This is a genomic window from Bacillus sp. FJAT-44742, assembly GCF_002797315.1.
Lineage (GTDB): Bacteria > Bacillota > Bacilli > Bacillales > Marinococcaceae > Thalassorhabdus > Thalassorhabdus alkalitolerans.
In genome coordinates, this window is sequence record NZ_KZ454937.1 from 142,782 (window position 1) to 200,452 (window position 57,671).

General features: G+C 38.3%; 60 protein-coding genes and 2 pseudogenes (2 of these 62 cut by a window edge). 21 read left to right on the forward strand and 41 right to left on the reverse strand.

Annotation, left to right across the window (positions count from 1 at the left end; translation table 11 throughout):
* The 3 genes from CEF17_RS18910 to CEF17_RS18920 all read left to right on the forward strand — a co-directional run.
* Positions 1 to 1,901: the 3' portion of a catalase gene (locus CEF17_RS18910; RefSeq protein WP_100401074.1), read on the forward strand. 235 nt of this gene lie to the left of the window's left edge; the window shows 1,901 of its 2,136 coding nt (coding positions 236-2,136); its start codon lies beyond the left edge, outside the window; its stop codon occupies positions 1,899 to 1,901.
* A 193-nt stretch (positions 1,902 to 2,094) separates the two neighbouring features.
* Complete coding sequence (locus CEF17_RS18915; protein ID WP_054637533.1) at positions 2,095 to 2,499, forward strand: ectoine synthase; 405 nt, start codon at positions 2,095 to 2,097, stop codon at positions 2,497 to 2,499.
* A 511-nt stretch (positions 2,500 to 3,010) separates the two neighbouring features.
* On the forward strand, positions 3,011 to 3,217 hold the full coding sequence (locus tag CEF17_RS18920) for a hypothetical protein (protein ID WP_054637532.1): 207 nt from the start codon (positions 3,011 to 3,013) through the stop codon (positions 3,215 to 3,217).
* Between the two features lie 630 nt (positions 3,218 to 3,847).
* Here the strand turns inward: CEF17_RS18920 and CEF17_RS18925 are convergent.
* The 15 genes from CEF17_RS18925 to CEF17_RS18995 form a co-directional block, all read right to left on the reverse strand.
* On the reverse strand, positions 3,848 to 5,173 hold the full coding sequence (locus CEF17_RS18925) for a YheC/YheD family endospore coat-associated protein (protein WP_100401075.1): 1,326 nt from the start codon (positions 5,171 to 5,173) through the stop codon (positions 3,848 to 3,850).
* Positions 5,174 to 5,658: 485 nt separating this feature from the next.
* On the reverse strand, positions 5,659 to 6,984 hold the full coding sequence (locus CEF17_RS18930) for a S8 family peptidase (protein ID WP_100401076.1): 1,326 nt from the start codon (positions 6,982 to 6,984) through the stop codon (positions 5,659 to 5,661).
* A gap of 216 nt (positions 6,985 to 7,200) precedes the next feature.
* Positions 7,201 to 8,313 carry a YheC/YheD family protein gene (locus CEF17_RS18935; protein WP_100401077.1) on the reverse strand — a complete coding sequence of 371 codons (1,113 nt, stop codon included), beginning with the start codon at positions 8,311 to 8,313 and terminating at the stop codon, positions 7,201 to 7,203.
* Positions 8,314 to 8,500: 187 nt separating this feature from the next.
* On the reverse strand, positions 8,501 to 9,127 hold the full coding sequence (locus tag CEF17_RS18940) for an acetyltransferase (RefSeq protein WP_100401078.1): 627 nt from the start codon (positions 9,125 to 9,127) through the stop codon (positions 8,501 to 8,503).
* A gap of 32 nt (positions 9,128 to 9,159) precedes the next feature.
* Positions 9,160 to 9,843 (reverse strand): acylneuraminate cytidylyltransferase family protein, encoded by a 684-nt coding sequence (locus tag CEF17_RS18945; protein ID WP_100401079.1) that lies wholly within the window; start codon positions 9,841 to 9,843, stop codon positions 9,160 to 9,162.
* A gap of 5 nt (positions 9,844 to 9,848) precedes the next feature.
* Positions 9,849 to 11,327 carry a glycosyltransferase family protein gene (locus CEF17_RS18950; RefSeq protein WP_100401080.1) on the reverse strand — a complete coding sequence of 493 codons (1,479 nt, stop codon included), beginning with the start codon at positions 11,325 to 11,327 and terminating at the stop codon, positions 9,849 to 9,851.
* A 15-nt stretch (positions 11,328 to 11,342) separates the two neighbouring features.
* A complete protein-coding gene (locus CEF17_RS18955; protein ID WP_100401081.1) occupies positions 11,343 to 12,815 on the reverse strand; it encodes a UDP-N-acetylglucosamine 2-epimerase in 1,473 nt (490 codons plus the stop codon).
* Complete coding sequence (locus CEF17_RS18960) at positions 12,815 to 13,786, reverse strand: Gfo/Idh/MocA family oxidoreductase (RefSeq protein WP_100401082.1); 972 nt, start codon at positions 13,784 to 13,786, stop codon at positions 12,815 to 12,817. Before CEF17_RS18960 ends, CEF17_RS18955 begins: the two co-directional genes overlap by 1 nt.
* Positions 13,771 to 14,763, reverse strand: a complete 993-nt coding sequence (locus CEF17_RS18965; RefSeq protein ID WP_100401083.1) for a Gfo/Idh/MocA family oxidoreductase — start codon at positions 14,761 to 14,763, stop codon at positions 13,771 to 13,773. The genes CEF17_RS18960 and CEF17_RS18965 overlap by 16 nt, the downstream gene beginning before the upstream one ends.
* Before the next feature lie 37 nt (positions 14,764 to 14,800).
* Positions 14,801 to 15,625 (reverse strand): SDR family oxidoreductase, encoded by an 825-nt coding sequence (locus CEF17_RS18970; RefSeq protein WP_054637518.1) that lies wholly within the window; start codon positions 15,623 to 15,625, stop codon positions 14,801 to 14,803.
* Entirely contained in the window at positions 15,609 to 16,550 is a 942-nt protein-coding gene (locus CEF17_RS18975) for a Gfo/Idh/MocA family oxidoreductase (RefSeq protein ID WP_100401084.1), read from the reverse strand. Before CEF17_RS18975 ends, CEF17_RS18970 begins: the two co-directional genes overlap by 17 nt.
* Complete coding sequence (locus tag CEF17_RS18980) at positions 16,544 to 17,341, reverse strand: SDR family oxidoreductase (RefSeq protein ID WP_100401085.1); 798 nt, start codon at positions 17,339 to 17,341, stop codon at positions 16,544 to 16,546. The genes CEF17_RS18975 and CEF17_RS18980 overlap by 7 nt, the downstream gene beginning before the upstream one ends.
* The gene (locus CEF17_RS18985) at positions 17,325 to 18,047 is read right to left on the reverse strand and encodes an acylneuraminate cytidylyltransferase family protein (protein WP_100401086.1); all 723 of its coding nucleotides are present in this window, start codon (positions 18,045 to 18,047) and stop codon (positions 17,325 to 17,327) included. Before CEF17_RS18985 ends, CEF17_RS18980 begins: the two co-directional genes overlap by 17 nt.
* A 33-nt stretch (positions 18,048 to 18,080) precedes the next feature.
* Positions 18,081 to 19,430: a CDP-glycerol glycerophosphotransferase family protein gene (locus tag CEF17_RS18990; RefSeq protein WP_100401087.1), complete on the reverse strand. Its 1,350-nt coding sequence runs from the start codon at positions 19,428 to 19,430 to the stop codon at positions 18,081 to 18,083.
* 9 nt (positions 19,431 to 19,439) lie between these two features.
* Positions 19,440 to 20,453, reverse strand: coding sequence for a polysaccharide biosynthesis protein (locus CEF17_RS18995; RefSeq protein ID WP_100401088.1), 1,014 nt, complete (start codon positions 20,451 to 20,453; stop codon positions 19,440 to 19,442).
* A gap of 209 nt (positions 20,454 to 20,662) precedes the next feature.
* Between CEF17_RS18995 and CEF17_RS19000 the strand changes: the two genes are divergently transcribed.
* The 4 genes from CEF17_RS19000 (at position 20,663) to CEF17_RS19015 (ending at position 25,879) form a co-directional block, all read left to right on the forward strand.
* Positions 20,663 to 21,766 (forward strand): DegT/DnrJ/EryC1/StrS family aminotransferase, encoded by a 1,104-nt coding sequence (locus CEF17_RS19000; protein ID WP_100401089.1) that lies wholly within the window; start codon positions 20,663 to 20,665, stop codon positions 21,764 to 21,766.
* Between the two features lie 47 nt (positions 21,767 to 21,813).
* Positions 21,814 to 22,857, forward strand: coding sequence for an N-acetylneuraminate synthase (gene neuB / locus CEF17_RS19005; RefSeq protein WP_100401090.1), 1,044 nt, complete (start codon positions 21,814 to 21,816; stop codon positions 22,855 to 22,857).
* A gap of 13 nt (positions 22,858 to 22,870) precedes the next feature.
* On the forward strand, positions 22,871 to 24,001 hold the full coding sequence (neuC, locus tag CEF17_RS19010) for a UDP-N-acetylglucosamine 2-epimerase (RefSeq protein WP_100401091.1): 1,131 nt from the start codon (positions 22,871 to 22,873) through the stop codon (positions 23,999 to 24,001).
* Between the two features lie 537 nt (positions 24,002 to 24,538).
* Positions 24,539 to 25,879, forward strand: a complete 1,341-nt coding sequence (locus CEF17_RS19015; RefSeq protein WP_100401092.1) for an N-acetylmuramoyl-L-alanine amidase — start codon at positions 24,539 to 24,541, stop codon at positions 25,877 to 25,879.
* A 353-nt stretch (positions 25,880 to 26,232) separates the two neighbouring features.
* On the opposite strand, the gene CEF17_RS20920 is transcribed toward CEF17_RS19015, so the two are convergent.
* Both CEF17_RS20920 and CEF17_RS19020 read right to left on the reverse strand, forming a co-directional pair.
* Positions 26,233 to 26,367, reverse strand: coding sequence for a hypothetical protein (locus CEF17_RS20920; protein WP_269799485.1), 135 nt, complete (start codon positions 26,365 to 26,367; stop codon positions 26,233 to 26,235).
* A 309-nt stretch (positions 26,368 to 26,676) separates the two neighbouring features.
* On the reverse strand, positions 26,677 to 27,210 hold the full coding sequence (locus tag CEF17_RS19020) for a DUF2269 domain-containing protein (RefSeq protein WP_232725662.1): 534 nt from the start codon (positions 27,208 to 27,210) through the stop codon (positions 26,677 to 26,679).
* A 168-nt stretch (positions 27,211 to 27,378) separates the two neighbouring features.
* On the opposite strand from CEF17_RS19020, the gene CEF17_RS19025 reads away from it, so the two are divergent.
* From CEF17_RS19025 to CEF17_RS19045, 5 genes are all read left to right on the forward strand, one after another.
* Positions 27,379 to 27,669 carry a hypothetical protein gene (locus CEF17_RS19025; protein ID WP_100401094.1) on the forward strand — a complete coding sequence of 97 codons (291 nt, stop codon included), beginning with the start codon at positions 27,379 to 27,381 and terminating at the stop codon, positions 27,667 to 27,669.
* 542 nt (positions 27,670 to 28,211) lie between these two features.
* Positions 28,212 to 28,955 carry a Fic family protein gene (locus tag CEF17_RS19030; RefSeq protein WP_100401095.1) on the forward strand — a complete coding sequence of 248 codons (744 nt, stop codon included), beginning with the start codon at positions 28,212 to 28,214 and terminating at the stop codon, positions 28,953 to 28,955.
* 389 nt (positions 28,956 to 29,344) lie between these two features.
* Positions 29,345 to 30,409, forward strand: coding sequence for a tyrosine recombinase XerS (xerS, locus tag CEF17_RS19035; protein ID WP_157843102.1), 1,065 nt, complete (start codon positions 29,345 to 29,347; stop codon positions 30,407 to 30,409).
* A gap of 977 nt (positions 30,410 to 31,386) precedes the next feature.
* Positions 31,387 to 31,632, forward strand: a complete 246-nt coding sequence (locus tag CEF17_RS19040; protein ID WP_100401097.1) for a hypothetical protein — start codon at positions 31,387 to 31,389, stop codon at positions 31,630 to 31,632.
* A gap of 161 nt (positions 31,633 to 31,793) precedes the next feature.
* Positions 31,794 to 33,326, forward strand: a complete 1,533-nt coding sequence (locus CEF17_RS19045) for a YheC/YheD family protein (RefSeq protein ID WP_100401098.1) — start codon at positions 31,794 to 31,796, stop codon at positions 33,324 to 33,326.
* A 172-nt stretch (positions 33,327 to 33,498) separates the two neighbouring features.
* On the opposite strand, the gene CEF17_RS19050 is transcribed toward CEF17_RS19045, so the two are convergent.
* Positions 33,499 to 33,930 carry an Hsp20/alpha crystallin family protein gene (locus CEF17_RS19050; protein ID WP_100401099.1) on the reverse strand — a complete coding sequence of 144 codons (432 nt, stop codon included), beginning with the start codon at positions 33,928 to 33,930 and terminating at the stop codon, positions 33,499 to 33,501.
* A 472-nt stretch (positions 33,931 to 34,402) separates the two neighbouring features.
* On the opposite strand from CEF17_RS19050, the pseudogene CEF17_RS20745 reads away from it, so the two are divergent.
* The 6 genes and pseudogenes from CEF17_RS20745 to CEF17_RS19075 form a co-directional block, all read left to right on the forward strand.
* A pseudogene (locus CEF17_RS20745) lies at positions 34,403 to 34,567 on the forward strand (DUF3189 family protein); the annotation flags it as partial.
* 49 nt (positions 34,568 to 34,616) lie between these two features.
* On the forward strand, positions 34,617 to 34,847 hold the full coding sequence (locus tag CEF17_RS19060) for a tyrosine-type recombinase/integrase (RefSeq protein ID WP_100401100.1): 231 nt from the start codon (positions 34,617 to 34,619) through the stop codon (positions 34,845 to 34,847).
* 63 nt (positions 34,848 to 34,910) lie between these two features.
* Positions 34,911 to 35,048, forward strand: a complete 138-nt coding sequence (locus CEF17_RS20195; RefSeq protein ID WP_157843103.1) for a hypothetical protein — start codon at positions 34,911 to 34,913, stop codon at positions 35,046 to 35,048.
* A gap of 191 nt (positions 35,049 to 35,239) precedes the next feature.
* Complete coding sequence (locus CEF17_RS19065) at positions 35,240 to 35,464, forward strand: hypothetical protein (protein ID WP_198509043.1); 225 nt, start codon at positions 35,240 to 35,242, stop codon at positions 35,462 to 35,464.
* Positions 35,465 to 35,474: 10 nt separating this feature from the next.
* Entirely contained in the window at positions 35,475 to 36,191 is a 717-nt protein-coding gene (locus tag CEF17_RS19070; RefSeq protein WP_100401102.1) for a sulfite exporter TauE/SafE family protein, read from the forward strand.
* Between the two features lie 743 nt (positions 36,192 to 36,934).
* Positions 36,935 to 37,687 (forward strand): SGNH/GDSL hydrolase family protein, encoded by a 753-nt coding sequence (locus CEF17_RS19075; protein ID WP_100401103.1) that lies wholly within the window; start codon positions 36,935 to 36,937, stop codon positions 37,685 to 37,687.
* Between the two features lie 375 nt (positions 37,688 to 38,062).
* Here CEF17_RS19075 and CEF17_RS19080 read toward each other — a convergent pair whose 3' ends face one another.
* The 6 genes from CEF17_RS19080 to CEF17_RS19105 all read right to left on the reverse strand — a co-directional run bounded on the left by CEF17_RS19080 (position 38,063) and on the right by CEF17_RS19105 (position 44,682).
* Positions 38,063 to 39,124, reverse strand: a complete 1,062-nt coding sequence (locus tag CEF17_RS19080) for an Ldh family oxidoreductase (protein ID WP_100401104.1) — start codon at positions 39,122 to 39,124, stop codon at positions 38,063 to 38,065.
* Positions 39,125 to 39,150: 26 nt separating this feature from the next.
* Entirely contained in the window at positions 39,151 to 39,843 is a 693-nt protein-coding gene (locus CEF17_RS19085) for a FadR/GntR family transcriptional regulator (protein WP_198509044.1), read from the reverse strand.
* A 23-nt stretch (positions 39,844 to 39,866) separates the two neighbouring features.
* Positions 39,867 to 40,817 (reverse strand): hydroxyacid dehydrogenase, encoded by a 951-nt coding sequence (locus CEF17_RS19090; protein ID WP_100401106.1) that lies wholly within the window; start codon positions 40,815 to 40,817, stop codon positions 39,867 to 39,869.
* A gap of 85 nt (positions 40,818 to 40,902) precedes the next feature.
* A complete protein-coding gene (locus tag CEF17_RS19095) occupies positions 40,903 to 42,057 on the reverse strand; it encodes a UxaA family hydrolase (RefSeq protein WP_100401107.1) in 1,155 nt (384 codons plus the stop codon).
* A gap of 1 nt (position 42,058) precedes the next feature.
* Positions 42,059 to 42,361 (reverse strand): UxaA family hydrolase, encoded by a 303-nt coding sequence (locus tag CEF17_RS19100; protein ID WP_100401108.1) that lies wholly within the window; start codon positions 42,359 to 42,361, stop codon positions 42,059 to 42,061.
* Between the two features lie 1,208 nt (positions 42,362 to 43,569).
* Positions 43,570 to 44,682, reverse strand: a complete 1,113-nt coding sequence (locus tag CEF17_RS19105) for a YeiH family protein (protein WP_100401109.1) — start codon at positions 44,680 to 44,682, stop codon at positions 43,570 to 43,572.
* A 422-nt stretch (positions 44,683 to 45,104) separates the two neighbouring features.
* Here CEF17_RS19105 and pyc point away from each other — a divergent pair, with 422 nt between their 5' ends.
* Positions 45,105 to 48,554: a pyruvate carboxylase gene (gene pyc, locus CEF17_RS19110; RefSeq protein WP_100401110.1), complete on the forward strand. Its 3,450-nt coding sequence runs from the start codon at positions 45,105 to 45,107 to the stop codon at positions 48,552 to 48,554.
* 146 nt (positions 48,555 to 48,700) lie between these two features.
* On the opposite strand, the gene CEF17_RS19115 is transcribed toward pyc, so the two are convergent.
* Together CEF17_RS19115 and CEF17_RS20490 are read right to left on the reverse strand one after the other, a co-directional pair.
* The gene (locus tag CEF17_RS19115) at positions 48,701 to 49,261 is read right to left on the reverse strand and encodes a hypothetical protein (RefSeq protein WP_100401111.1); all 561 of its coding nucleotides are present in this window, start codon (positions 49,259 to 49,261) and stop codon (positions 48,701 to 48,703) included.
* A 16-nt stretch (positions 49,262 to 49,277) separates the two neighbouring features.
* Positions 49,278 to 49,427, reverse strand: coding sequence for a hypothetical protein (locus CEF17_RS20490; protein ID WP_198509045.1), 150 nt, complete (start codon positions 49,425 to 49,427; stop codon positions 49,278 to 49,280).
* Between the two features lie 187 nt (positions 49,428 to 49,614).
* Here CEF17_RS20490 and CEF17_RS19120 point away from each other — a divergent pair, with 187 nt between their 5' ends.
* Positions 49,615 to 49,830 carry a small, acid-soluble spore protein, alpha/beta type gene (locus CEF17_RS19120; protein ID WP_442857466.1) on the forward strand — a complete coding sequence of 72 codons (216 nt, stop codon included), beginning with the start codon at positions 49,615 to 49,617 and terminating at the stop codon, positions 49,828 to 49,830.
* Positions 49,831 to 49,871: 41 nt separating this feature from the next.
* Here CEF17_RS19120 and CEF17_RS19125 read toward each other — a convergent pair whose 3' ends face one another.
* The 7 genes from CEF17_RS19125 to CEF17_RS20760 form a co-directional block, all read right to left on the reverse strand.
* A complete protein-coding gene (locus CEF17_RS19125; protein ID WP_100401113.1) occupies positions 49,872 to 50,537 on the reverse strand; it encodes a single-stranded DNA-binding protein in 666 nt (221 codons plus the stop codon).
* A gap of 13 nt (positions 50,538 to 50,550) precedes the next feature.
* Positions 50,551 to 50,745 carry a nucleotidyltransferase substrate binding protein gene (locus tag CEF17_RS21135; protein WP_198509056.1) on the reverse strand — a complete coding sequence of 65 codons (195 nt, stop codon included), beginning with the start codon at positions 50,743 to 50,745 and terminating at the stop codon, positions 50,551 to 50,553.
* Entirely contained in the window at positions 50,724 to 50,936 is a 213-nt protein-coding gene (locus tag CEF17_RS20500; protein WP_198509046.1) for a nucleotidyltransferase substrate binding protein, read from the reverse strand. The genes CEF17_RS21135 and CEF17_RS20500 overlap by 22 nt, the downstream gene beginning before the upstream one ends.
* Positions 50,891 to 51,232 carry a type VII toxin-antitoxin system MntA family adenylyltransferase antitoxin gene (gene mntA / locus CEF17_RS19135; protein ID WP_100401114.1) on the reverse strand — a complete coding sequence of 114 codons (342 nt, stop codon included), beginning with the start codon at positions 51,230 to 51,232 and terminating at the stop codon, positions 50,891 to 50,893. Before mntA ends, CEF17_RS20500 begins: the two co-directional genes overlap by 46 nt.
* A 666-nt stretch (positions 51,233 to 51,898) precedes the next feature.
* Positions 51,899 to 52,009: an SDR family oxidoreductase gene (locus tag CEF17_RS20975; protein ID WP_332835324.1), complete on the reverse strand. Its 111-nt coding sequence runs from the start codon at positions 52,007 to 52,009 to the stop codon at positions 51,899 to 51,901.
* Positions 52,010 to 52,139: 130 nt separating this feature from the next.
* The gene (locus CEF17_RS20755; protein ID WP_332835326.1) at positions 52,140 to 52,490 is read right to left on the reverse strand and encodes a GNAT family N-acetyltransferase; all 351 of its coding nucleotides are present in this window, start codon (positions 52,488 to 52,490) and stop codon (positions 52,140 to 52,142) included.
* 20 nt (positions 52,491 to 52,510) lie between these two features.
* Complete coding sequence (locus CEF17_RS20760) at positions 52,511 to 52,663, reverse strand: hypothetical protein (RefSeq protein ID WP_232725664.1); 153 nt, start codon at positions 52,661 to 52,663, stop codon at positions 52,511 to 52,513.
* A 511-nt stretch (positions 52,664 to 53,174) separates the two neighbouring features.
* Between CEF17_RS20760 and CEF17_RS19150 the strand changes: the two genes are divergently transcribed.
* Positions 53,175 to 53,477, forward strand: a complete 303-nt coding sequence (locus CEF17_RS19150) for a hypothetical protein (protein ID WP_100401115.1) — start codon at positions 53,175 to 53,177, stop codon at positions 53,475 to 53,477.
* A gap of 255 nt (positions 53,478 to 53,732) precedes the next feature.
* Here CEF17_RS19150 and CEF17_RS21140 read toward each other — a convergent pair.
* The 8 genes and pseudogenes from CEF17_RS21140 to CEF17_RS19185 form a co-directional block, all read right to left on the reverse strand.
* Positions 53,733 to 53,990: pseudogene (locus CEF17_RS21140) on the reverse strand (GNAT family N-acetyltransferase); the annotation flags it as partial.
* Positions 53,991 to 54,129: 139 nt separating this feature from the next.
* Positions 54,130 to 54,264, reverse strand: coding sequence for a single-stranded DNA-binding protein (locus CEF17_RS21145; protein WP_100401117.1), 135 nt, complete (start codon positions 54,262 to 54,264; stop codon positions 54,130 to 54,132).
* A complete protein-coding gene (locus CEF17_RS20765) occupies positions 54,200 to 54,376 on the reverse strand; it encodes a hypothetical protein (protein ID WP_232725666.1) in 177 nt (58 codons plus the stop codon). The genes CEF17_RS21145 and CEF17_RS20765 overlap by 65 nt, the downstream gene beginning before the upstream one ends.
* Complete coding sequence (locus CEF17_RS20505; protein WP_100401118.1) at positions 54,373 to 54,696, reverse strand: hypothetical protein; 324 nt, start codon at positions 54,694 to 54,696, stop codon at positions 54,373 to 54,375. The genes CEF17_RS20765 and CEF17_RS20505 overlap by 4 nt, the downstream gene beginning before the upstream one ends.
* A gap of 19 nt (positions 54,697 to 54,715) precedes the next feature.
* Positions 54,716 to 55,465, reverse strand: coding sequence for a helix-turn-helix domain-containing protein (locus tag CEF17_RS19170; protein ID WP_100401119.1), 750 nt, complete (start codon positions 55,463 to 55,465; stop codon positions 54,716 to 54,718).
* Positions 55,466 to 55,543: 78 nt separating this feature from the next.
* Entirely contained in the window at positions 55,544 to 56,110 is a 567-nt protein-coding gene (locus CEF17_RS19175; protein ID WP_100401120.1) for a hypothetical protein, read from the reverse strand.
* 236 nt (positions 56,111 to 56,346) lie between these two features.
* Positions 56,347 to 56,655, reverse strand: coding sequence for a hypothetical protein (locus tag CEF17_RS20510; RefSeq protein WP_198509048.1), 309 nt, complete (start codon positions 56,653 to 56,655; stop codon positions 56,347 to 56,349).
* Between the two features lie 803 nt (positions 56,656 to 57,458).
* On the reverse strand, positions 57,459 to 57,671 hold the 3' end of the coding sequence (locus CEF17_RS19185; protein WP_100401122.1) for a D-cysteate sulfo-lyase. 798 nt of this gene lie beyond the right edge of the window; the window shows 213 of its 1,011 coding nt (coding positions 799-1,011); its start codon lies beyond the right edge, outside the window; it ends in the stop codon at positions 57,459 to 57,461.

Here is a 57,671-nt window from a genome sequence, read left to right on the forward strand (position 1 = left end):
ATGCGCGAGGTTTCGGGGCTCATGGATATTTTCAAGTTTATGAACCAATGGCGGAATACACGAAAGCTAGTTTTCTACAAGATCCCTCCGCAAAGACACCCGTGTTTGTTCGCTTTTCCACCGTGGTAGGGTCCCGTGGATCTGCAGACACAGTCCGGGACGTGAGGGGATTTGCGACTAAGTTTTATACGGAAGATGGAAATTACGATTTGGTTGCGAATAATATTCCTATCTTTTTCATACAAGACGCGATTAAATTTCCTGATATCGTCCATGCTTTAAAACCCGAACCTCATAATGAGATACCACAAGCCTCTGCAGCGCATGATACGTTATGGGATTTTGTGGTCAATAACACGGAGACTGCCCATATGATGATGTGGCTCCTTTCAGATCGTGCAATTCCACGAAGTTTTCGTATGATGGAAGGTTTTGGCGTTAACACGTTTCGCTTTGTAAACGAGCAAGGGAAAGCCCGATTTGTCAAATTTCATTGGAAACCTTTACTAGGGGTTCACTCACTTACCTGGGATGAAGCCCAAAAACTAGCGGGAAAAGACCCTGATTTTCACCGACGCGACCTTTGGGATGCGATTCAAATGGAGGAATATCCAGAGTTTGAACTTGGGGTGCAAATGATTGAAGAAGAACAGGAATTTGCCTTCGACTTTGATATCTTGGATCCAACAAAAATCTGGCCGGAGGAAACAATCCCTGTAAAAAGAATTGGAAAGATGACGCTAGATCGTAACCAAGATAATTTCTTTGCTGAAACCGAACAGGCGGCGTTCCATGCTGGCCATGTGGTTCCAGGTATAGACTTTAGTAACGATCCTCTTCTCCAAGGAAGGTTATTCTCTTATACTGATACGCAACTTTTGCGCTTAAGCGGTCCAAATTTTCACGAGATCCCAATTAATCGTCCTATCGCCCCTGTGAATAATAATCAACGTGACGGATTTCACCGAAGAGCTATTGATAAAGGAGCCGTGAGCTATTCACCTAATTCATTACGAGCAAATTCTCCTCATCCGGCGTCAGACCAGGAACATGGGTTTACTCATTACGCTGAAAAAGTGGAAGGACAAAAAATTCGAAAACGAAGTGAGAGCTTTCATGATCATTACCGGCAAGCAACACTGTTTTGGAACAGCATGTCGCCCGCTGAAAAGCAGCATATTATTAAGGCGTTCCATTTTGAAGTAGGCAGTGTGAAAGATAAGCAGCTTAAGCAGAGAGTCGTAGACATGTTTAACAATGTAGATGGACAGCTCGCCGTCCAAATTGCTCAAGGCATTGGTGTCAATCCTCCTTCAAATCCCGGGGGGACTGGAGTTACAGACCTTTCTCCAGCAGTCAGTCAGGAAAATACGATTAGAAGTGCTCGAACCAGGAAAGTCGGTTTCCTAATCGATCAGGGTTTTAGTTACCATGACGTCACTCAAGCGACAACCGCTTTAGCAGCGGCAGGTGTCCACATCGATGTGATTAGCAAACAGCTAGGGATGATATCAAGTATGGAGGGGCAGCAGATAGAGGCGAATAAAAGCTACGCAAACAGTGGCGCTGTAATGTATGACGCCCTCTTTGTTCCCGGCGGGAAACAATCAGTCGATAGTTTACGCATGCATAAGGACGCCAAAGATTTTATTAGTGAGGCTTTTGTTCATGCGAAAGCCATAGGGGCTACAAATGAAGGAGTGGACCTTTTGCTTGCTACCGATATCCAGCAAATCACAATGGCAGGAGTAGAGTCAAATGGAGAGGTATTTGCGGATTATGGGATTGTCACCATACGTAATGCACAGGATTTAAATTCCTTCAATCAGGCATTTATTAACGCCGTTGCCCAACACCGGCATTGGATGCGTCAAAATCAGGACGGAAAGATGAGTGGATAATTTAGCTGTTCCCTCCTATTATCATCGATGACAAGGAAGTCGAGTTAGGACTTTCCCTCATTAAAAAATCAGTAGCTCACGTTCTCGAATCTAAAGATATAATCTATGGGGGCCCAAATTACTGGAGACCGATAACCAATTGGGATACATTTTCCATCTGAAAATACACTAACAGAAATGGAGGGTAACTACTATGAAAGTTGTGAAACTTGAAGATATCATTGGTACGGAACAAGAGGTTGATAATGGAAATTGGGTCAGCCGCCGTCTTGTCTTAAAGAAGGACAATATGGGATACTCTGTGCACGATACAATTATTCGTGCAGGTACAGAAACTCATATCCACTATAAAAACCACCTTGAAACTGTTTATTGTATTGAAGGAAAAGGTGAAGTAGAGACCTTAGCAGATAGTAAGATTTGGCCAATAGAAGCAGGCACAGTATATGTACTTGATAAGCATGACGAGCATCTCCTTCGTGCGGAGCAAGACATGAGAATGGTTTGCGTGTTTAACCCGCCGATCAGTGGCAGAGAAGTACATGATGAAAATGGAGTATATCCAGCTGACATTGATACAGTAGATTATGCAGACTAATGTGTTTCATAAAAAAGCTTCCGCACTTTTAAGTGCGGAAGCTTTTTTGGGTGAAATTCTAACAGTGTTGCCCGTATAAAGCATTAATATTCTAGAGTGAAAATTGAGCGGTTGATAAAGTTTTTTTATTCTTCAAATTGCTCCGAGTAATTTCCTTCCAAGCGTTTGTAGTAAATCCAAGACATAATAATAATGCTTTTTCGATACCGTCACTGTTTTTCTGAGTCACCCCCCTACCATAAAAGATATGATGCAAAGATACTGGATTTGTAGGACTCCTTCGATTATCCTGTTTATAATCTCTGAGTAGATAGTAGCTGCGGGCGTGAAAGGGCAGGTTAAAAATATTAAAAGAGATTGTTATGGCCAAGTAGACGAACTCACAAGAAGTTGGTCTACTTTTTTCTATAGCAATATATATTAAATGATTGGTAATTAGTAAAAATTGTTTTCCAATGTACCCTATTTCTATTTATTTACATACAGAACTAGAGAGTGGGAGTTGAGGGAAATGAAGGGTAACAGCGATGTATCTTTCCATGCCTATATAAGGGGTATTATTTTCATTGGCTTTGCTCTCTTGCAATTAGGAATGATTATATCAGGAAGTATCCAGTATCCGTCTCTATATTGCCCCAACTATGCTGCCATTCGTTTATGTGGCCACTATGTAATTCTTACTTGGGATTTTACAGGTTCTACGGAGTACTCAAAATAACATGGAGGGCTTCTATTTTGATTGCGCTAAAGACCACAGCATGAATGGGAGTCCTCTGACTAAAATTGTGATTTATAGGCAAAAGAAGGGAAAAAATCAAGCGATGTCAACGTTAGAGGAGAAAGGAAACGAAGAGCGAAAACACAGGATCCAATTTTTATAAGGTGGGCAGAAGTCCAAACATATCTTGTAGTTCTTAATATAATAAAATTGTATCACAACCTTTCTAACCAGTTCTTTTCACACCACTTTTATTGAAAAGTGGTGTGTTTTTTCGCGCATAGCCTAATTTTAGGTGCATATATATTTTCTGAGCAGGTGCTTATGCTTTGCTTTATCGTCTAACCGTCTCCTAAAAACGATGAAGTCAAGGCATAAGGGTCACACCTGCTTTTTTTATGTCATGACGATTATCACACTTAGTACCTATAACGTACATAATTGCTGTTTAGAGTGGAAGTTTGTAGAGGCTGACAGGGGAGGATATAACGAAACAATCCGTATTCCTTTTGGTGAATTATTTTTGTAATGGATATGTAGGGGAAAGACGCTAAATTGAAAAGTGAACATGGCACCGCTGAATGCTATGTTCACTTTCTTTCCAATGAAGGAAGTTTCGAATAGGAAAGTCTAGAATATTCTTTTTTTCTCCTTTAAAGGGAAACCGGCCAGGGACATTGCATACAAAAAGGGGGTCCGTTTCACCTCAGGAGCTAAATTAGGGTCTTCCACTGGATAAACATGTCTTAGATTCATTTCAAGAATCCAGACATGGAGATTCTTGTCTACCACAAAATCAATAGCAATGTCTCCAAAGGTACCTTTTTTATCAAGTTTTTTGCAAGCACGAGTACAAATACTAACTATTTTTTCTTCTTGCCGTTTTAAGCTTTTTTCATCCAACTTAAAAATTTGGGATAAGGCCTCTGGCCCGGTGATCCAATAATCCAATTGGCGCAAGTTTGTTATAATACTTTCGGGTTTGGAGACTCTAGCAGTAATCCCCGAAGAGACCCATTTCTTTTTTTCGTTTTTTTGCATATATATGCGAAAATCTATATTTCTTGACTCGTGTTTCGTTGCAACTCCTTGCTGAACAAGATATGGTCTATTGCTTTTGATCCTTCTTTTTAAAAGAGAGTAATCGTCTAGTCGTTTAACGGTTGATTTTCCTTTTGTGTCGTTTGTTATCTTAATTGTAGTCCCGTCTTTCTCGATGTGCAGAATGCGCCTGCCCTCAGAACCTTTGATAGGTTTAACATACAAGGAGGAATAAGAGTTTAGCATTTTTTTAACTTCTTTAATAGATGTTACTTTGTTTGTATACGGAAGGTGTTTTCGTAATGTAAGATCAGGGGATAGCCATTCCCACATCTCCCACTTGTTAAAAAAGTACGAATTAAAGATACGTCCCTTTGTCCATTTATATAGAAATTTATTAGTTTCTTCTTCAAGAGGAACTCGTTTAAAGACCGCCCCGGGGGCATAGAAAACGGCCTTTTTCCATTTCTGTTCTCCAATTTTTACATTTGGTTGAAAATAATAGCCTTCAATTTCTTTCTTTCTGGTATTAATGCCTTCTTCCGAACAGACACAGATCATACCTCTGACGGGAACAAAGCTGTCAATCCTTTTCTGTAAGTTTTTCAGACGCTTTTCTAAACGTTCATTGTCGTTTGCTGCGACCCACAGTATCATTGGGCCTAGATAAAATGAATTTCTTTTAATTCTATACTCAAAGGAAAGGTTTTCGGGGATAAAAAGAACGTTTCTAAAGCTCTTTGAAAGACCAATCATATTGACTGGCAGGTCTTTCTTAAACTGGACCGTCATTTTCTTTTTCCAGGATCCAAAGTGAAAGGTGATCCTGCCTGCTTGTGATCTAAATTCCTTTTTCAAACGTATTGGCAAATAGATCTCTGCAGATGGAATCGTACGTAACCACTTTATCTTCACTTTTGCTCCACCCTTTTTTATTAATGTATGAGTACTGCGGAAAATAGGTATAGACGATGTATACTCTTTGTTAGGAGGACAAGGTCATAAATTGATAAATGAGTGCTAGGATGAAAAGGTATCGAATAACACGGGTAACGTGAGTCCTGTAAAAATGTGTGTTTTTCCAAATAAGGGGTGACGGTTTGATAGTCACCTATATTTCGTAGGAGGTGGGCCATCATTTTATAGTATATCGAAGTGGCTAATACTGGACCTTTATTGTGCGTTATTCTTTTTGCTTGTTAAAATCTGTAACGAGATAAAGGGAAGTGGGGGATGATCATAATTAGGTAGAGACTAGCAGTAAGAAAAAGTATGCAGTTAAGTAGCCTCATGGGTTTCATTAGTAGTGTTTATTTTTATCGAAAGGCGTAAGGTTCCGCTTCCTTAAAATACAAACGCTCACCAAGAAGCTTTAAGAGAACCTCCAAAACTCATTTAAGTTACTGTGATATAGAGTTCTCTGCATTTATATATCCAGAACCATACACGTTTGGGTCCTTATCTCTCCACATATCTGCTCCCTCTAGTATCATTTTTTTTACTTGTTGTGGCGTGAGTTCGGGATTATGCTGAAGGAGCAAGGCAACCACTCCAGCGCAAATAGGAGTAGCCATTGAAGTGCCTGACATGGTGAAATAATCGTTTTCGACTCTATCATGTTTCTGTAATCGGTCGATATAAGAGAGTGGGGAACGTAAGGAGATAATATCGACACCGGGAGCTAAAATGTCCGGTTTTGCCTTTCCATAAGGCGTTGGTCCGCGGCTAGAAAAATCCGCCACTTCATTATCTTTTCTTGATGCAGTATCTTTATCATCAAGAGCGCCAACTGTGATCACCTTTTCACTCACACCTGGGCTTGATATGGTTTTTTCCTTAGGACCATCATTTCCTGCGGCTGCACAAACGACGATTCCTTGATCCCATGCTTCATTTACGATTCGTACCAGGGGATCTTCTTCTTCATTATCAAACCTTTGGGCGGGACTTCCTAAGGACAGATTTATAATGTCAATTTTATTGTTTGGGTGTTTTTCATTATATTCAATGCACCATTCTACTCCAAGCATGACGGTTTCTAATGAGCCAGCACCCATTTTATCTAAAACTTTCACACCGATAATGTTTGACTCAGGTGCAGGCCCCTTATACTTCTCGTTAGAAGCTAGACCATTTCCCGCTACAGCACCCGCACAATGAGTACCGTGCCCGTTATCATCATAGGGTTCGGTCCTTTCGTTAATAAAGTCCGCAAAATCTATAATCCTTCCAGTTAAATCTTCATGAGGATACACCCCTGTATCAATGATTGCCGTAGTGATTCCTTTCCCCGTTAATACAGTATTGTCTCTCTTCACGCTTTTTGCCTTCGCAGCAGGAATAGCGGTATTGAGTAAGGCTTTGATTTCTCGGTTTAAATGTACTTTCTTAATAGAAGAGCACCTAGAAAGCATGTCTTGCAATGCTGCAGGTGTAATATTCGCACTGCAGCAAGAAATTCTAGTGAAGTGATGGTTCATCTTACAGTTTTTATGGTGTTGTATAATCTCTTCTACTTCAAGCAGACCTTTCGTACACTGCTCTTTGTCAAATTCAACGATGACAGACAACTTTTTAGTCTTGCTGATAAACCTTTCATAAAAGACACGCAAAAAACGAGGTGTCCTGTTTAAAGGTTGGTAAGAAAATAGGAGATTCTCTCTTAAGGAGGGGTCTAGTTTATGCGAATAAGAGCGGAAGGAATTGACCATGTTATCGTTAGACATAAAAAATGTTCCTTTCTTTTTCATGGTTTTTTCATAAAATATGAAAAAGAAAAGAAGAGTGTACCGGCACTTGTCCAACAAGTAAAGAGTTTTTCTTCTAGGCTCTATGGATAAGGTACCTCGGTTATCTTTATCGCACCTTCACAAATACTTATTAATTAAGGAGTGATTTTAACAGGGGTGGGAGGGCACCTGCAATTGTTTGGTCAGGATGCCTCATCTCCCAGACGAACCATGATGAAGATATCTACTATATTCTAAAGGGTTGATAAAAGCCTGTTTCCGTACTTGTGGGGGAGAGCCTCCTACTAGATAGGCTAACTTTGTAGACGTTGCATTACATTCTATAAACCATAGTTTGCCTCCGTTATCTAAAGCAAAATCAATTGCAGTCTCTCCAAGATTTCCATAGATACTTTCTAATCTTAAGCAGGCTTCCTTCACGAAATTCACGATTCTACCTTTTAACGTCTTAATCTGTTCTTCTGAATACTTCAAATGAGATGAAAAAAAAGGTTCAAATCGATGAAACGTTGCTCCTGAAAGTAAGTTAGTAATGTGGGCGTTAGGTGCTCCCAATTTAACAAACAAATCAGTAATGTTTAATTCATTTTTCTTGTTGCGTTGGACCTCGGCTCGCATATCAATTATTTTTCCATTTAGTTTTATGGTTTTAATTTCTGCTTGCATGATTGCTTTTTTTCCTTTTAAAGCTTTTCGTATGACTCTAGTCAACGTGCTTATTGATGTAACTCTTCTATGCACTAATTTCTTTAAAAAGTACTTATATTCGTAGGTTTTTCTTCCAACCTTTCTTACTTGAATAATATTAAAACCTTTTCGTCCAGTTCTTGATTTAATATAAATGGTATCGGTTTGTTTAAACATCTGTTGCAATGCTTTTGGATGATAAAGTTTCGTTAATGGGAGATGAACAGCGAATTTTTTTTCTTCTACTAATTTAAGATGAACAAGCCATTTATCAAAAGCACTTTTGGAATTTAAAAAAAGAACACCACTATGTTTGAGATGTTTTCTGAAATTTCTATGGCTCTTGTGATCAATAGCACGAGTACGGCTATATAGGACGTGAGGGTAGGAGGTTACTCTTTTCTTGAAGTTTTGGTTTACATCGTCATAATACGTGGCTAGAATGTACTTTCTATTTATATGAACATCTGATTTAGAAAAGAAAAAAAGCTCCGTGCCAACGGACTTATTAGCTTCTAACAATTCTTTAATATTAAACTTTATCTGCTTTTTATTGTGAAGGTTTCTGATTGTCTGTGCGCCTAACAATACTCCAACTTTCGTTTTGGTTGGCAGCATCAAGTTCACTCCTTTATCTAAAAATGCCTTATATATTATATGAAGGGAAATAAAGGAGTGAGGGGTACAAAACTACCTCATTCGTACATTTTTAGTGTAATTGACCGTCAAAAAAATCTCTCATGGAGGTTCATAAGGCCCGTTGTCTGTTAAAAATGGGGAAAATGTTTTTTGACAGGTTATCTTATTAAAGAGGAGCATTCGTTTTAATCACTTTTGCTGGGATCCCCACGGCCACACTATTATCTGGAATATCGGAAATAACAACGGCTCCTGCACCAATTTTGCAGTTTTTCCCGATTTTCACATTGGGAATAACGGTCACCCCGGCACCAATGTCTGTTAACGTTCCAATAAGGACATTCCCGGTTAAGCGGCTCCCAGGTCCTATGTTTACATAATCTTCAATTTTACAATCATGATCTACACTAGCTGATGTATTTATAATGCAACTTTCGCCAATAGTCGTTTGAGGGTTTACAACAGCCCCCGCCATGATGGAAGTTCCTTTTCCTATCTTTGCACACTTAGAAATTATACTCTGACGATGAATAGCTGAGATTAAAGGGAAGTTGTAGTTTAGCAGGAAGATGATTTTTTCTTTACGAATGGTTGTGTCCCCAATAGCCACGTGCCATCCTTCTACTTCTGATTTCCAAAGTAATAAATTGTCCACTGAGTCTTTATTCACACTATACTTCCCTAAAAAAGGTGCGTTGGAGGCAGAAAAAAAGAGTAGGGAAGAGTTTTTTTCTAATATATTTGTAATGACCTTCGCATGGCCTCCCGTCCCAATGATCCCAATCGTTCCCATGACAGTCCCCTCCTAATTCTCTGTATCCTTCCTTAGTTGAGTAGGAAGGAGGCAAACTGGAAGTCCAGGCTCGTGTCAATGTCTATTGAACTCTTATCTGACATGACATAAGGGTATGACCTCTCACCCAAAAAAGATTTTCTTTCTTTTAAAAATGCTGTTTTAGATGCATAGATCGCTCCGTTGAGACAATAAACATTTTTGTCTGTAGAAGAACGCTGCATTCTCCTTTCAGGAAAAATGGGGGAGAGGGTGCCATTTGAATTAAGTTTATAAAAAGGATTAATGGAAGAGTTGAGTTTATAAACACTAACGATGGAATCTGCATTTTGCTTATGGAGCAAGTCAATGGCCTCATCAATATGTTTTTCGTTACGTAGGGGGGAAGTGGGTTGTAATAATAGAAAAACATCAGGTTCATATTTCTCTGTTTGTTGTAGATAACGTAAAGCATGTAAACAAGTATCCATAACCGGGGAATGGTCCATGGCAAGCTTAGCTGGTCGTAAAAAAGGAACTTCGGCTCCTGCTTTTTTGGAAATAGTTGCTATGTTTTGATCATCGGTAGAGACAATACATCGATCAACATAAGAAGAACGGTTTGCCGCTTTTATTGTATATTCTATAAGGGGAACCCCATGTAAAAGTTTGATGTTTTTCCCTGGCAGTCTTTTGGACCCTCCCCTTGCTGGAATCACCGCTAGTACTTCACTCACAACAATCACCTTTTCCTTACTAATATGGTCATTAACTGTCGGATGTGAACAGACGGAGTACTGGTTGGGTTTAACGTTTGTGTTATAAACCGTTGACTTTGTCTTCTGAGTACATCTCTATAAGTAGGAGAGGCTATGACCTTTGACAAATAGGATGCTAACTGTCTTTGGTTATATATGGCTGGCCCAGCCTTTGCGTTTGCAAGGTGCGCATTAAAATTATTATTATGATGTTCATAATGATAAGGAATCTTTGGTTGTAAAATAAAAAGTGCTTTGCCTAACAGTGCTCCTTCTACGCCCGTATTTGAAGAAATGGTCGCTACTATATCTGAGTTATACAGTAGATCATAAAGCTTCAATGTTTTTGGAGCTACCACGATATTGGGTTTCCCTTGAAATAGTCGAGAATAATCTAACTTATCATAGGGATGAGGACGAATAACAATAGTCAAAGGTAGGGAGGAATGTACGGCTCTTGTGAACCAATTCGTAATTTGTTGATTAACACTTTTGCTAAATGGCTGTGTAGTGTAGGTGATAATTAGATGGTTTGATGGAATTCGCATCAACTGACACACTCTTTGCTTTGCCATAGTTTGATTATTCTTTTGATATTCAAAATTTATATTTCCTGTTTCCTTGATCCTGGAGGGATGGATCCCCCTTTTGATTAACCACTCTTTATATAATTTTCCCCAAACAAAATAATAAGTTGCTCTGGTAGGAATGAGGGACCGGTCTCCAATCAATACTTGGGGCATATTTACAAAAGGTAAATTAAACCTACGAGCAAGTAAGGAAAGAGTGGTCCCGGGATTAATAATTTCTACATGATCAACGATGATTTTTATAGGATTGTTTAAGAGTAACTCTTCTAAAGTAGCGATGATCTTGATTGATTTTTTTATTAATTTCCGAAACCAATTACGAAACGTTTTTTTCCCAAACACTCTGTGTCTCTTTTGTTTGTTTAACAATCGATTTGCTTTTCTCACAATTGACTGGGTTACGCTTTTAGGGATAGCCTTTTTATTAAGAGAAGCATGATAGTTAAACACTTTCATATTTGATGGGATTACTACACTTTGTAAAGCTTTTTCGTCTTCTTTGGTTGAGACTAAAAAAACAATGTTGGCGCTTGGAAATTGTTTAAGGGCAAAGGAAACAAAACGTCCCGGTAGTAAAATTGTCTTACGCTGTGTTTGATTGGAGAGGTTTTTCACACGTCTTGGAATACGGGCTAACGCACGCTGGGCATCTTTCATGGTGTATAGTTTATGTTTCTTTTGGAGCCGCTTGACATATTGTTGATTTGAACGGTTCGCGTTCACAAACCGTTTAATATAAATATGAAATTGCCTTACTATGGGGAGTGTCAGTTCTATTCCATGATATTTTAGTGAATGAAAAGTCTCAAAAAATTCTTTGGTTAACGTATATCTCAAAATATAATGATTATTTAATTTTTCTTCTCCATACATAGACGTCTCTCCCATTTATTTTATTAAAGTATGCACGAGCTGACTAATTCGTGTGGAAGGGGAAGGGTATGAAGAAGAAGATATGGTATTTTCTAAAAATGCTTGCCCTTGCATATAAAGGTCTTTGCTCCTTCTCTTGTTATTGAGTAGCTCTCGAATTTCTTGAATAAGCTGCTGCTCGTTATAAATGGGAGCTCCCGCAGATGCTTTTACTAGGTGGGAATTGAAATCATTATTATGATACTCGTAATGGTACGGAATGGTAGGCTGTAAGATCAGTATGCCTTTCTGCATGATTGCTGCTTCAATAGCAGTATTAGAAGATACTGTCGTAACAATATCTGTATTGGCTAAGATATTATAAAGATCACAAGAAGCAGGAAGAATAATCTTTTTGGGTATTTGAATATAAGCACTGTAGTCAACTTTATCCGAGGGATGCGGTTTTATGAGAAAGGTGACAGGTAAATTCTTTGCGGCAGCGTGAATCCATTTTAGTATGGTATGGTTTACTTCCTCTGGTAATGGCTGAGAGGTAAACGTAATTATTAAATTTGAACGTGGGATGTTTAGTCGAGATCTAAATTCAGCTTTAGTCATACTTGGCGATGTTTGGTATTGTTCAAATCTTAGATTTCCCACGATTTTAATTTTCGAGGATTCTACTCCTCTTTTTTGAAGCCATTCCTTATAATTAACTCCCCACACAAAATGGTAAGCAGCTCTAGTGGGTAATATGGATCTGTCACTAAGAAGTAATTGAGGAAGAATGATAAATGGGGCATCGTATTTTAGAGAAAGCAAGGAAGTAATATTTGCGGGAACGGTAATTTCTAAATGATCAAGTACTACGCCCACCTCGTACTCTTGAAACAAGACATCAAAGGCTTCCAGCATTTTGGCCATTCGAAATGTATATCCACGAAGCCATTTTCCGAAATCATCTTTTCCGAAAACGGGGTGATACCTGTGTTTATTGAGAGCACGATCTAATTTATCGGTTAAAAGTTTTCTGCATGGTCCAGATAGTTGCACTTTGGCTAAAGCTTTACTTACGTAAAAGGTATCAAAATGGTTTGGGAGCTTCTTTTCTTTAATGGTCGCTCCTTCTTGTGCGGTAGTGATAATCAATAAAACGTTATCCTTATAAAAACGTTGAAGGGCTAAATCAACAAAGCGAGCCGGCATCACAATGACTTTTTTTGATCCCTTTTTTTTCTTTTGTTGGCTGGTTGGTTTCTTGCCTTGAAGGCGATGTTGAATATCTTCAGCAGAGTAGAGATGATGTTTTCTCTGTAGTGTTTGGACATAGGCCTTGTTTGATAAATTTAAATCAACAAAAGGCTGGATCCATATATGAAAATGGCGAATTAAGCATAAAGGTATTTCAATATCTAAATGTTTTAGCCCGGCAAATCCCTCAAAAAACTCTTTGGTTAATCCATATCGTATTATATAGTGATTATTTAATTTCTCTTCGCCATACATTATATAGTCCCCTTTGTGTATTTAATTTGCTCATACCAAGAAAGGGTTTTTCTATATTGGTCTTCGATTGAAACTAACGCTTTATTTTTAGGAGAAGAAAGATACGCCTCCACTAACGAAAATAAACCAGGTTTATAATCTTGATCCCACTGATCTTGGAGGGGTATTTTTTTCAAAGAGAACGTTTCAGGTTTTAATTCATGCAACTGTTCTAAAGGACGAAAAACGAGATGTCTTTTCTTTGTCATTACCTCGATTCCCCATCTCCCCGCAGTATTCCAATTTGCGTGATAGGAAAATAGGGCATTTTTCTCTGACAGGCCTGCCCCAGTGAACACGGAAGCCACCGGGTGCCATGTCGTTCCTCCGTGTGAAAAACTTATCATCTTCTTGGGTTCTCCCCCTAGATGGAAGGCCAGATCAATTACATGAGTAGAATTGGCTAATAACCAATTCTCTTTCACTTTAGGTGAAAGCGGTGACGTGGAAATACGCGATGATAACTCTGTAAATTCGAAATGAAAGGACTCGACACCGCCATCTTCTTCAATGAGCGATTTAGCTTTTTTAGTTGACGCATAAAATCGCCGATTATAGGCTACGTAAACATTTGCTTTTTTCAATTGTGCCTCACAAGCAACCTTCTCAATCTCTTCTAGGTGTAACCCGCCGGGCTTTTCGACAAGTATGTTTGTGCACCCGTAATTCAAAAGGGCAAGCGTAGATGTACAGAGTTCCTCAACGTTTACACATACAATCGCACGGGAGGGAGGCCAATTTTTCTCATTTAAAAAACGAGTAAGGCCCCCGGTTTTCGGGGAAACGCCCGTTTGCTTTTCAAACGTATCAGCGGTAGAGGCTCTACGTCCGACACAAATAAAGGGAACCTTTTGTTTCTGGAGTACTTTCGCATACTCTATTGCCATTCTCCCTGCGCCAACCAATAGGATCGGGTTTAAGTTATGGGACATCTTTTCTCACTCCAATTTCCGGTTGAATGGAGATGACGTGTGAGAGAATGCAGTAGGGGGAGATGTAATTGCCAGGATGTTGAATAAGTAGGAAGTTTGCAGTAATCCTCATCTAATATTTGCTGTGCAACCAGATGGGTTAAATTACTTTGATAAGGGACGTGAAAGTCCACCTCTTTCCAAGACCACGTAGGTGAGTAGGATACCCACGCTTTATTTTCATTAAACTTTGCGATACACCGAACATGATTGTTATTAACATGTAGTAACAAGGGCGAGGCTCCTGAGGGGTATGATGTAAGTGTGATACGGTCTCCCGCATTGGTTGATCCTTGTAACGTTCCAGTAAACTCCATGAACCCTTTGCGTTTGTTGGGAAGAACCTGTTTGGAAAGTAACGATTCATCCAACGTGACCTGCGTTGTCTCCGTCAAATAAGAAAAAAGATCTAAATGGTGAATGGTGTTGGAGGCCAAATTAAATTGGCATCCACTTAAAAAATAATTAATAGGAGCTGGTTCCTTTGTTTGGCATTTTATATTTTTTTTTAGTTCCTGAAAAAAGGGGTAGATTCTCAGCGGACAGTTCACCCATGTTTTCACGTTTTTTTCTTGAAGAACCTTGTTTATATTTACAAAATCATCTGGGTATTGGAAAACCACCTTTTCAAGGATAAGACGGTGAACATTTTTTAGGCGGAGTAACTGCTCCACAGTCGCTTTTCTCACTTCTGCGGTAGTAGCAATGATGGCCAAATGTAAGTGTGGTGAAAGGGAATCTAACCTTGAAAAATACTCGACATGCTGTGGATACCGAGGGGGTTTCATGTCATGATAAGCCTTTCTGGCTTGTTGTAATGCAGAAGGACTTGGATCCACCACTTGAATATGGATTGGCCGGTCAATCCGAGTGAGAGCTTGGAGGTGTCGTCTACCAATCTGGCCCATCCCTATCACGGCAATTCTTGTGTTGGTCATCCGGCCTCAAACCCTTTCTCAAAAAATCACACCACGGTTACCAAGTAGTTAAACCACCATCCACAATAATATTTTGTCCAGTAACATAACTAGAGGCAGAAGAGGAGAGGTAAATAACCGCTCCCACCACTTCTTCAGGAACTCCCATTCTGGCTAAAGGTGTTCGGTGAGCATATTTTTGTTTAAATGTTTCGTTTTGCCCACTTTCAATTCCACCCGGGGTGAGCATATTGACTCTTATTCCCTTCTCCGCCCAATAAGTTGCTAAGTACTTGGTTAGTCCCCATACCGCAGCCTTTGAGGCAGAGTATACAGCTGGAGTATTGATAGAAGTTCCTAAATAATATGAACCTTCATAAATACGCCCGTCTGGGGCTACAATTCCATAAATCGAGGAGGTTTGAATGATGGACCCCCCTTGATTTTGTTTCACCATTTCGATTCCAACCTGTTGAGCAACCAGAAACATTCCATCGATGTTCACAGACATCACCTTACGCCAATCCGCTAAGGAATATTCTTCAAAGGGGGCAAAGTAATGAGTAACATCTTTTGTTTTACTTGCTGCGTTATTGAGCAAAATATCAATGGTTTTAAATGTACGTTTCGTTTGTTTCACCATATCTTTTACTTGTTCTGGAGAGGATACATCACAGCCAATCCCGATACAATGAACATGGTAATCCTTCGCTAATGCGTTGGCGAAGCTTTTTGCTTGTGGTTCATCAAGATCCACCACTACGACGTTTGCACCGCATTCAGCCAACCCTGCACAAAAATGTCTTCCTAAAATACCTAGCCCACCCGTAACGATCGCCGTCTTGTTGTGTAAGGAAAAAAGATTCTTATATGTTAATTTCATGAATATAAACCTTTCTGTTTTGTAGCTTCGAAATGCGGCCGGCAATTAACATTTTCAGGATGTGTAAGGTTTCCTTGGAATTGATTGCTGGTTTCCCTGTTGAAATGGAGTGAAAGAAATGCCAAATCATTCTTCGAAACATCGAAAAATTGTCTTTAATATTTACAGAGGTATGCATTTTCGTACCCCAAAAGTCAACTTGGAAAGGAAGGGAATACCCTTTTGCTCCTTTGACGCTTTCCACCGTGTCGATGTGTACCACCCCTTCTGTTTCTGTTTGAATCACTATGGAAGAATGGGCAGCATTAAGGGATAGGACAGATGTTGCTTCTATATCAGTGGTCGACACAATAGCTTCTAGTAAATGAATACCGTACGTTTCCCACAAATTAGGACCAATCCCTCGAATGACAGGAAGTTCCCCGTACGCATGGATATTGTTTCGCACCTCATCAAGTTCTTTCGCATAACGCATAGCTGAACAGGACATTAATTGACCTGTGAGAAGATATGGTTTAAGCAGTTGGAGCTCGGTAGGGATTAACGAAAGAGGTTTATCTACAAATACGGGAAGGCCTTTTTTCAAAAAAGGCATAGCTAACTCCATATGATGTTTATAATCATCCCTGGCAATAATGACTGCATCCACTGCCTTGCTCATTTCATTTAAATGTTGAACGGGGTGCGGAATCTTACAAGCCTGGCATAATAGCTTGGTAAATCTAAAATCCTGTGACCAAGCATGAGTTACCTTTATGTTTTCAAAACCAAACTCCGATGGGTCTCTAATTCTTAAATAATCTTCTATGAGGTCCCATCCGGCTTGTAAAAGATATCTGCTTTCGTAGCCATTTATGATGGAACTAAAAGAAAAAGGATGACCGTTTCCCTCATTCACTCCCACGACCCCGATTTTCATTACCATATGGCCCACCCACCATCGACACAAATATTTTGCCCGGTCATATAACTTGACGCATTGGAGCAAAGTAAGGCGACTGCACCTTTAATTTCGTGGGCTTCTCCTATTCTGTTCATTGGGTTTTTGGAAGATAGCTCTTTTACAAAGGCGGTGTCTTGCGTAGTATTTCCATGAGGAAAGGCACCCGGGCTTAGAGAATTAACTCGTATCTTATATGGCGAAAGAAAACTTGCTAAGTATTTAGTAAATTGGATAACCCCGGCTTTGGCTGCTCCGTAACTAGGAGGGTTGGTATGTTTTAAACCATCGTATATACGGTAATCAGGCGCTACATGCCCATACATAGAGGCCACATTCAATATCACACCTTGGTTTTTCTTTAATCCAGGTAAACTTTCTTTCACACAGTAAAAAACAGAGTTGAGACTCATGTTGATATCATATTCCCAGTCATCATAGGAAATGGATTCTAAGGAATTTTTGTTTCCGGACCAAGCATTATTCACTAGAATATCGAGGCCGCCGAACGTTTGATTGATATCCTTAAAACATTGAGCAATAGACGCTTTATCCATCACGTCTAATTGCATCGGTGTCACCTTTACCTGATTGTTAAAAAAATTGGAGAGCTCCACGCTTTTTTCTTTGCATTGTTTTACATTTCGACTAGCAATAATAATGTCAGCCCCAAGCTCTCCCAGCGCGTAACATATTTCACTTCCCAAATATCCTGCTCCACCCGTCACAAGAGCTGTTTTACCTTTTAGTGAAAACAGTTCATTCAGAGTTTTCATGCTCCATTCTCCTCTTCATAAGTAATTCAGCCAGTAAAAAGTCCACTTCGTCATCAATATCTACAGATCGTTCTTTTGGCATCAAAACGGCGGCCGTAGGAAGAGGAAGCAGGGTGGAAGAGTTTTTCAACAAGTGATCCATATGAAAACTATAGATGGCCCCGTTCAGTTGGTATGCTTTCGGTTGTTTTTGACGTGGAAGCCAAGGATTGGCTTCTGGAAGAAAGACCGTTGGAGTAGTATTTTTTATTTTCCAAGCGCGGTGAGGGTTAAGCTCGGCTTCTGTAAAGGTACTTACTGAATGAAAAGGCGCGCCTTCGTCTAATAAGAGATTTAGGCACCGCTTGATGTCTACGGGGTTTCTTAGTGGGCTCGTTGGCTCTAGGTAGACCATAAACCTGGCATGTTCCCCCTGCGTTCTTAAGGTGGTGATGACATTTTTCACTACATCAAGGGGTAAAGAATCATCTTCAGCCAAATGGTTTGGTCTTTCCAGGACTTCAGCCCCGTAATGTCTCGCGACTTCAGCAATTTTCCTGTCGTCAGTGGAAACCATCACTCGCTGAATTTCTTTCACTTGTTTCGCTGCTATAATTGCCCAAGCTAAAAGAGGTTTTCCATAAAAAAGTTTAATGTTTTTATAAGGGATCCCTTTACTTCCACCCCGTGCAGGAATCAGGGCAATGACTCGTTTATTTGTTTTCATAAAAAATCCCCTTTTATATAAATAAAGTTAGTTTTATAAATAGTTTTCTATGGCTAGAGGAGCATAAGAATGATTTTTTATATCGTCTTTCAATGAGAGTTGATTGATGAGGGTGGATAAAAATGTAGGATGTTTTATGAGTTGTAAGAATAACTTTTTTATATCTTCTTCGGTTTTTACAAAGGTAGCGCAACCTTTTAAATAATAAAAAGGTTGTGGTCGTCCATAAAACACTACAGCTTTTTTACATAAAAGGCCTTCATAGGCCACGGTGGAATAAGGAGTAATGATTATGTCGCACCATTTCATGAGATTATGAAGGGAATTGCCGGAATGCGACAAAAGTTTAGAAGAAGATGAACGGATTTGTTTTTGATAAAGTTTTCTACTTTGGTCAGGATGTAGTTTATAAGACACTAGGACTTTACCTGGGTATCGTTTTGCTGCATTTTCAATCCTACGAATCATTGTATGGTTATGTTGGGCCCCCAACGGTTGAAGCGCAACTAAGACTTTCAAAGGAGGAGCAGGTGGAACAGACCTTTTGTCAGTGAAATCGGAAAGACCCAAGCTGTTGTTTCTGATAAACACGGGAGGCACCATTTTGATTTTTTGTTTAGGCGCGCCAAAAGCCAATAAATAATCTTGGTGGGATTTCCCCCATACGAAATTTAAGTGTGCGTTTACAGGTAAATGCCCAATTTCACCAAATAAGCCGTGTTGAAGATTCACGGTCTTTATTTTTCGGGTTTGGGCAAATGTCGTGACCAAGGCTCCGTGCCGGTTAATCGTTGAACCATATAACACCCCTGAAAAGGAATATTTCTTAAACAATGTATGAACTTTTCTGATTTTTATTAGCAGATTCCTGGTATTTTTCCACATCCATGTGGTAAAAGCCTTGGTGCGAAAAAAACGGGGCGTGTTTCTTGAACGAAATATCTTCTTTAGTTGGTTCTGAATCTTTTTTTCCGCAGTCCCCGCTATTTTTGTTTCTGGAATGCGAGGTAAATACAATAAAGGCCTACATTCTTTATGGGTTCGAGCTTCTTGGTATTCTTTTTTATGATGTGCTATATATATACACTGAGAATTTTTAAAATGTTTTGTTAAGGGGAACAATTGAGCGCGCACAAGTAATTTTCTTTCTTTTTTCACCACTGGCTGTTCATTTATTAAATAAGGTTCGCAGGCCGTATGCACAGCTTTCTTCAAAGGAGAATTTTTTTTCCAGTGATAAGCCTTCTTGTAATGTCTTTTAATATATTTTTGAAAGTCTCTTAATAGAGGCAGGACTAAAGGAACTTGATCATACTTGATAGGATGAAACCGAGAAAGAAACTCAAGTGTGCAGAGCCAAATAATTTTATTTTTCTTATTCACAACAATCACCTAGTTGTTTTCAATTTCTTCTAACAATTTAATAATCTCCTTTTCATTTATACTTTCTATTTGATCAGATCTAAGAACAGGGTTTGTTGTCTTAGTAAAGTGATGAAAGGAAGAAGTAGGGTCTGGAAGAACAACATATAACTCTTCGTCTTCTACAACCTGGTCCTTCTCATGATAAGATATTAACTCTTCAAATAGCTTCTCACCACTTCGTTTCCCTATCGACTTAATAGGAGGGGAGGCCATTCCCTGTGTATGATAGTATTTTCTAATTGTTTCAGCCAGCTTTACTATCTCTAGTGATTTCATCTTGAAAATAAAAATTTCTCCCCCTTTTGAAAAAAAGGCAGATTTTAAAGTTAATTGTGCTGCATCAGAAATACTCATGATAAATCTAGTCATGTTAGGATCTGTAACCGTAATAGGGCTGCCAGACTTCGCTTGATCAATAAAAAGAGGGAAGACAGAGCCTCTAGAATTAATGACGTTCCCAAACCGCACTGAACAAAAAATGGTTTGATGATTGTGTATTAAAAAGTTTGCGTTAGAGAAGAGCTTTTCTGAGATTAGTTTGGTTGCTCCCATCGTGTTGGTAGGATTAACTGCTTTGTCCGTGCTAACATTTATCACCTTTTGGACTTTATTTAATATACTTGCCCTGATGACATTTTCGCTTCCTATAATATTGGTTTTGACAGCTTCAAATGGGTGGTCCTCACATATAGGTACCTGTTTTAAAGCGGCTACATGAAAGACAATATCTGCACCTCTCGTAGCGTATTCCACTGATTCAAACTCTCGAATATCTCCTAATAGAAAGTCGATATTGGAATAATTGGAGTACTGCTGTTTCATTAAATATTGTTTACTATCATCTTTATTGAAGATAATGATTTTTTTAGGGTGACATTTTACTAAGGAAGAAACAATACACTGTCCAATGGAGCCGGTGCCTCCAGTAACCAATATCACCTTCTCTCTAAAAAACTTTTTGAGCGGTGTTTGTTTGTCCATAAGAATTCCACCTTTATTTATTTAAGTTACTAATAGTTAAGGTATGAACAAGAAGGTGGTCATGCTCTAGATAAAAAAACTATTTTTAGAGAACGACATCAAATCGGGCACCCTCAGAGTGGGAAAGGTTTTTTGTCAGATGAGTCTATGTGTATCTAGCTCCTACTACAAAAAGAAGCCAATGCCAACGAAGAAGGAGTGGGTAGAGAATGATTATTCCGCTTTCCAAGCCCGACATATCCTCTTTAGAAAAAAAATATGTAGAAGAAGTGTTAGATTCTGGCCAATTAAGTATGGGAGAGAAAACTAAAGCATTTGAAAAAACCTTTCAACAACGCTTTCATGCCGGGTACGCTGTAGCCATGAATAGTGGAACGAGCGCCTTACATGTGGCGGTAAAATCCCTTGGGTTAAAAGCAGGCGACGAAGTCATTACGACTCCGTACAGTTTCATCGCTTCTGGTAACTGTTTAGTGTATGAAGGAGTCACCCCAATCTTTGTAGATATAGATCCAAACACGCTAAACATGGATGTGTCAAAGATAGAGCAAGCGATCACTTCAAAAACCAAAGCTATTTTAGCTGTTCATATATTTGGGCAGGCCTGCAAAATGGATGAGATCTTAAGAATTGCTACTAAACATAATTTATTCGTCATCGAAGATGCTTGTGAAGCCATTGGTGCAACGTGGGATGGCAAGCCGGTGGGGCTTTTAGGAGATGCCGGGGTATTTGCGTTTTATCCAAATAAGCAAATAACTACGGGGGAAGGAGGCGTATTGGTAACTAACAAGGAAGAAGTATACAAAACAGCTTCCATCCTAAGAAATCAAGGAAGGAGTCTAACCAGCAAATGGTTAGACCATGATTACATTGGCTATAATTACCGAATGTCTGAATTACAGGCTGCTGTAGGATTAGCCCAAATGGAACGGTTAACCGAAATTTTAAAAAAGCGCGAACTCGTGGCCTTACGTTATATAGATCTCCTTACTCATTGGAATCTACCGGTCACGCTGCCTGCGATATTAAAAGAATGTAGGGTAAGCTGGTTTGTCTTTATTATTATTCTTCCTAAAAAAATAAACAGAGATCAGGTGATCTCTTCACTTGAAAAAAGAGGAGTTTTTACAAAACCTTATTTTCCTTCTATTCATTTACAAAACAGTTTTAAAAAACGATTTGGGCACCAGCCGGGAAGCTTTCCTATTAGTGAAGACATGTCGAGTCGTACGTTAGCCATTCCCTTTCACTCAAATCTTACTCTTACTGAGCAGAAATACGTGGTTCTCCAGTTACAACGCCTTTTATAAAACGGGTCTCTTAGCAAAATAATATTTGTCTTGGAAAGGATGGGAAAATGCCTTTCACAATTGGAAACACACGAGTTACTGATGAAGGAAAAGTATTTATCATAGCTGAAGTTGGTGTCAACCATAACGGATCTTTACGATTGGCAAAGAAGCTCATCAATGCAGCAAAAGAGGCAGGAGCTGATGCGGTAAAGTTTCAGACGTATCAAACCGAACAATTGGTCACACCTCAAAGCAAATTGGCTACCTACCAAAAGAAGACAAATCATCATTCGCAATTTGACATGTTGAAAAAATACCAATTAAATAAACAAGAGTTTAAAGAACTTAAGAAATATAGTGAGGAAAGCCATATTAGCTTTATATCCACACCATTTGATAGGAAAAGCGCGGAACTATTAGAAGAGATGGGTGTGGACGCATTCAAGGTAGGGAGCGGGGACTTAACCCATTATCCACTACTTGAGCAGCTAGCAACATATAAAAAACCACTCATCCTCTCCACGGGTATGGCAACTTTAGAAGAAATAAAAGATACTGTACACTTTCTCCCCAATAATCTCCCACTAGCCTTGCTCCACTGCACTTCTGCTTATCCCGCTCCTTATAAAGAGGTCCATCTAAAAGCAATAAAAACGTTCAAGGAACATTTTAGCTGTGTGATAGGGTACTCCGACCATACCTTGGGAGTAGAAGTACCTTATGCAGCCACGGCTCTTGGTTATAAAATTATTGAAAAACACTTAACCTTAGACACTAGCATGGATGGACCTGATCATAAAGCTTCCTTAAATCCAATAGACTTCCACCAAATGGTGAAAGGGATAAGACAGATTGAGTCAGCATTAGGAAGTGCCACCAAGCAAGTCACACCCTCTGAAGTAGAAACAAAAGAAACCGTACGAAGAGGGATTTATCTGAATCGAGAAGTGAAAATTGGCCATAGGTTATCCAGCGAGGATTTAACTTACTTACGTCCAGCGACGTCTATGGAATCAAAGCATTTCAAAGAGGTCATAGGAAAAAAAATGAAAATCGATAAGAATGCTGGAGACCCTCTATGGTGGAAGGACTTAGATCAAGAAAAGTAAAGGAAGGTGTAGTTTGAGTAAAACAAAAAAAAAGATTTTATGTTTTAGTGGTACGCGAGCAGATTATGGTATTTACCGGCCCTTATTATTTGAAATAGAGAAATCTTCTTGTTTTGAGTTGCAGCTTGTAGTGACTGGTATGCATGTATTAGAAGAATACGGGGTTACCATACATGAGGTAAGAAAAGATCCCTTTTATATCCTTTCCACGCCCTCGATTTTAGTTAAAGGAGATACAAAGGGGGCCATGGCTAAGGCTACTGGATTGGCTTCTTTATATTTTGCAGATATTATTGAACAAGCGGCACCAGATGCCATTCTTATTTTAGGAGATAGAGGAGAAATGATAGCGGCTGCTATGACGGCTCACTATCAAAATGTGGTGATCTTACACTTGCATGGGGGAGAGAAGTCGGGATCGGCAGATGATGCGGTGCGCCATGCTATATCTAAATTATCCACCTACCATTTTGTATCTTCTGTGCAGTCCAAACAACGACTACTTTCTATGGGGGAACAAGAAACCAACATTTTTGTCATTGGGTCTTTGCGAAAACATGACATTCAAGAAATAAGAAGGATGAGTAAGGAAGAAAAACTAGGGCTCACTAAAAAATTAAATTTAGCTCAAAGACAAAAAAAGATTTTGTTCGTGTTGCATCCTGATTCTAAAGATAACCTTCCTTTCTTTGTGCAGATAAATGAATCCTTAGAAGCTATGAAGGACTTTCCAGAGGCTCAGCTTTTTCTTCTAGGAACAAATAGTGATGCCGGGGGAGAGGTGTTTCGCAAATCCATTAATACTTTTGTCAACCAACACAAGAATGTTGCATATTTTGATTCACTCCCTCCAAGTGAGTATTTATTTTTATTGTCACAAGTCGACGTATTAGTAGGAAACAGCAGTAGCGGTATTATTGAAGCCCCTTTTGTTAATGTACCTTTTGTTAACATCGGAAATAGGCAACGAAACCGAGAACACGGAGAGAACCTCATACATGTAAAACAAAATGCAGCTGATATTAAAAGAGGTATACAAGAAGCATTAGTAAGTGAATGGAAGTATAAAAAAAATCCATATGATGTTGTGGAGTCACCCGCTGGAGAAATGGTGAAAGTGATGAGAAAACTTTTACTTAGATAGTGGAAAAGGATAGAAATACCTTCTTTTGGCTTGCTAAAAAGCTACTGCCATCCTGAGAAAGAGAGGCATATAAATTGAGGCAAAATGAATAGAACAACCTTTATACGCCCGGACATCACAAAAGCTTTCCCGTATATTATTGTAAGCCCCCGTGACTTTTATTCTAACACCCATGAAAGTCTTAACTACCTCCTTTAGCGGGGGCTTTTTCTATCAATAAATTCCCCAAAGGCTATTCACTTTCTGTTTATAACCACAGAAAACTCAAATTACACAAAATAACCATTCTCCTTGCAGTTTTGGTTGTGTGGCTGGATCCTCAGGTGTTTTCAACATGGATCTAAGGTCAGACTTAGAATGAGGGAAGAAGGTTTAAAGTCCATATTACTGAATACTCGAACAGGACAAACGTAGATTGTTGGCAAAGTCCAAAAAAATATGTTTCAAAACCCTAAAGTATGGTTTTATCTCCAGGGTATGTTGTCCACTCTTATTTCTCTTCCTGTTCATATGATTACAAAGGAAAGGAGAATGGTTATGAAACTTTATTTAGATCCTGGTCATGGTGGAAGTGACACTGGAGCCACAGGAAATGGCCTATTGGAAAAAGACGTGGCATTGGATATTGCCCTTAGGATTAGAAATATTTTACTCAATGAATACCAAAACGTAGAAGTGAGAATGAGCCGGACTACTGATACGACCGTTAGTTTAAGGCAGAGAACAAATGAAGCAAATCAATGGAATGCCGATTACTTTTTGTCTATCCATTGCAATGCTTTTAATGGAGAAGCAAGAGGGTATGAAGACTACATTCACAATAGTTTATCGGATTCTTCACAAACAGCCCAATACCGGGATATTATGCATCAACACATTACCGCTTTAAATCGTTTGTCAAACCGAGGGAAAAAGAAAGCTAATTTTCATGTTTTACGAGAAACAAAAATGTCAGCTTTATTAACAGAAAATGGTTTTATTGATCATAGTCAAGACGCTGCCTTAATGAGAGATTCTTCTTGGCGACAAGACGTGGCTCGTGGACATGTAAATGGGTTAGAAGAAGTGTTTAATCTACAAACGAAACAGAGTTCTGGTTCTATGTATAAGGTGATCGCAGGCTCTTTTAAAAACAAAGAGAATGCGGAGAAGAAGCTAGCGCATCTGGAATCGAATGGTATTGACGCTTTTATCGTAAGAACTATGATCAATGGTGAAGAATGGTACCGGGTACAAGCCGGTTCATTTAAATACAGGGAAAACGCGGAGAGGCGAAAAAATCAGTTAGAACAGATCGGTATAGCGGATGCCTTTATCATTATTGACAACATGGGGACAGAGGAGACCACGCCGAATGGATATTCAATTATGGGGGAGACCTTTCTATCGTCAGCCCTTTTAAACCGATATGTTAAAACCGTCAATTCTAATGCCCTTGAGTTAGGCTCCTACTATTTGAAATTTGGGGAGTTTTACGGGATAAGAGGGGATATTGCTTTTGCTCAAGCTCTACATGAAACCGATTATTTTCGTTTTACTGGAATAGTGCAACCAGAGCAAAATAACTTTTGCGGGCTAGGGGCTACAGATCCAGACAATCGCGGAGCCAGTTTTGATACACCAGAAGAGGGAGTACTCGCTCATATCCAACACTTATTTGCTTACAGTTCGACTTCCAAGTTACCCGATAAATATCCCTTAGTGGATCCACGATTTGACTTGGTTGAAAGAGGCTCAGCTGTAACTTGGACGGGGTTAAACGGAAAGTGGGCTGTTCCAGGAAATGAATACGGAGAGATGATATTAAACATTTACGAAAGAATCCTTCAATTTAGTCAAAAAGCATTAGAAGATTTAGTGGAACAAATTAGAGCTTAAGCATCCTAATAAAAGCCAATGAATTCCGTATGGGGTAATCAACTCTGTTCGTTACGAGCCCCTTCTTGCTTTAACGTAGAGATGATAGAGGTCTTCACTTTATCCTCTTTCTTCTTGAGGGGGTGTTATACAAATAATTTGCAAAATTGAGAAGTAAAACCCTTTATAAAGCCCAAACACCACAAAAGTTATAACATATATTATTGTATGCCCCCATAAGTAATGTTCTCCCCCCCATGAGAATGTTACCTCCTTAACCTAGGGGGCTTCTTTATCTTTGGGTTGCTAAATTCCTCAGTGATCATTTTATTAGCTAGACATAATTTATGACAGCTGTCTTTTTAAGACGTTCGTTAATTTGGAACGCAGGCATGTTTCACTACTTCTGTATTTGAATTCTTTTGATTACTTTCTACCTGATTGTATAATGAAACAACAAGACCTAAAATTAACAGGCCCGTGGTTGTTAACTCAAACATTTTTTTCAAATTAACTCCCTCCTTCTATGTTTTCTTTTCTATTATTTTAACCAAGCAATTTAAAAGTTATTCTCAAGGAAGTAGAGTTGTTCTTACTTGTTTTAGAAATCTCCTTCATCTCAGAAATTTAAGAATTAGAGTTTTATAGATATTTGAAAAGAAAATGAAGACTAGTAATTTATAACGACTCTGCTAAAACAAAAGAGCAATATTTTTTCACAAATCACTAAGAGTACCAAGAAATGAAAAAATAATTCAGGCAGTTGTGAGTACAAGCTGCCTGAATTATTTGCTTTTATAAAGTTTATTGTTGCCCTATCATCGTTTAGCCTTTTCGTATTGTTTACGCCATCCGTATTTGGTTACACCTTTTGGTTTATACATTGATAAAATCATATTAAGAAGCAGCACCACTAGAGCTCCTACTGAATGGAGGAGACCATGGGCTCTCTTTAGCTCATCAAGGCTAGTACTTGGTTCTCTTGCTAATTCTGCTACAAAACTGATAGTCTGCGTGTATTGGAATAGGATAAAGATAGCTATTAAAGTCAGCAAAGACTTTGCCAAAATCCAATAGTGACGAAATAATCCCCATGTGGTACTCAGTGACATAAAAAGCCCGGTAATCAGGGAGGCTAATGCTAAGGGAACAATAGCATAATAGGTGATTGGTTCCATGGAGAGAAGAGCTGCACGTATTATATGATCATCCCGGCTAATTAAAGTTGTAATGACCAAAGCTAGATAGGCGAATACTCCTCCTATCCATCCGACCGAAACTATAACGTGAACGGTTAATGCAAACTTCTGAAAATGTGTATTCCCCTTTTTTTCTCTATTCTTATTGCCCAAAATGTACCCCAGGTCCATGGTTTCCTCCGGTAATGATTATAATAGTTAAATGAAGGTAACCTCCTCTTTTTTTATTTTTACGTGAAAATTACATAGTATATTAAAATATAAATAGGAAACTCTTTTTGGTATAATTATGTAGAATTAGCACAGGAAGGAGAAAGTTTTATGATAAAAAAGGCCGCAATAGTGATAGTTACAGTAGCAGTTGGAGTATCTTTTGCAAGCAGTACAAGTGCTCATCAACATTATATTGAAACTCCAAACGGTAAACAAGTACTTATCCCGGAAGAGCCAACCCATGTTCATGAGAATCACCATCCAATTCATGAGAGGTTACATACCGGTCCTGCAGGAGAGCACAGAGCTATTTCTGTAAATGTAGTAAAGCCGGACGGGGAAGGCGGTTATGTGGATAGGGAAAGTGAAGAACCAGTCAATCCGATAAACAAGAAGTAACCTAATTAAGATACCTTAAAGAAAGTAGTTCATAAGACCAAATCAAAAGGTAAAGGACCGAAGATTTCGGTCCTTTTTTGTTCTTTCGAATTTGCATTGTTTAACCCGCATTTATTCTCGGTACAAAAGAAGTTTTGCAAGCAGCAACATTTTATCTAAATGTACCCGCTTGTGGCCTATCTTATCGTTTTTTCTTCCACGAAGGTATTCAATTCTCTGGGTATTTCCCTCAACTTGTCTCTATAAAAAGGGAATAGCATTGGTATAGTGAAATCCCAAAAGGGAGGAATGTTAAGATTAATATCTTTGCGTGAAATAGTAATTTAATGAAAAAAATAGATAATTACTGATATAATAAGAACACTAAAAGTTCATTTTAAGTGAATGTATCCAAAAGCCTTTATAATTTTTATCCTTCTTATGGTAAATTTATGTAAGAGCAACGAAGGACTGACTGTTTATATAGAGAATTTATCCTTAAGTTTCATGGTGAAAAAATGAAGTGACGATTAACATAAAATGTTAGTAAGTAGGTGTAAATGATGGCAAATTTTCATGAAATCAATAAGTTGAAGAAAGAGTTAGATCAACTAAGGCCACTTCCCCCAGCAGCCGTTAAAAACCTTAAGGAGTTTTATCGGGTGGAATGGACCTATAATTCAAATGCTATAGAAGGCAACACACTATCCTTAGTAGAAACTAAAGTTGTGCTTGAAGAAGGTTTAACTATTGGTGGGAAGCGTTTACAAGAACATTTTGAAGTCATTAACCATTCTGAGGCTATTGATTATATAGAAGAAAAAGTGCAAAATAAAGAGCCTTTAAATGAGGCAACTGTGAAAATGATACACTACTTGATCCTCAAGAATATAGATGATGAAAATGCAGGAAGATATCGGTCAATAAACGTTAGAATTTCCGGTAGTAAGCACTACCCTCCCCACTTTCTTCAACTCAATAATGAAATGACAGACCTTTTACACTGGTATGATAAAGAAAAAAGTAACTTGCACCCAGTAGAGTTAGCTGCGTTATTTCATTTTAAGTTTGTTTATATTCATCCGTTTTCAGACGGGAATGGCAGGACCGCAAGGTTATTAATGAACTTGGTTCTAATGAGTGAGGGTTATCCTCCGGCTATTGTAAAAGCGGAAGATAATCAGCGAGCAGAATATTATAAAACCTTAGAAGAGGCAAGCGTTAATCATAACGTAGAACCTTTTAATAAACTAATATCAACATGTGTGGAAGAAAGTTTGAGGAACTATATAAGCACAGTATCTTAATGTGTAGCTAGGTATATTAAGGCGGGCTATCAAAATCTACCTAAGCGGTTTTGGTGGTAAACCGTTTTGTAGGCATCAATTAACATGATGTTCCATATTCTTAAACTTGATAGCCCTGTACTTTATTAGAAAACTTCGGCGCTCCCTCCTCTACTCTATTTAGTTAATGAGGGAAATCGGTGATTTTATTAATTTATCTAGCAAGGACTACGAAATGTAGATACCGCCAGGTTAAAGAATTTCTGGATAAAGGATAACCAAGTTTATTATATACATTTCTTTTGTATTTTGCAGTTAAATATAATATAATTATGTAAACAGAAACATATGTTCGTTAAAATTGGATTTCACGCAAATATCAACATTATTCGACAAAGGTGGTGAACCGCTTGGTTAGTCGTGAAACAACCGTTCATTTACGTAAATTACAAGACTTAAAACAGCATCTTCCCTGGTATGTTGTTGAGTATCTGGAAGTGAAACAACGAAAAAGGATGTCTCCCTCTACCCTATCCCAGTATGCCAGGGACTACATAAGTTTTTTTACATGGATCGTAAAGCAGGAAATCAGTCCAGAAAAGACTCCCTCCTCTGTTCCTGTAGAAGTGTTAGCGGACCTTAGAAAAACAGATGCGGAGGCTTATGTCGCTTCTCTTCAGGCTGATCGCGGCCTCTCTGATGATACTGTGAACAGAAACATCTCTTCGTTAAAGTCACTATTTAAGTACCTTACTACTCAGACGGAGGATGCCCAGGGAGAAAGTTATTTTTATCGGAATGTTTTTGCTAAGATTGAGCTCATTCGAAATACAGAGGATGATTCGCAAAAGGCAGCCCATGTAGCGAGCCAAATTTTTCAGGGAAATACCGATAAAGAATTTTTACAGTTCATGGTTGAGGAATATCCCACAACCTTGAGTTCTCGTGCGTTGGCTCATTACAAACGCAACATTACCAGAGATGTAGCCATCGTAAGTTTGTTTCTTGGTTCTGGAGTTCGGGTGTCTGAATTAGTGCAGCTTACCTTGGATGATATCAACTTTAAAAAACAGACCTTAACTGTGTTGCGAAAAGGAAACAAGAAGTCAGTGATCCTTGCCACAAAATCTTCTTTAGAAGACGTGAAGGAATACCTAAAGGTGCGTAAGGAGTTAAACATTCCCGACAGTCAAAAGCATGTGTTTGTGTCTAGGTACGGGAAAGCGTGGTCTCCCCTCTCTGTCCGGGCCGTGCAGCATATTGTCGGCAAATACACCCAGCAGTTTGTGATGAAAATGTCGCCTCACAAATTCCGGCATACCTTTGCTACGAAGCACTGGCTGGCGAACAAAGATCAAATTTCTTTAATGAGACAGCTTGGTCATAATTCGATTCAAACGACAACAATCTATACCAACATGGATATGAGGGATATGGAAAAACAAATGGAAGCAATGGATGAGTATGAAGCTTAATATTTAACTAAATTACTATCACCTAACATAAAAAGAATCCAGAATATCACTGGACTCTTCTAGGAATCATAATATCTAAAGAAAGCCTTTGAAATTAAAGTCCTTAACTATCTCCTGCTTTATGGTAAACAAAAAAGTGATCTCTCTCCCGCCTTTTGATATTTCCTAAATTACTTTGTTTTCCTAAGCTTAATTGTTTAATAGACAAAATGGGGTTTTTAGGTCTATAAAAATGTATTGGCCTTAGGGTGTAGTTTACAATATTCCCTACCCTACAATTATATGCTCCCCCCATGAATTAAGGCCCCGGTTAAACGGTGGCCTTTTGTTTCTAATTCCCCATAAGTTTTTTCCTTACGACCAGTTAAGAAGATTATTTTCTTTTTAATCAGCTACTTTATTGTTCCCTCTCCTTTTTCCTTAACAGAGAAGAGCGTGGTCTGATTTTCCCCTTAATTTTTTCTCTTAATATTTGAATCGTGCAGTGTAGGTAGGCATTTTGCGGGGAGTTCCTAGTCTCTTCTGCCTCACAAAAAAGGATGTTAACAGCGTTTTCCTTCTTCCCTTTCTACTTCTTCCTGTTACACATTGGTTATAATTTTTTCTGTGCTACAGAATCTCTCTTTTCCTAATTAACGGACCTTACATTATAAAGGCCTTAATTCCTATGTAGAAATGTACAACTTTTATTTCTCATAGTTACTACTTTTTGAAGGTGTAAGGAATTTTATTCCACCCTTTTTCTCGAAGAAGCCTACTTGTATTCATTCTTAAGATAGTGCCTTGTTTTAATAGGAGCTTCCCCCCATCCGTTGGCCTAAAGGTCATTTTTTCTGTATAAACAATCGCATTTTGAAGAGGGCATCAAAAAAAGAGATGTCTTTTGAAATGTGTCTTTCTCCCGTGGTAACTATCCAAACCATTCTAAAAAAACTACATAGTAGTAAGTATAGCTTTGTGAAAGGAGTGAGTTAAAGATGGGAGTTGTAGGTTTTTGTCTCGTTACAGTAGAAATTACAGCTATTGATGGCGTAGACCTTATAGAGCCAATTGTTGTTTTTGAAGAACAATCTTTCCCCTCAGCTAATGGCACCGTAACGTTTGAGGTATTCGGAGAAGAGATCACTGTTCCTTGTCCAACTGAAGAGCCTGTTGAAGAAACCATTGAGGTAGCAGGTATTGGAGTGCTTACGCTGCAAATTACAGCTGAAGAGGGAGCTTAATATATCTCTATCTTTGTAGGAAGAAGGGTTGCTTCACACTGGCAACCCTTGTCTATAAATCTCAATAGTAAACCGCTTATACGGTTCCTATTTTAAATTGCCTATTGTCTAAACATGGTAGAGATGAAAATGAAAAATACATACAAGGAGGTGACAAACGTATGGAGAAAAAGCCTTTGATTGGTATTTTAGTAAGGAAGCCTATTAAGTTACGAAATTATGAAATGGCAAAATCACTAAACATCGATTTACTAGTATTTACTCCCAAAGGGATAAACTGGACGAAAAAGAAAATTCGTGGTTGGTTTTTTAATGGACATTCCTGGCAGCGAAAAAGTTGTCCTTTTCCTTCAGCCGTATATAACCGACGTTACTCAGCAAATAAAAATCTCGTAACTAAACTAGAAAAAATTATTGGCAAGGGGAAAGTATTTAACACCATTACTTGGCTCGATAAGTGGGTTACACACCAGATATTACAAAAAAGCTCTATAAAAAGTTATTTACCACACACCTCTTTATATCAAAGCGAAAACTTTTTAGACCTATTAACAACCTACCGAAAACTCATATTAAAACCTTGCAAAGGTAGCTTAGGGAAACAGGTTTACTTGGTTGAGTTGACCGATGACAATAAATATAAATTATATATTAATACACAAAAACAGGAAACTTCTCAGTCAGTGCCCGAACACGACCCAGATTCCATTAAAAAAAGTAATATGTCTAAGGAAGACAATGAAACAAATAAACAGAAATTACATGCCTTACTAAATGATGAAAGGTTGTATGACCAAGCAAAGATCAATACCGATAATCAAGATGAGTTTATAAAAAGCATTGACGAGTTAATCAAAGATAAGACGTTTCTTGTTCAACAGTTTATTTCTCTGGATCAAACTGAGCAGAAAATTTATGACCTTCGCGTATATGTCCATAGAAATGAGCAAGGGAAATGGTTTATCACTGGCGCCGTTAGTAGAATAGGCAACAAAACGTCCTACATTACAAATATGTCTTCCGAAATCAAAAGTCTATCTGATATTCTTAAAAGTAATAATATGTTGACTGCTTATCAAATGGATGCGATCAAAACAATAAGTATACAAGTTGCACAAGAACTAGAAAAGGCCCTAGGCCACATGGGTGAGTTAGGAATAGATTTTGGAATAGATCAAAAAGGAAAACCTTGGCTGATTGAAGTGAATGGAAAACCACAAAAAATCAGTATTCTTAGGCGTGTACGAGACCCTGATTTAACTAGGGAATTATATGCCATGCCACTAAAGTATGCCTACTTTTTAGCAACCAATAAAGTCATACCTAACTCACCTGTTCACTCTACCAGCCCCGATGTTCCTGCAGGAAACCTTGGGTTTAATCCAAGCCTCCTTGAGAGAACCATTTTGGAACGAAAAAGGGATACGGAAAAAGACAGAGAAATTGCGGAGCTAGAACAACACTTAAAAGAGACTAGACAAGAATTAGAGAAAACTAAAAGTGGTTACAAAAAACTCATGGAGAAGTTTGCTCTGGTAAGCAAACGAGAAGCAGAAAAGGATAAAACGATTGACGCGCTTGAAAAAAGGTTAAACCACACGGAACAAGAATTAGAGGAAACGAAACAGGTGTTAATTGCCTCCAAAAATAGTATTGAAAAACTACAAAAAAAATGGTGGGAATTTTGGAAATAATCCTTCCATGGCGTGTTTGTAGGGTATCCTTTTAATAATGGCCCTTACCCGTTATATGCGCCTAGTCTTCTTCAAGTTAGTGCACGCTTATCCCACAGATAAGCCATCCATAGAACAATATAAGAAAAAGGCCTGCTTTAGTTTCCTTTAGACTAAAGCAGGCCCTCGATTGTTAGTTAATATCTATGCGGCGTAGAGTTGTTTGGGAAGATTCATCTTTAGGAACTTCTAACTCGAACACGCCATCTGTAAACGTCGCCTTAATTTCATCCTCTTTAATGACCTGAAGGTAGAATTTTCTCACAAATTCTCCGTATTGACGTTCCTGGTGAATATATTTATTCTTATCTGTTTCTTTTTGTTCTTCCCTTACTCCTTTAATTGTTAAATATTTGTCGTTGTACTCAATATCAATGTCTTCTTTGTGAAATCCAGGAAGATCAGCTTCTATAACATATTTACTACCCTCATCGCGGATATCTGCCTTGAAACGATTAATGTTTTGAAAAGCAGGAAAGAAATTATCATTGAAGAAGTCACTAAAAAATCCAAACCGTTCATTCACTAGGTCAAAATTTCGACGCATAGGTGTTAGGTTTGCCATTTAGCATTCCTCCTTTGATAATGTTTTGATATTTCCTTTTCAATTAATAGCATAAAAATGCGTGTGATTTTTGTCAAGAGGATAATGTGAGAAAATAAATGGTGATGAAATGAATCAAATAATTTTGCTCTGAGCTAATAACAGGAGAACAAAAAACCTCTTAACAAAACAAGCCTCCAACTTCGAGAAAAACAACAATGATAGAATAGTACTAAGGTAACTATAGACATAGGGAAACTTTATTAATCTGCCGTGTTATGCTTGACGTAATTATTTCCATGGCTTGTAAAAGCACCTTTTCTGTCCCATTGTATGATATTATCAAGTATCTCACTGGTCAAATACATAGGGGGATGTAAAAAAAATAGTATGGAGTAGCCTAAGGTGTCCCTCCTATGGTTAAAAACAGATCTTAAAGGGTGGTATTATGATATACATCTACAATGATTAAGGGGGTACGCACACGACGGCCTTGGCTGCTGCCTTTCATTTGAAAAAACTTCCCTCCTTGGAAAGAAAGCTGACTTCTGAAGAAATACTTCGTGTCGATTATTTTAACCAATTAACAAATGAAGACAAAGGGAAACTTATTTTTCATGGAAATGATGAAGAGGGAAATCCCGTTTATACCATAGGACGGAAACGAAACAACTTGTGGTGCCAGCAATCCCCTCTCTGTCCGGGGTGTGCAGCATATTGTCGGCAAATACACCCAGCAGTTTGTTATGAAAATGTCTCCTCATAAGTTTCGCCATACTTTCGCAACAAAGCATTGGCTGGCGAATAAAGATCAAATTTCTTTAATGAGACAGCTGGGTCATAATTCTATCCAAACCACAACCATCTACACCAATATGGATATGAGAGATATGGAGAAACGAATGGAAGCAATGGATGAATACGAAGCGAAGGAGTAGTTTTAAGCCAAGGACTGTCTATTTTTAAGCTCAGCTTATGAGTAAAGTTAAGAGGTTATACACATGGAAACATCAAAACCACAATTATGGAGTAAAAATTTTATCCTCATGCCATTGATCACTTTTTTCATTGCACTCACTTATTTTTTAACGATAACATCCATAGCTGGGTATGCTATGGATGGTTTTGATGGTACTTAAGGAATGGCTGGACTTGCCGCAAGTGTTTTTGTTATTGGCGGTCTTACTTTTCGTATTCTGACAGGAAAATACATTGACATCATCGGCAGAAAAAAGCTGTTTTTTATTGCATTTTAGCTTTCTTACTTTCTAGCAGGGCACTTAAATCTTTTAATACTCATTCGTTTTCTACATGCGCACTCGTTGGGATAGTGCTGACTGTGATGCAAATTGCTGTGATCGATATCATCCCTGTTAAACACCAAGGAGAAGGAATTAGTTTTTATACTTTAAGTTTTATTCTAGCAACTGCTATTGGACCTTTTCTGGGCCTTGTAATGATTCAGTTATACAAGTATACACCTGCGATTTTGACTGGCATTGGTATTTTATTAACCTTGTTTACAACGTTACCTTTAATTAAATTTACAAGGTAGTGATAAAAAAATGGAAGATATAATCTTAGCTGCTATTATTGTTCTTTTTGCTTCAATGTTACAAGCATGCACTGGGTTTGGCTTTTCAATTATGGCCACTCCCTTTTTGCTTTTGGTTTTTGAACCGAGAACTGCTATCCAAATTAATATTATTCTATCTATCCTTATTTCAATATTTATGGTTCCAGGAATATTCGAGCATATTAACAAAGGATTACTAAAGAAGTTAATTTTCAGTAGTGTGATTGGAAGTCCCTTTGGGATTTTAATTTATTTATATCTTGATGTTGAATTACTAAAATTAGTTATCAGTATATTAATTTTGGTATTAACCATATTATTAATTTTAAAATTTAGAATTAGGCGATCGCATAGTAAAGATTATGTAAGCGGAGGAGTATCCGGTTTACTAACAACAAGTATAGGAATGCCGGGACCCCCGTTACTTTTATATTTTACAGGTGTTAGTATTGATAAAGCTGTCTTAAGAAGTACCACCCTCGCTTTTTATTTGTTTATTTACTCAATAAGTTTGGGAATGCAAATTACTTTTGGATCGACTTCACGTGAAATTTGGATAGTTTCTATTAGTTTATTTCCACTGATGTTTATTGGAATGTTTGCAGGTAGATGGTTATTTAAACATTTAAGCCAACAAGTTTTTCAGGTTATCACATATATAATCTTAGCCATGACAGGATTTTATTTACTTTTCACTTCAATATAAGCTGAAATATATGGGCCTCTCTTAAGGAGTGTTAGGGTTACACTATTCTTCTTCTTGCTAGAAGGCCCAATCTTTGGGTAAATAAATATTGTGGTTCGAAATATTTGATAAAGCGTGTAGAAGTTTAAGTATTAATAACTAATTATTTATAATCTTAAAATAAAAGAAGAGCATGACGAGAACAATTTCAAGATTTTTTACCCGTATCGCTGAAAGTACTTGCCAGATGCCTTTATTTTTGTCTTTATTTTTACACTACTTGTGGTTGTTTTAGGGTTGTTCTAAGGGCTTGATCTAGGGGGAGGTCCTAACCTTCTGGGGAAACGGTTTCTTTGACCAATTATAGTTTACGGCTCAAGCGATCCTTATCCTGGTCACTGGTTTGGTACTCAAACTATTTTTTTCCTATGACTTAATTTTACTAGCGATCCTAATGATAGTGATCCCCTTTGCAAAGGTCCTTTTATACTTCTTAAGTTTCTTTCTTTGAACTTTGTTTTCTAAAGCTTCCGTTTCCATTAACGATGAACTTTTTATTTATCCGTTAATTCAATACACCCTCCCTATTAGTTCCACTATTCATTTCCAAAAAAGTCTTTAACTGATTGCACAACACAATCTAAAAACAGGAGGTCTTACATACTCCTACTTTTTTTAAAATTTTCAATGTCTCTTAGTTCGACAATGTTACTAATTCTGTTCGTTTATCATAAAATATAAGAATTCAATAAAGGAGGAAAGGAATGAAAACAGTACTCAGCTCACTTCTTTTGGTCGTATCGTTTATATTCTTTTGTTCACCGGTGACTGCAAATTCTGACCAAGGAAAAATGTCTTTAGTAGCGTTAGGAGACTCGATTCCTTACGGATATAACCTTGGTGTAAATGATAACGCATCGTTTTCTAGAAACTCCTATCCGTTTTTAATTGGTAAGGCTCTTGATATGAGAGTTAGAAACCTTGCCGTCCCAGGGTTACAAACCGAAGTAATGCTTTATCACCTTGAAAATGATCAGAAATACCGCCAGGCCGTTCGTCATGCAGATTACATTACTCTTACCATCGGAAGTAACGATTTGTTAGAAGCATTGCGAATTGCTTCGACTAAAAGCCTGGGGGATAACGATCGCTTCCTGAAATATCTAAATAAAGAACTTGAAAACACCAACCTTTTCGAAAATCTTTCAGAAAGTGTGGAGGAAATACGAACTCTAACAGATTCACCGATCATTATTTATAATGTTTATAATCCGTATCAAAAATCTAATGACCTCTTTCTGCATAATATCGGCAACGAGATATTGCCCATTATCAATGAAGAGTTTAGGGATCTCTTGGACCACTACGATAATATAGATATTGCGGATGCACATGAAGCATTTGGCACAAATCAAGAAGACTATGTTATCGAGAACGACATTCATCCAACAACTGAAGGCCAGAGAATCCTTGCCGATGTTGGAATTCAGGTCCTCAATCCTTATTTTGAAGACTAATAAAAGGTGAGTCTTTTGCAAGGACTCACCTTTTATGTTTATAGAAGCTTCATACTTAACCCATCCCAAAACTCAGACCGGTGCCCCCTCAATCGTTCCAAAGTGTTGTAAAACGCCGAAAAGATGCGCTATTTACACTTTTTTCTACTTTAAAGAGGGAATACTAGTTTCTAGCGGCAAGTCTTTTTTGGTAAAGTGATAGGTTATTTTTATGAAATTCTATATTTGATTCTCATTACGACTAAGGACAAAATAAAAGGAAAGTTTGTCCTTATTAAGCTTTTTATTGAGGCTACTCTGGTTTTTTGCTTGATATGCGTGGGGAGAGCAAAGTAGGTAAATTATTTTTGTTAAAGTGTTTTGTTGGGTACTTACTTAGTATTGGTATGCTTTAAAAGACACCCCTACTTTTTCTCCAAGCTGTTCTAGCTCTGTTTGTATAGTTTTGGATAAAGGTATACCTTCTTTGGATCTTAGGGCAGCCTCCTGTTGTCTTCTCTCACCTGGATAACGAATGGGTGAATTTTCGGAAATTAAGTCCACCTCTTTCATTAGGGTGATAAGGGTATCGAGTTTATTTTGAAATCCTACACCATTTTCAAAAGGTGTCATGTCCATTAATAAAAAGAAGTGACCGACATTTGCTCCTCCAGTTAAATTGGTGTCGTAAATGTTTTTTACATGAGGGCTGATGGCTGCTCCGGTCATAACTCCGGTTAATATTTCGATAGTTAAAGCTAGTGCTGCGCCCTTAGCACCACCTAAAGGCAGCACTGTACCTCCATTCAAAGCTTCCTTTGGATCATTGGTCATGTTCCCCTCGCTGTCTAGGGCCCATCCATCTGGTATTTTTTCGCCTTGTTTATCAGCTAGAATTATTTTTCCTCTAGCGACTGTACTTGTCGACATATCAACAATCACGGGTGACTGTCCTTTAGCATATGGAAACCCAAAAGCAATAGGGTTTGTGCCAAAGAAAGCGTCCTTCCCTCCCCATGGAGCTATCCCAGGAGGAGAGTTAGTTCCAGCCATTAACATCATGTTCTCTTCACAAGCCAACTGGCAATAGTACGCTGAGGTCCCATTATGATTACTATTATTAATGGCTACAGCAGCTATGCCTTGCTTTTTTGCTAATTTAATACCTTCTTGAAGTCCTTCATAAGCAACTAGATGCCCTAAACCATTATCGCCGTCTACTAGTAAAGCTGTAGGAGAGAGTTCACTTATCTTAATATCAGGTTTATTATTAATTCTATTGTCGGTGATCCTAGCAATGTACGTAGAAAGTCTACTAATTCCATGGCTGCCGAGTCCTTCAAGGTCAGCTTTTATTAACGCCTCTGCTACTATCTTTGCTTTATCTTGCTCTACACCTACTTCAGTTAAAACCTGGGACGTAAAGTTTTCCAACTCACTAGGTTTAAAATAGTCCATAGAACGTCTCCTTTGGTTAGATTTAGTTACTTATCAATCAATGTTTTTTGTACACTTTCTAAATGGGCATTCATGTAATGTTTTGCTAACGCCACATCTTTTGCTTTAATTGCATTTAGAATATTTATATGCTCTTCTACCGATTGTTCAGGTCGATTTGGAATCATAAAGGATTGAATTCTAGCTTTCGATAGTAGATCAATTAAATTATGCATTATTTGTAAAGCGACTTCGTTTTGAGCCATTGTGGCAATTAACAAGTGGAATTCTAAATCGTAATCGATAAGTTTCTCACGCATATGGTTTTCTTTTATATTATTATTAGCTTTCTCCAAAATAGTTGCTAGTTGTTCAATTTGGGCGTCGCTCCCGTTAATAATTGCCCACTCCACTAATTGCTCTTCAATCATTTTTCTAACAGCAAACAAATCTTTAAGTTGGCTATTTGTTACGAAAAAGGCATCGGTCATTTTTTTAATCTGCTCACTTTCCTGAGCTATAAAAACTCCCTTGCCGTGGATAGACTTTAAATAGCCATAAGCTTCTAGAATTTTATAAGCTTCTCTAATGGTATTACGACTAACATTTAATTCCTTTGCCATATCCCTTTCGCCTGAAATCTTATCGCCAGGCAGAAACCTACCTTCTCTAATTTGACCTTTTATATAATCAGCTACTTTTTCAGAGATACTTTTTTTATCTGTAAAAACAGGTTTCAATTTCAATTCCCTCCTTAGTATCATTACACCAAACAGAGAGAACCTTCTCCTTTTAGGATATTCATTACTTCGTTGGCAACAAGAATAGAAGTCCTAACCTGTGACTCCTCTGTAAGGCCTGCAATGTGTGGGGTAATCACAATGTTAGGTAATATAAGTAGAGGCGACTCCTTTTCTATTGGCTCTTTTTCTAATACATCCAAATATGCTCCAGCTATTTTATTATCTCGAATCGCTTCATAAAGGGCTTCTTCATCTATTATCCCCCCTCTAGAACTATTAATAATGATCGATTGGGGTTTCATTTTGTTGAATGCTTCATATGAAATCATATATTTTGTATGGCTTGTTAAGGGTACATGTAACGAAATGAAGTCGGAATAGGTGAGAACATCAGATAAACTTTCAGCTTTCTTTACGCCGCTTTCATCAATGACATGATCATAATTGGTGACGAATGGATCATAACCCATGACCTCAATTCCAAATGTTTGTGCCCTATTTGCTACTCGATGAGAAATTTCCCCTAAACCAATTAATCCTAACGTTTTTCCTTTTACTTCTTTGCCAGTATGAAGTTGTCTATTCCAATTACCCTTCTTTACATCTTCATTAGCCTTGGCCAATGGTCTATTAAAATCAAGAATTGCACTTAATACATATTCAGCAACTGAAGTGGCGTTGGCATTCTTAGCAGCAACCACTTTTATATTTCTTTCTTGAGTTTGATTTAGATCTATATTGTCTAAACCAACCCCGAGTCTTCCCACAACTTTTAAATTGGTAGCATGTGCTAGTAAATCCTGATCTACCCGTGTCTGATTTCGAACAATTAAAGCATCACAATCAGCCACTTTTTCTAGTAACTCTTCTCGCTTTTTCCAGAGGTCCTTATCATACTCAATATACACCCCATCTTCTGAGATGCTTTCTATTCCCTCGTTCCATATTACTTCAGAAATTAAAATTTTCATAAACTTTTCTCCCCCCACTAATAGAATAGGCCAACTTTCTCTTCATGCGAGCATGAAGGAAAGTTAGCCATATTACAGTAAATAATCAAGAACTGCGGTACAGCCTAGTTGTCACGAACTCACGGTGACCTAATGCTTCCGCATTTGTTAACCTACCGTTCACGGTACGATACATATTTTCTAATAGCATGTTTCCAGCCTCTTCCAAGTCGATTTCACGAGACAAAAGCCCTTTTACATCAACATCAATGTGTTCACTCATCGTTTCTGAGGTGTCAGGGTTTGCCGTAACTTTAATAACTGGCTCAATGGGATTCCCGATAATATTCCCTTGTCCTGTTGGGAAGAGATGAAGAACTGCTCCTCCTGCAGCCATTACAGTGATACATTCAGCAGCGGCTGATGAGGTGTCCATAAAGTAAAGACCGTTGCCATTGGTTGGCGCTTCAGCAGGCTCCAATACACCAACAATGGTTTTGTCCCCTGTTTTGGCAATGTTGCCTAGGGCTTTTTCTTCAATTGTGGAAAGTCCTCCAGCAATATTACCTTGAGTCGGCTGTGAGCCTAAAAGATCAACGCCTTTAGATTCGATTTCACCCACATAGTCCTCATATATTCTCATAAATTTCTCTTTTAGTTCAGGTGTTGCCATACGGTCTGCAATCAGGTTTTCTCCACCTGTCAGTTCAGGTGTTTCCCCGAAAAATACTGTTGCACCCTCGTCAATGAAATGGTTAATGGCTTGAGACACAGTAGGACAAGATCCTAGCCCTGTTGTTGTATCGGATTCACCACATTTTATGCTAACAACTAGATCGCTAATCTCAATAGGCTCTCTAGTAATTTCCGATGCCTGTTGTACGTATTCTTTCGCTACCCAAGAAGCTCTTCTGATCGTTTCAAAATCTCCATTCCCTTCGATTGAAAAAGAGCTGACGGGCTTGCCTGTTTCAGCAATTCCATCTGCAATTTTTTTCGTCCAGTTTTCCTCAATTCCTATGACTACAACTGCGGCCACATTAGGGTTAGCCCCCGTTCCGATCATGGTTTTAAAATGTAAATCTAAATCTGGTCCGTATTGCAACCTTCCATAGGCGTGAGGGAGAGCTAACGTTCCCTTTACATTATTAGCAACTGCTTCACAAGCAGCGTTAGAGATATCATCCACAGGTAAAATCACTACATGATTTCGAATGCCTACTTTTCCATTTTCTCTTCTATATCCAAATAATTGTTCCATTTTACCACCTCGCCGTTTTAATGTTATGAGTATGAATATAATCGCCGACAGCCACGTCTTGAGAGGTCACACCAATTTTAATTCCGTATTTCATTACATCCTCTCCCTCTCCAAGTTCCACAAGTGCAATTTTGTGACCTAGCGGCACGTCATGATTGGAATTAAGAGTGATTTCTGTGCCGTCATCCATGTATACTCCTTTAACTTTCTCACTCTTATTAATTGGCGTTGTCACTACTCCGACGTGATCCCCGTGATTATGAATTAAGAATTTGTGATTGCTTGGTGTACCATTGGTAGCCATAATCTTCCTCCTTTATTTTTTTAAAAATTTATAGTATTGAAAATTTTCAATGTGCTTTTACAAAAGGCAGTTACATCCTATTTCTGATTAATTTAGTTTTTTCAACGTTAGTCACCTGAGTTAACTTTACTTTCAAGAATGTTACTGCAAGTCTGGTAGCCATAAAACATTTTTCAATATTTCCCCTTTTTTTGTTAGTGTCCATGATCGCTTCTAAAAACTTTTTAAACAGCCCTCCTATCACAAAGTTAACGCTTTTAAAAAATGATATGAACCATTATTAAATTTTTTGGTATACTGGCCCAACCATTATTATTTAACTACATTAAAACATTTTTTGGAAAGATAAACAATACTAAATTTTTAGAAAATTATAAAAATGTTTTTTGCTAGTTAGTAATAATTCAAAAAGTCGTTTGACTAATTATTATCTTTAATTATAAATTAACGAAATATTACAAATTATTTGTCTACATTATGCCATGAGAGTATTTGGTAAGCAATGGATTTTCCATGGTTTATTCATTTAGATCATTTATAACTGCTATGTAAAATTTTTATAATTTCAAAAATATAAGAAAGAAATTCCAAACGTGAATTTTAGGGTATTTTTTTGCAAAAGGAGTGTGTCCAAACCAAGAACTTCAAACAGCAACGTTTCTAAAGTTTATTAGTGAACAGCAAGCCTCTATTTCATAACCCCGGTACTCTTCTTTGCGTGAACACTTTCGATTAGGTAGATAAGAACCGGTAAAAAGAAAGAGGATATGATAATAACCGTGAAAACATGTTAGGTTATCCATTTAAAAATGATTTGTCCAGCTATTACTCCCAGCACCACAACTGGAAGTGCAAATAAACTTGATGTCCATACGGTCATACTAGTGTCAAAAAAACCAACTGAGTGATCAAACTGAAAAGGTACATAATAGATAAAGAGCCGAGGCTCTGGCCCTTAACTTTTCTTTGTTCGTACCTGTGCCTGTAAAATAAAGAAATAAAAGAGGGCCCGGCATACCAACGCTTGACGTTAAAAGCCTGAAGTCCCTCCTACAACAATAACTTTATCTTTAGTAAATCAATTCACTATTCAACAAAGACCTATCCTAATAGATGTTCCTCTAGGTTCCTGGGTTTCCTTTCACCCAGGAATCACTCTATTTTGTGATCAAACAAACACTCATAACATGACGTTTGGTGGAAGCCTGCTAGTAATTTATAAAAGATCCGAGAACTAAAACAAAAATGTAACTGGTTACTCCGACTATAAGCGCTGCAGCCATTCCGATATAAAACGGCTTAAATCCTAATCCCTTAAATATCTTCATATTTGTAAGTAAACCTATCGAAGCTAAAGCTGTCCCTAATAGGGTCTGGGCTCCAAAATTGCTAATGGAATTCCATAAATTTTCCCAGGTATTTTCATTGAAGAGAAAGAAAGCCCTCCCATAATTAATAAAAGTAAGATCTCCGGTTGTTCTAACAAGGGACATTAACACAAACCAAAGGACAAAAATGGGGAAAATACTTTTCCAGGTCCCAAAACTTTTAGAAGAACTATTACTTTTTCTTAAATAGAAATAGCTAATTAACGGAACGAATACAACGATTAATACATTCCGAATAAGTTTTGTAATGGTTGCTACCTCTAGCACGACTTCTTGCTCAAAGTATTGAGTATACATTAGCGCTGCACCGGTTACTTGAGAAGTGTCATGAAGCGCGGTTCCAAGGAAGATTCCTACCAACACAGGATCATTATTAAACAAATAGAAGCTTAAAAAAGGATAAAAAAACATGGAGATCAAACCAAAGATCGTGATGTTTGCAATCGCGTAGGAGGTTTCTTCATCGTTTGACTTAATACTTGGAGAGGTGGCTAAGATCGCTGTTATCCCGCAAATCCCTGTGCCTACGGCAATTAAACTTCCCAATCGAAGAGACTGTTTCAGTAAATGACTTAACCACATAGTGAATACCAAACCAATAAGAATACAACTTAAAACAATAGGTAGAACCCACCCGCCTACATTCATAATTTCCATAAAGCTTAATCGAAGTCCAATTAATACTATTCCTAGCTTTAACAAAAACTTTACGGAAAATTGAAGGCCCGGGGTGAATATGGAATGGACTCCTATTGTATTCTTGATTATTAAACCTACAAGAATAGCAACAAAAATACCTGAGATTGGTGAAGGAGCTGTAGTAGAGACACCTTGCATATTTTGTATAAGAAAGCCAATGATATCTGCCCCTAATCCCCCAATAAACATTATTAATAAAGCTAATAAAACACCAGGTAATCTTTTTTTAACCAAATTGTATAGCCCCCATTGCTATCCTTCTTTTAAACCTTTTTATAAACGTAACACAGAATTTTGCTCTGCAATTATTTTCCTTTTTGATGTCTTTTATTAATAAATTTAATAGGTTTTTGATTTTTACGTTGTCACCTTACTAATTAGAATCTCAGCAAACATTGAAAGAATGAGGATTACCTCCCTTTTGTCCTCAAAGTTTAGTAAGGGAAACTAAGAGGTCTTATTTAAGCTGTGGAGATAGTTTTTTAACCCCCCTTCTTACGCTATAAATATTGATATAAAAGGGTCTATAGCCAAAATCGACTTCCCCGTAAAAAAAATGTTTGCGTTTGACAGTAAAAAAACGCATGTTATGATGAAACATATTTAGAATAGTCAGAAAAATGTGTTTGAGATCTCACACTTTTAGGAGGGGACCTATGAACGAGTTAAAAAACATCAAAAAAGTTCTTGTAGCAAACCGTGGAGAGATTGCTATTCGCATCTTTCGAGCTTGTACGGAGTTACACATTCGAACAGTCGCGGTATATTCCAAAGAAGATTCTGGGTCTTATCACCGATACAAAGCAGACGAGGCCTATCTTATCGGAGTTGGAAAAAAACCCATTGAGGCGTACTTAGATATTGAAGATATTTTGGAAACTGCTAAAGCAAATAATGTTGATGCCATTCATCCTGGATACGGTTTTTTATCTGAAAACCTTGAATTTGCTAAACGATGTCAGGAAGAAGGAATTATATTTATTGGACCAGACACTGAGCATTTACATATGTTTGGTGATAAAGTAAGAGCCCGTAACACCGCTATTCAAGCATCAGTCCCCGTTATCCCGGGAACAGACGGGCCGGTCTCTGGCATGGAAGAAATAAGAGACTTTTGTAATGAACATGGCTACCCGGTGATTATAAAAGCATCTCTGGGCGGTGGTGGCCGAGGGATGCGCATTGTTCGGGATGAATCCTCTTTAGAGGAAGCATATAACAGAGCGAAATCTGAAGCCCGCTCTGCTTTTGGAAGCGATGAAGTATATGTCGAGAGGTATGTGGAGAACCCCAAACACATTGAAGTTCAAATACTAGGTGATGAAGATGGAAATATTGTTCATTTGTATGAAAGAGATTGTTCTGTCCAACGACGCCATCAGAAAGTTGTAGAGGTGGCTCCAAGCATTTCAATAGACCCTGAGTTGCGTGAAGAAATATGCGAGTCAGCGGTAAAACTTAGTCAAAAGATTGGTTATAAAAATGCTGGTACCGTGGAATTTTTGGTTGATGCTAAAGGGAACTTTTTCTTTATTGAAGTAAATCCTAGAATACAGGTAGAGCACACCATTACAGAAATGATTACAGGAATAGACATTGTTCAAACACAGTTATATATTGCTGACGGATGTAATCTTCATGGCCCTGAAATCGGAATACCTAAACAAGAGGAAATTAAAATGTCAGGGTATGCGATTCAATCCCGTGTGACAACTGAAGATCCTGCAAATGATTTCATGCCTGACAAAGGGCGGATTATGGCCTACCGATCTAGTGGAGGATTTGGTGTAAGACTTGACGCTGGAAATGGATTTCAAGGAGCAGTGATTACACCCTACTATGACTCCTTGTTAGTAAAAGTATCTACCTGGGCCTTAACATTCGATGGAGCAGCAGCCAAAATGTTAAGGAACTTACGGGAATTTAGAATTCGCGGTATTAAAACGAATATTTCTTTTCTGGAAAATGTTATCCAACATAAAGACTTTTTAAATGGCGAGTATAATACCTCTTTTATTGACACGACTCCCGAATTATTTAACTTAGCAAAGAGTAAAGACAGAGGCACTAAAATGTTATCCTTTATTGGCGAAACCATTGTCAATGGTTATCCTGGTCTCGAACATGAAAAAAAGCCCGTATTTAATCTGCCACGGGTGCCCTATATTAACAAATCAGGACCATTTCCCTCTGGGACTAAACAAGTTTTAGAAGCCAGGGGCCCACAGGGGCTAGCCCAATGGGTAAAAGAGCAACCAGAAGTACTTCTTACTGATACAACCTTCCGTGATGCTCACCAATCATTGTTTGCCACACGTTTTAGAACCTACGATCTAAAAAAAATAGCCGAACCTACTGCTAAGATGCTACCCAATCTATTTTCTTCTGAAATGTGGGGAGGCGCTACCTTTGATGTAGCAATGCGATTCTTGCACGAAGATCCGTGGGAGCGTTTAATCACTTTAAGAGAACGGATGCCAAATACCTTACTTCAGATGCTTCTTCGCGCTTCAAATGCAGTGGGCTATAAAAATTATCCAGACAATGTGATTCAGCAGTTTGTAGAGAAATCAGCCAACGCTGGAATGGATGTCTTTCGTATATTTGATTCCCTAAACTGGATCGAAGGCATGAAGCTTGCCATTGATGAAGTATGTAAGCAAAACAAAGTGGCAGAAGCTGCTTTGTGCTACACAGGGGATATCCTCAATCCTCAACGAAGTAAGTACGATTTAAATTATTACAAGAAAATGGCTGTAGCGTTAGAAGAATCAGGTGCTCATATTTTAGGTATAAAAGATATGGCGGGTCTTTTAAAACCTGAAGCTGCTTTTGAGTTAATTGGTGAACTGAAGGCGACGGTAAACATTCCTATTCATCTTCACACCCATGATACTAGTGGGAATGGAATTTTTACCTATGCAAGAGCGGTTGATGCAGGAGTGGATATAGTAGATGTGGCTGTTAGTACGATGGCCGGCTCCACTTCTCAACCTAGTGCTAATAGTTTATTTTATGCCCTGGAAGGTAAGGAACGACAACCTAAAATAGATATCAATGCCTTAGAATCACTGGGCGAATACTGGAATTCTACTCGTCAATTTTATAAAGGATTTGAAAGTGGAATGAAGTCACCCCACACCGAGGTATATGAACACGAAATGCCAGGTGGGCAATATAGTAATCTCCAACAACAAGCAAAAGCCGTGGGATTAGGAGATCGTTGGGAAGAAGTTAAAAAAATGTATCGTCGTGTAAACGATATGTTTGGAGATATAGTTAAAGTCACTCCTTCTTCTAAAGTGGTTGGAGATATGGCTTTGTATATGGTCCAAAACGAACTAACGGAGGAAGATGTCTATGAAAAGGGGGAAAATTTGGATTTTCCTGACTCTGTGGTTGAATTGTTTCAGGGGTACCTAGGACAGCCGTATCAAGGGTTTCCAGAACAATTACAAAAAATCATCCTTAAAGGGAGAGAAGCAATTACCCAACGTCCAGGGGCAAACATGAAAGATATAGACTTCACAGGCATCGAGAAAGAACTCCTCGAAAAGTTGGATCGCCCAGTCAGGGACCTTGACCTTGTCTCTTATGCAATCTACCCAAAAGTCTTTTTAGAGATGGAAGAATTTTGTCAACGGTTTGGAGATGTTTCCGTTTTAGATACGGGTACCTTTTTTTACGGCCTTAGACTAGGCGAGGAAATTGAAGTGGAAATCGAGCAAGGTAAAACTCTTATTGTCAAGTTCGTTTCACTGTCTAAACCTCAGGATAATGGGAATCGAACGGTTTATTTTGAATTAAATGGTCAAGCGCGGGAAGTAGTAGTAAAGGATCAAAACGTAAAAACTTCTGTTGCAGAAAGAGCGAAGGTTGATAAGTCAAATCCTAGTCATATTGGGGCAACTATGCCTGGCACCGTGATTAAGACCCTGGTAGCTAAAGGTGAAAAAGTTACAAAAGGTGATCACTTAATGATTACAGAAGCAATGAAAATGGAAACGACTGTTCAAGCAATATCAGGAGGAGAAATTAAAGAAATACATGTTAAGGATGGAGACACTATCGATACAGGAGATCTATTAATTGAAATTGACGTGTAAGTGACATTTATACTATAGCATTCACAAGAAAGGGGATATGACAAAAGTCTATCCCCTTTCTTAAATTTTTAAAACTTTTACTGAACCTTTGCTTCACAACAAAGACATAATGGTAGAGTAGGAAAAGTGGATAATAATCTACACTTTTATTCTTCCTTCAAAAAATGGGGTGGTAGGCAACGGCTGCAAAATGAAAGTTTGACGTTGTGGCTTTTCAAAACTTCTTTATCATCCACAGTGAGAACCGTCTTACATCGGGTACAGGTAACATGAGATAAACTCGTTGGTGACTCCTTACTTTTGTTTTTGCTACTTGCCTCTCGTTGCTTTAGCTGTTTCCATCCCATGCCATAAAGGTCACAAGCATCCCGTAAGGCATCCATAGATGCCGCTCTTGTACCGTATTTTAAATTGGTCACTTTTCCTTTTTCTGATCTTCTCAGAGGCGCTGTACCAATTCCCTCTCTCTTTGCCCCCATAATGGTAAGGATTCCTCTGACTAACAACTCTTCTTCCTCATAATACAAGGTTGGTCCTTCTGTTAGCTCCCAGTTCCAGAGGTGTCCAGCCACTTCATTCAACCGTTCGATGTACGTATCAACTTCTATGTAAGGACGTCCGCTCTTATTTTGTTTAATCGCTCCATCGGGAAATGGCTTAAGCAATCCTTCCATGAGCTTGTTGTACTCTTGATTCAGATTCTCCACGCTGCACTCCCCTTTTTTACCACTTGTTTATCTTTCTCATAACCGCTCTTCGTGCCTTTCTTTTTATGGTTCGTTTGCCGAGTGCTCCTGGCCCTCTACTAGCAGCTCTAGCATCTCCTCTCACTCTTTTGACAGAGAATAAAAACCGTATGAGTTTGTTAAGCATTCTTCCCCCTCCTCTGGTTTTCTACCATCCTCATTGTATCGTACAAACGAAAGCAGCCGTAAATGTTTATTGACCTTCAAAGTATTTTTACCACTTTATGAAAGTTAACAAAAAGTTCCAGGTATGTCCTCTTTTATATAAGAAGAAATTAATCTCAAATCAGGACAAAGGAGGGAAGTTAGTCATGATGAACCAACAGCAACAAAGCAATAACTCAAATCAACTTCTAGTGCCAGGTGTACAACAAGCATTAGACCAAATGAAAATGGAAATTGCTCAAGAGTTTGGTGTTCAACTTGGCGCTGATTCCACAGCTAGAGCTAATGGATCGGTTGGTGGAGAGATTACCAAGCGTTTAGTACAAATGGCAGAACAGCGGTTAGGCGGCAGCCAAGTTCACTAAGTTAGGTAAAGAAAGGGCAGCCCATACAGTGGACGGCCCTTTCATAGTGACTTTTCAACATTGTTTGTAGTCTCGTAATTATATTTCACTTTATCAGCGTGGATCTCGTGAATCGTTGCTTGCTGTTTCTTATGTTTTCGGCTTTGGATCCTCCCCGTTATCGTTACAGACATACCTTTTACTAAGTCATTAGCTAACCTTTCTCCGTAACTGCGCCAACTAATAGCATGAAGATAATCCACTTTGGGGTTCCCCTCTTTATCAGTGTAACTTCTTTCAGAAGCTATGGTAAAACGCGTAACTGCAATACTGTCTTCTCCTACATAATGAAGCTCTGGGTTGGTTGTTAAGCGCCCTGTGATCGTAATATGATTAACATCAAGGGATAGTCCTCTTGTGGTCTGGCCAAAAATGACCTCCTGTGTTTCTACTTCATAAGTGTTAATATGTAGGTCGTCTCTTATTCTTGATTGTAGGCGTCCAATGATGACACACTCTTGGCCTTTTTGTAGGTTGTTTGCGACCCTCTCTGCGTATTCTCTCCATACAATAATCGGGATAAAATCAACGATCTTTTGTCCGTTGCTATCCGCATATGGACGTTCACAGGCAATAGGAAAACGAGTCACGGCTCTTCCACTGTTGGTATAATGAAGTTGGGGATCCATGGTTAAACGACCTTGAATGATGCAATGGTTAATGTCCAATTCAATTCTTCCTTTATTGAGGGATACTTTTCTTCATATTTTCCCACCAGAGTCTCATCAGTCTGCTATAGCCAGGAATTTTTTGAAAGAGCTCATCAGCTAGCTCCACGTTATAGGTGTGTGTTGTTAGGTTTCGGTCATTGACCATGTGAAGAGCCAGAATGGTTTCTTCCTCATCTAACAGTCCTACTTCTCGACTCGAACGAATAACCCTTTTAGGGGACCTTCAATGTCTCGTAAATATTGTTTTCCTAATTTCCATATGCTTTCATACGTATATTCAAACCGTTGGATAAAGGCATCTCTCTCGAGTGGGGTGGGATGATCAAACGCATAGATTTCTTCTAAGGTTTTTAACGCTTTGTCTGAGGTTTCGAATCGTTGAAGCAGTCGTTCCATAGGATCCCCTCCTTAATTACTTTTGTGCGAAATGAAGAATCTGCCTTTGTAAGGTCCACCACGTCTACGTTATAAGGAATGGTTGAATCCTCAAGATTATCTCGTAGGCTTGCTAAGCATTCTGCCTTTAGCGCACCTTTATAGTCAACCGCTATATCAATATCTGAACTTGGTTGTATCGCTCCTTTGGCCCAAGAACCAAACAAATAGATACAAACATCATCCCTATTCATATGGTTTATCACAAGAGTCTTTACTTCTTCTAGGACTTCTTTTTGAAGAGTCGTCCACGTCATGAGGGATCTTCTCCTTTTGTGGTTTTTTACTACCTATAAGCAGGGCATCTTTTTTTACCGTTCTCTTATATAAGATTCCCATCTAACCAACATATAAAGCATGCGAGTGATGAATCGAACAAGGGGAGCTTTCGGAAAATATTAACCTACAGATAAAGACTCATAAAACTGATCCTTTCCTATATGGTGAGTATTGCTACCCTGTATGGCGTCTTTCTTCCAAACTACTTTTTATAAGGTAATTTTACCATAATTTTTAAATCTACCACCCTCCCATTACAACACACTATACAGCACTGTTATCCTAGGATGGACTTTGCTTATGATCCCTACAGCAGTCTCCTTTTATTCTTAAAGTTGAAATGACACTTTCCTATAAGTCTGACTGGTAGAATAGAAAGGTTTTGAGCCCAAGAATCATTTAAAAGCTTATAATATATAAGGAAAATAAAGAAGCCAAGGACCTGAAAATATCTCCTTGGCTTTCAGCGATATTATGTTCTATTTTGAGTTTTCCTCTTGATAAACCACCACTGTTCGTAGCATCAACTCGCTAAACTTCTTGATAAATCCAGGCATGTTCAGCTTTTCTTTTCGCTGATATACGTTTTTAAGTTATTCTTAAGGTTGTATATGGAATCCCAAACTATTTTCACTAAATGAACGTTATCTTCCCATCCATCCCCCATCTATCACGATGGTTTCCCCATGAATACAATTGGAGGCTCCCGTTGCTAGAAAAACGACTGCTCCTACAATGTCCTCTGGTGTCCCCACCTTCCAGCGGGTATTCTATTTAGAATTTCTTTGCTTCTTTTCTCATATTCAATCAAAGCTTGGTTTATAGTGCGCCAGCATTTACATTTTGTAGTTGTTCTTGTTCCAAATAGTTGACCAAGTTTTAGCTTTATTCTTCTTGTATACATAAAACTGAAACATCATTCCACCCATAAGCAACATCATTAACTATCTTTCCACCAAACTCATTTTTCCTACGAAGATATTCCTTTCCTCCCATGCTTTCATAGAAACCAAGTCCAGATTTATTTTGTTCCATTACCCACACTATTATTGAAGTAATGCCTATTTCTTTAAAATACTTGGCAATAGCTGAAAACAACTGTCTTCCTACACCCAATCCTCTACATTCTTCTAATAGATAAAGGGCGTGTAATTCTCCACCAAAATTTTCATCATCAATGCTATTCCCGGATGCGAAACCAACAATATTACCTTCTTCACTTATCGCAATAAAGATAAAGGGTTCATTTTCTGTGTTTAAAAAGTTAAACCATTTTTTTCGGCGTCTTCATATGATAACCCATCCAAATAACTTTGTGGTACTAAGCCATGATAAGTAGTTTTCCAACAATCAACGTAAATTCTTGCTATTCCTATGACATCTTCTTCACTTGCTTTTTTAATCTCCAAATTTTCACCTCAAATAGTAAATAATTATTTATCATGGCCCTTCTTCGTTTGTGCAGGGCACATACTTTTGAACCGTAAAGCATGAGTAGAAGTATTTCCTCCGAATCGGCAAGACATGCAGGCTTCGTAACAAACTACTCCTCGTCACTTAATATTGGCATTGATTATATGACGAACTTTTCTACCGTTTATCTCATATAATACACGGCGATCTAACAAGTCGGTTTGAACCATAATTCATCTTTGCAGTTCTCATATAAAATGACTTTACGACTTTTTGAGATTTACAGAACTTCAATAGCTTTTCTATATTCACTGGCGCCCAAGTTAACAGTTACAAACGGGGTGACTTAGATTTTTGTATGTTCAAGAGACACATATAAGGTTTTGAGATGAAATTCTCATAACCACTTAAATAAACGATATCTTTTGTGAATTTTGTTGCTATTCCTCCTGAATGTATTGAAGTTTATTTACTAAATATTAAAATAAATAAAAGGAGGCGGTATACGTGAATAAGAAATTGTTATGGTTTCCTTTGTTAGCAGCATTATTGTCAACAGGGTTTTTGTATACGGTTGGAAACATATTCGAAATTTCGTTTTTGAATTGGAATTTTTATAAAGAAACCTCACCCGAAGGGGTAACTTTGGAAGCAGAAGGTTCTCTTGTTCCTTTTATAATAGGTTCTATCGTGGGCTTTTTTACGGAGAAAATTCTCAAAATTAAAAAAAACACTCTAGCTTGGTATAACGATGCCCTTGAGGGGTTATTACTTCGCTTTGATTCAAGTGTTAGAAGCATTAATCAATGAAATGAAGTTACCAGGTGGGAGAAATAAAAGACTCTAACACAATCAGTACCATTCCGACTACAGAAGAAGATAAAAGCCAATGAACACAATTTTTTAACATTTTTTCATAGAGGAGCAAGTGTACGACAATCTGAGGTCTTGAGAAAAGTTAGTGCTTATCCAGTGCTTTTCACGGTCTTCAAAGTACGGAGGCCTGTGGAAGCATGTAGTGCGAATGGATGGCAGAGCGCTAAGCTTTGATTCCTTTCTACAAATCTATTTACCACCTCTTTTCTTGAACAACATGCATATATTTTTCTTTAAGTAAACTAAATACATAATGGTCCATGTACTTACCATGTAACCATTCCACACTTCACTTCTTAGACATCCTTCATTAGTAAAGACAAGTTTTTCTGGAATAGCTATACTTCTGAAATTCTCGGTTGCGACTCTTATTTTAATTCGATTCAAATTTAATTTATAAAAACAATAGTGAATGAGCGATCTAGAAGCTGCGGTCGCTATCCCTTTCCCTTGGAATCGTCCCCCCCAACCAGTAACCTATCGTTGTCAACTTGTTCGTCCAGTCCACGCTATGCAATCCGATAACTCCTTATCCCTCCTATGAGAGAAGGGATAAGGAGTGTGGCATCGAACATGAAAGGGCCCCCTATTCCCTCCATACGATGAATGGTATAAAATCTACGATCTTTTGTCCATTGTTATCCGTGTAGGGACGTTCAGAGGCAATTGGGAAACGGGTGACCGCTCGTCCACTGTTGGTATGATGAAGCTGAGGATCCATGATTAACCAGCCTTGGATAATGCAATACAATAATTAATGTCCATCGTTTATCTCCTTCAATTCTTGGATCTTCTGGTTTACCTATGACTCCCTGCTCTTGTTTCACTTTCACCATTCATCTTCAATAAGACGGAGTTTGTTGTCATAGAATACAGCTTCCTTTTTGGTCTTATCCATGAGCACCACCGCATTATAGAAATACAAGGAGTCTTTGTTTTTTGTCTCCTTGATACGTACAACAAGCCCATTTTGGTTTTTGTACTGGTCGTAGTATCCTATGGTATCAGGCATTTGATCCACTGGTTTGGAAACGATCACCCGATCTCCTTTTTGCACCAGGGAGGGACGTTTCCGGCCAGAGTCCTTCTCTTTGCCAATGTAACGCCACGTCTTTATCCTTGTCTGGAAAAGATTTATTTGTTCCTGTTCCATTCAATTCATCGCTATTTTTCTAGTTTGAATCATCCATCTCCTTAATAACGGTGTCTAAGTAGTGGTAAGCATTTCTTACCCGATCTGCGGTATCCTGTTTAATTCTCTCGTAAAACTGCCTGCCTAAGGGAGTGATTTTTAACAGTCGCTTTCTCCGTCTCTCCCCTTCCCATTTTCCTGTCACCAACCCGCCAATTTCGGGATCTTCTTCCATTTCAATGGCGACCTCATAGGCATAGCTTGTAGATACTTTCCACCCATATATTTCTAACATTTCCGTTTCCGGTTCGGCAATGACGATGGTTCTCCCTGAGTACGTGCGTGTTAATACGATATACCGGAAGACATCTTTTACGGACACCAGGGAACTAAAAAAGGGACGGTCTTTTTCTATCATGGTTGTTCCTTTCTTAGGACGCTCCCCTTCCTTTGTAATTTCATATAAAAAGACGGCTGCCACTTGTTTGGCTGCCATCAAGCGGTCACGATATGCTAGTTTAATCCCTTGGTAATACTCTCTGCCTTCGTCTGTCAGGGAATAATAGGTTGTCCTTTTTTCTTTAAAGCTTTCTTTCACAAACCCTTCCTGTTGCATCTTGCTCATGACTAACTGGAAGCTTCGTTTAGCTGGAGGATGGTGTTTTAAGACATGTTTAGTGTACTGCCATAACTCAGAAGACGACCGGTGTGTATAGTACAGTTCCTTGGCAATAAAGAAACGAAGAATCATACTGTTGGTTAATGGTTTCGTACTAGTGCTCGTAGTCATCTTTTTTCACCTCTTTTAGTTTCTATTTGAGGACAAACGTTCATACATTAGGAGGGAGAAAAATCCTCCCTCCTTTGTTTAGGTGAGGGACGGCACGTGATCCCCTTCATCTTTGGAAAAATGCAGGAAGGTCATCATAAGAGACGATAAAGGAAATTTTGTGTCCGTTCCCTCTACCTGTTTGATATATGGTTCAATGTCCCCCTCTGGTAGATACGGAGAATGCTGCATTCGGAAAAGCAGTAGCGAAGAGTAAACCACCAGGGTTGCTTTGTTTCGTTGTCTCTGGCGCAAAAACACGTAAGAAAGGACAGCCATTATCCCTGAACCATTCAGGAGCAGCAACTCATAAAAAAACGCATTCAAGATAAATTGGCTAAGGAGAACAGTAGTGACAGAAGGCACGACAAGACTGACAATCAACAAATTGAGGTGCTTCTGGCTGGCCGTCCATTCTCTTTGAAGAGTCTCAAATAAACTTTGTTCGTGGTTCGTCACTGTATAGGTCACTTTTTGGTTATGACGAGCAATATATTTATAGAGTGCTTTTGATAGTGGAACACACGTGAGATAGTTTTTAGAATGAACCGCCAATAAGACGATCAAAAAAGAATAGAAAATCGCATTTAGAACTAGTAAGCTCATTTGTTTTCCTCTCCTTTTTTTACTAGATTTTCAGATTTCTAAGGGTATCTTACATCATCACGTGAAGGGAATAAGTATCTTTCTCCTCCTATTTCCATGGAGCCCTTTTCTCGGTATAAGGAAATTAATGGTCTTTATCTTTACTGCTCTAACCGCTAGGACCCATGGATAGAACAAGCCGTAATAGCAACCAATCAAGCCAATTCCAACATCCTATCACCCTTCCTTGGGCATGGTCAGGAGCACTTAAGACTACCATGCACGCTGGTTATCGGGAGATAATCCCCTGTTTGTATTATAGAAATCACTTTGTCCGTATGTTTGGTTACAATCATCGCTCGAAGTTCTTCATCAGTTAAATGTATAGTTTGAGTATATACTTTATTTCGAGTGTCCTCGTCTAGTCCCTGGTCGACACTACTGGCTAGGAGAGGACTATATAATTCTGCTAGCAAAGCTTCTCGGTCTTCAACAGAGAAAACGGCATATAATGCTTGATAAACCGTATGACGTGCAGATGATGCATTTGCTGTCACGGATCTCACTCCTTTTTTGTTTATAGATGACTATCTTCTCTAAAATCAATATTTTTCACGGAGGAACACCGTATATTTTCTCTCTTTGCTGCTGGTTATCCTCCTTTATTTTACCACTTGATATGCAATCACGGAAATTCTTATAGTACATCCTTATTTTTCCTGTCCCGCTCATCCTCCCCTCCACTGCTCACTATTTCCCCCACCTTAACTACCCTTTCAAACGTATTTATTTAATTTTTACGTAATCATTTAATAAAAACGTACTTATTTAATTCTGTGAGATTGGGAGTGAGAAAGATTGCGTACGAAAACCGGGCAGTTAGGAGGGAAAGAACAAAACAAGAGGAAACAGGAAAAGACCCATCAGTCATACGCAGAGGAAATAAGAAAAGAACAAGACAAAATGCGTAAGGTATGTTTATACGCACTACCGGAATATCCGTTAATACGTAATAAGTAAAGGAGCATGCCCCCTGCTAACAAAAAGCCACCACGTTTGCAGCTAGTTAGGGAATTCTCCCTGATAATAGAATATCCTTTTCTTAACTGTTTTTTAGGTTGAATCATACTCACCTTTAAATTTATCCTTGTAGCTTGGTTAGTGAGAATAGTTAAAGTAATATGTATAGAAAAAAACGCAGGTGCCTTAACACTTGCGTCTCTCATAGTTACCTGCTATCAATATTAGAAGGAAAAGACATGTACTTAATTTTTTAGAACCCCTTTTTCTAAGTCCCTTAGATGATCCTCATAATAAGGTCCCTCTAGCCCATCATTAAATGAATTAAATTGCCACCGTCTAATAAAAGTCATATAGATTGAGAGGCTAAGAGCGTTTCCATATAAACATACAAGGCGGGTGATCCACCAGTATGTATAAACAGAACATTGTCTCCTTCCGTGAAAAAACCCTCTCTAATTAAATGAATTAAGCCTGCCATTGCTTTTCCGGTATATACAGGATCTAATAATATTCCTTCTTTTTGTGCAAGTATATTTACTGCTTCTATCATGGTATCTGT

What these genes read in the sequence shown, in the direction of transcription:
- CEF17_RS18995 (WP_100401088.1), bottom strand. Translation starts at nt 20,453, where the DNA reads ATGGACAAACAAACACCGCTCAAAAAGTTTTTTAGAGAGAAGGTGATA.
- neuB (WP_100401090.1), top strand. Translation starts at nt 21,814, where the DNA reads ATGCCTTTCACAATTGGAAACACACGAGTTACTGATGAAGGAAAAGTA.
- CEF17_RS19090 (WP_100401106.1), bottom strand. Translation starts at nt 40,817, where the DNA reads ATGAAAATTTTAATTTCTGAAGTAATATGGAACGAGGGAATAGAAAGC.
- CEF17_RS19045 (WP_100401098.1), top strand. Translation starts at nt 31,794, where the DNA reads ATGGAGAAAAAGCCTTTGATTGGTATTTTAGTAAGGAAGCCTATTAAG.
- CEF17_RS20490 (WP_198509045.1), bottom strand. Translation starts at nt 49,427, where the DNA reads ATGCTTAACAAACTCATACGGTTTTTATTCTCTGTCAAAAGAGTGAGA.
- CEF17_RS18920 (WP_054637532.1), top strand. Translation starts at nt 3,011, where the DNA reads ATGAAGGGTAACAGCGATGTATCTTTCCATGCCTATATAAGGGGTATT.
- CEF17_RS19095 (WP_100401107.1), bottom strand. Translation starts at nt 42,057, where the DNA reads ATGGAACAATTATTTGGATATAGAAGAGAAAATGGAAAAGTAGGCATT.
- CEF17_RS19030 (WP_100401095.1), top strand. Translation starts at nt 28,212, where the DNA reads ATGGCAAATTTTCATGAAATCAATAAGTTGAAGAAAGAGTTAGATCAA.
- pyc (WP_100401110.1), top strand. Translation starts at nt 45,105, where the DNA reads ATGAACGAGTTAAAAAACATCAAAAAAGTTCTTGTAGCAAACCGTGGA.
- CEF17_RS19025 (WP_100401094.1), top strand. Translation starts at nt 27,379, where the DNA reads ATGATAAAAAAGGCCGCAATAGTGATAGTTACAGTAGCAGTTGGAGTA.
- CEF17_RS18970 (WP_054637518.1), bottom strand. Translation starts at nt 15,625, where the DNA reads ATGAAATTAACATATAAGAATCTTTTTTCCTTACACAACAAGACGGCG.
- CEF17_RS18960 (WP_100401082.1), bottom strand. Translation starts at nt 13,786, where the DNA reads ATGTCCCATAACTTAAACCCGATCCTATTGGTTGGCGCAGGGAGAATG.
- CEF17_RS19000 (WP_100401089.1), top strand. Translation starts at nt 20,663, where the DNA reads ATGATTATTCCGCTTTCCAAGCCCGACATATCCTCTTTAGAAAAAAAA.
- CEF17_RS19175 (WP_100401120.1), bottom strand. Translation starts at nt 56,110, where the DNA reads ATGAGCTTACTAGTTCTAAATGCGATTTTCTATTCTTTTTTGATCGTC.
- CEF17_RS18935 (WP_100401077.1), bottom strand. Translation starts at nt 8,313, where the DNA reads ATGCTGCCAACCAAAACGAAAGTTGGAGTATTGTTAGGCGCACAGACA.
- CEF17_RS19170 (WP_100401119.1), bottom strand. Translation starts at nt 55,465, where the DNA reads ATGACTACGAGCACTAGTACGAAACCATTAACCAACAGTATGATTCTT.
- CEF17_RS20505 (WP_100401118.1), bottom strand. Translation starts at nt 54,696, where the DNA reads ATGGAACAGGAACAAATAAATCTTTTCCAGACAAGGATAAAGACGTGG.
- CEF17_RS18950 (WP_100401080.1), bottom strand. Translation starts at nt 11,327, where the DNA reads ATGTATGGAGAAGAAAAATTAAATAATCATTATATTTTGAGATATACG.
- CEF17_RS19120 (WP_442857466.1), top strand. Translation starts at nt 49,615, where the DNA reads ATGAACCAACAGCAACAAAGCAATAACTCAAATCAACTTCTAGTGCCA.
- CEF17_RS20195 (WP_157843103.1), top strand. Translation starts at nt 34,911, where the DNA reads ATGGAAACATCAAAACCACAATTATGGAGTAAAAATTTTATCCTCATG.
- CEF17_RS19075 (WP_100401103.1), top strand. Translation starts at nt 36,935, where the DNA reads ATGAAAACAGTACTCAGCTCACTTCTTTTGGTCGTATCGTTTATATTC.
- CEF17_RS18955 (WP_100401081.1), bottom strand. Translation starts at nt 12,815, where the DNA reads ATGTATGGCGAAGAGAAATTAAATAATCACTATATAATACGATATGGA.
- CEF17_RS18915 (WP_054637533.1), top strand. Translation starts at nt 2,095, where the DNA reads ATGAAAGTTGTGAAACTTGAAGATATCATTGGTACGGAACAAGAGGTT.
- CEF17_RS18975 (WP_100401084.1), bottom strand. Translation starts at nt 16,550, where the DNA reads ATGGTAATGAAAATCGGGGTCGTGGGAGTGAATGAGGGAAACGGTCAT.
- CEF17_RS19080 (WP_100401104.1), bottom strand. Translation starts at nt 39,124, where the DNA reads ATGGACTATTTTAAACCTAGTGAGTTGGAAAACTTTACGTCCCAGGTT.
- CEF17_RS19050 (WP_100401099.1), bottom strand. Translation starts at nt 33,930, where the DNA reads ATGGCAAACCTAACACCTATGCGTCGAAATTTTGACCTAGTGAATGAA.
- CEF17_RS19070 (WP_100401102.1), top strand. Translation starts at nt 35,475, where the DNA reads ATGGAAGATATAATCTTAGCTGCTATTATTGTTCTTTTTGCTTCAATG.
- CEF17_RS18965 (WP_100401083.1), bottom strand. Translation starts at nt 14,763, where the DNA reads ATGACCAACACAAGAATTGCCGTGATAGGGATGGGCCAGATTGGTAGA.
- CEF17_RS18940 (WP_100401078.1), bottom strand. Translation starts at nt 9,127, where the DNA reads ATGGGAACGATTGGGATCATTGGGACGGGAGGCCATGCGAAGGTCATT.
- CEF17_RS18930 (WP_100401076.1), bottom strand. Translation starts at nt 6,984, where the DNA reads ATGTCTAACGATAACATGGTCAATTCCTTCCGCTCTTATTCGCATAAA.
- CEF17_RS19015 (WP_100401092.1), top strand. Translation starts at nt 24,539, where the DNA reads ATGAAACTTTATTTAGATCCTGGTCATGGTGGAAGTGACACTGGAGCC.
- CEF17_RS18980 (WP_100401085.1), bottom strand. Translation starts at nt 17,341, where the DNA reads ATGAAAACTCTGAATGAACTGTTTTCACTAAAAGGTAAAACAGCTCTT.
- CEF17_RS21145 (WP_100401117.1), bottom strand. Translation starts at nt 54,264, where the DNA reads ATGGATCCTCAGCTTCATCATACCAACAGTGGACGAGCGGTCACCCGT.
- CEF17_RS20500 (WP_198509046.1), bottom strand. Translation starts at nt 50,936, where the DNA reads ATGGAACGACTGCTTCAACGATTCGAAACCTCAGACAAAGCGTTAAAA.
- CEF17_RS19040 (WP_100401097.1), top strand. Translation starts at nt 31,387, where the DNA reads ATGGGAGTTGTAGGTTTTTGTCTCGTTACAGTAGAAATTACAGCTATT.
- CEF17_RS18985 (WP_100401086.1), bottom strand. Translation starts at nt 18,047, where the DNA reads ATGAAAACAAATAAACGAGTCATTGCCCTGATTCCTGCACGGGGTGGA.
- mntA (WP_100401114.1), bottom strand. Translation starts at nt 51,232, where the DNA reads ATGACGTGGACGACTCTTCAAAAAGAAGTCCTAGAAGAAGTAAAGACT.
- CEF17_RS19100 (WP_100401108.1), bottom strand. Translation starts at nt 42,361, where the DNA reads ATGGCTACCAATGGTACACCAAGCAATCACAAATTCTTAATTCATAAT.